Source organism: Amycolatopsis sp. cmx-8-4, assembly GCF_046548675.1.
In the GTDB taxonomy this organism is placed as follows: domain Bacteria; phylum Actinomycetota; class Actinomycetes; order Mycobacteriales; family Pseudonocardiaceae; genus Amycolatopsis.
This window is the reverse complement of the sequence record NZ_JAEBDZ010000001.1, coordinates 723,992-766,590: the sequence shown is the minus strand read 5'-3', so window position 1 is coordinate 766,590 and position 42,599 is coordinate 723,992. Positions and strand designations below refer to the sequence as shown.

Sequence of the window (42,599 nt, the reverse complement as noted above, 5' to 3'; positions counted from 1 at the left end):
CCAAGCCCTTCACCTGGACCGCCACCGCCGACGAAATCCTGGCCAAGGTCCGACTCGTCCAGGCCAACATCAAGAAACTCGTCGACAACAACGCCAAGTAATGACAACAGGATCACGAGACACTAGGAACCGCGGGGATCGCCGGCCGATCATCGCGCCGTGGCTTCGGACGATCGCTGGCGCCCGCGCCGCGATCGCCGTGCGGCTCGGTTTTTGGCTCCACGTATCGGTTTTTCATCTTGCACGGCTACCGGTGTACGCGGTGTTGCTCGCGCTGCGGTTCCCGCGCGGTATCTACCGTGCAACGGTTGCGGCGGCGGGGTGGATTCTGCATACCGAGTCTCGGCCGCTTCGTCGCTTCGCGCTCGATGGCACCGAGACCGAACAGTATTTGCGGATCATGCGTGATCATGATCGGCGGGTCCGTGTGCGGTCGCTGCTCGCCCTCGGTGTCAGTGCTGTAGCAGGCTCGGTTCTCGCGCCGGTGCTCGCGCTGAGTCCGGTGTGGGCTCAGTGCGTCGCCGTCGCCGGGGTTGTCGGCTTGCTTGGCTACTACGGCACCCCAGCGGATGCGCCGATCGTGTCTAGTGCCACGGTCGCAACGCGGTTCGTGCGTCTCACGAGCGACGCGGTTACGCGGGCGCTGCTCTCGCTCGGGATCGGCGGTATGAAAGACGCCGGGCAGATCGGGTTTCCCGCCCCGATCACCCGCGACGCTCTGGGATGGCGCGCCGACGTCGATCTACCCCCGGGGATCACCGCAGCCGATGTCATGGAACGCCGCGAAAAACTCGCCTCCGCGCTGTCGCGTCCGCTGGGCTCGGTGTGGCCTGAAGCCGCCCCCGCGATCCACCCCGGCCGCTTGGTGCTGTGGGTGGCTGATCAGGACATGACCACCGCGCCGAAACCTTCGTGGCCGCTGGCGAAATCCGGCGTCGTGGACTTGTTTACGCCGCAGCCGTTCGGGACCGATCCGCGCGGGCGATGGGTAACGGTCACTTTGATGTTCGCGTCGGTGATCATCGGGGCGGTGCCGCGTATCGGGAAAACCGTGGCGCTGCGGGTGCTGTTGCTGCTCGCGGCACTCGATCCCCGTGCGGAAATCCACACCTACGACCTGAAAGGAACCGGCGACCTCGACTCACTCGAAGCGGTGGCGCACCGCTACCGCGCCGGAACGGATGACGACGATTTCGCGTATATGGCGGACAATCTGCGGGCGGTGTCGGCCGATCTGACCCGACGCACGAAAATCGTGCGGGAGCTTCCGCGTGATCTTGCCCCGGAAAACAAGATCACCCCGGCGCTCGCGTCGAATCGGTCCTTGGGGTTGCATCCGGTGGTGATCGGGATCGACGAATGCCAAAAACTGTTCGAACACCCCGACTACGGCACCGAGTGCGCCGCAATCTCTGAAGACCTGGTACGCCGGGGGCCTGCCGTGGGAATCATGCTGCTTCTTGCCACGCAACGCCCCGGCGCTAAGAGCATTCCTACCGACATCGCCGCGAATGTCATTATCCGGTTTGCACTGAAAGTGTTGGGGCAGGTGGAAAATGACATGGTGTTGGGCACGTCCGCGTACCGAAACGGCGTGCGCGCAACCTTGTTTACTCGACGCGATGTGGGTATCGGTATTCTCGCCGGGGGCGATGACGACGCCCGCACGGTGCACGTCGCTCACGTCACCCGAGCCCAGGCCCACACCATCACCAGCCGCGCCCGAGCTATGCGGGAAGCGGCCGGCCGATTGAGCGGATACGCAGCCGACCAGGACCCGACACCCGCCGAGCATGAGCGCCCCGCCTCGTCTCTGCTGCTGGATCTGGTAACCGCCTTCCGAGGCGAGGCGAAAGCATGGTCGGAAACCCTCACCGCCGCGTTGGCCGAGCTACGACCGGATGCCTACACCGGATGGGCACCCGCTCAACTGTCAGCAGCACTACGGCCGTACGGCGTGCGGTCCCGCCAAGTCTGGGGAACCGACCCGGTGAGCTGTGAAGGAGCTAACCGGCGCGGGTTCCATCTCGCCGATGTCCGCACCGCCCTGGAGACCCAGCGACGGGAGCGCGGCTAGCACGGCCGACCGCTAGACCTAGCACCCGCGCTAGCGGCCGAAACCGCCCTTGACCTGCGGTATAGCGGCTAGCGGGCGGTGCCCTGTCGGACTCCGTAACAGTTCTAGAAAGCCCACCCGGAGACAGGCGCGGACACAATCCCCGGTAGGGTTGCATCGATGCAACCCTATCGGGGATCATGAACAGGCAGCCACACGAGAGGGAGCGAACACCGGTAATGACCACCGCCGAACCACCGCCGCGCACCTTCGGCGACTACGTCGCCGAAGTCCGCACAGAGCGCGGCCTGAGCGCGAAGAAGCTCGCCGCTCAGATGGGCGTATCTCTGAGCACCATCACCCGCATCGAAGCCGGAACGCTCGCCCTGCCTGGTCCGGTCCTGCTGTGCACGCTCGGGGACGCGCTCAACTTCGACTACCCCACCGCCGTGGGGCTCTTGGAGCCTTACCGCCGCTTGTGGCAGCGCCTCACCGCCACCAGCGACGCCACCATCCCGCCAGTGAAGGAGTAATACCGATGTCTACCGAAATCGATCTGGAAGCCCTGTTCGCCTCAGCGGTCAAGCTGTCGAGCAAGTCGCGCAAAGTAGCCCAGACCCTCGCCGATGACGACGCGGCCGTCGCCTACCTACGCGTCTCCGATGAGAGGCAGGTGAAAACCTCCTACGATCCCCTCGGTAACAGCATTCCGACGCAGCGCGAAACCATCCAGAAGTGCGCCGAATCGCGGAATCTGCGCATCATCCGGTGGCACATCGACCCCGGCAAAAGCGGAAAATTCTTGGCGCAGCGCTCCGAGTTCCAAGAGCTGATGAACCTCTTGATTCGCCAGCGGGACGCCCGGTACATCATCGTGTACGCGTTCAACCGTGGCACCCGTAACGTCATCGATAACAGCGTTGTGGAGCTGATCCTTAAACAGCTCGGCGTGGTCGTGATCTCGGCGACCGAGAACGTCGGCAACGATAACACCCCCGTGGATCAGATGGTGCGCAACACCATCGCGGTTCAAAACCAGGTCTACAGCGACGCTTCGGGCGCGGACATCAAAACCAAGATGGCCCACAAAGCCCGCCAGGGCGGCACCATCAACGGCGCGAAACTCGGCTACCTCAACACCCGCGAAGAGCTGCCCAACGGGGCCAAGGTCAACACGATCACCATCGACCCCTACCGTGCCCCCTACATCAAAGACGCGTTCGAAATGTACGCGACCGGCCGCTACACCGAAGACGAGGTACGCGAGATCCTCACCGACCGAGGACTACTGACCCGCCGAACCCCCAACCGGCCAGCCAAACCCGTGTCCCTCAATAAAATCTCTCTGATGTTGCGGGACCGCTACTACTGCGGGTATGTCACCTACGACGGCATCGAATACCCCGGATGGCACACGCCGATCATCACCGAAGAACTCTTCGACCGAGTGCAGAAAGTCCGGGAATCACGCTCTACCAACAACTCCCGCCGACGCGTGCACCATCACCACCTCAAAGGCTGCCTGTGGTGCCCCCGCTGCAAACGCCGCTTCATCATCGCCGCCGCCACCGGCAACGGCGGCCGCTACCTCTACTACTTCTGCATCGGACGAGAAAGAAAGACCTGCGACATGCCGTACATGAGGATCGACGGGCTACGCGGCGTAGAACAAGCGGTCAGCAAACTGCTCGACTCGATCGCGCTCGACGACAACGCCCGCGCCGCCGTGGCCGGCCTGGTCGCCGACGCGATCACCAATCGCCCCGACGCTGATGCCGCCACCCGCGCCACCCTGACAAAGCGGCTCGACACACTCGCCCGCTAGGAAACCAACCTCTACAGCGTGCTCGATGACCCCGACTGGGACCGGGAACGGACAAAGGCAGAGATGCGCACGGTTCGCCAGCAACAGGCCGCCGCCCGCCGCGAGTTAGAAGCGCTCGACCGGAACGACAACCACGCCGACACCGCGCGGGACCTACTCACCCGCGCGCTCGACCTGCTCGCCCGTCCCGGCGACGTCTACGACCACGGCGACGACATCACCAGAACACTCCTCGTGAAAACGATCTTCGCGAAGGTCTACCTGGAGCCCACGCCAGACGGGGCGGTCACCGTTGCCGACGTCGAACGCGAAGACCCGTTCGACGTCCTCGACGAACTCGCCACCGAACACCACGAGGCCAGCAGCGGATCCGGCCATCTGATCACCCCGCACCAGGGCACGCGCCGCGCTGAACGCCGAAAAAACACCAGGGGTGCAGCTCCGAAGAACCGCGCCCCTGGTGTGAGTGCCAAGGGTTCTAGTAACACCCATTACGTGGAGCTGAGGGGAATCGAACCCCTGACCTTCTCGATGCGAACGAGACGCGCTACCAACTGCGCTACAGCCCCTTGATCGTGCTCGTAGAGCTTAGCAGTGCCCTACGAGCACGACACGTGGGGGGTCACTCTCCGACGGCCCGGCGGTAAGGCCCGGTCCCGGGCTCGTCGAGCTCCTCGAACGCCGGGTCTTCGTCGTCCAGGTCGACGACGACCGCGCTGCGGCGGATGCGGGATGTCGGCGAAGGGCGACGTTCCACGATCTCGCGGCGGGCCGGCTCGACGACCTCCACGACGGCGACGTCGTCGGCCTCGTCGTCCGGCTCGACGTCGTGGTCAACGGAAGCCGAAACCGACTGCCGGGGTCCGGGCTCCGACGGGCGTCGTGGGGCGCGGGTGCTGTTGAAGCGCGCGAGGCGGCGCTGCCGGATCTCCTCCTCGATGCGCACCTGGCGGCGCAGATAGACGAGGTACCCGACCAGCACGACGTCGGCGACGGCGTGCCCCCACCAGACGAGCGGGAACAGGAAGCCCGCGACGCCGGCGGTGATCACCGCGACGACGAGCAGGATGACGACGACGCGCTGCCGGAAGCCGTACTTCGCGCGGGCGGCCATCTCCGCCGCCTCGGGGTCGAAGCCGCCGCGGCCCGGCCGGTAGCCGGCCCGTTCGCGCTCGCGTTCGGCCCGCCGCTCGGCACGACCCGGCTGCGGGAGCGGCTCGGGCTCTTCCTCGTCGAGGTCGTCGTCGAGTTCGAGCTCCGCCTCCAGCTCCGCGAGGTCGTCCTCGACCGAGGGCCGGGACTTCACCGGATTGGACTTGACGGGATTGTCGGACATGGCGAATTCCTCCCGGTCTTCGTTGCGTCCACCACCACTGCGCACGACCCTGGCCGCCAACGCGGAGTCAGCGGTCCTCGCGACCTGCTGCCGCCGACGCGCGACCATGGGCACGAGTACGACGAGCCATGCCGCGGCGAGCGCGACGATGATCACGGAGCTGGGCATCCCCCGTCACCTCCCCCGAATCCTTCACCTGAAATCACGCTAGTCACAGGAGTAACAGATCGGGCGGAGGCTCGCCGGGTTCGATCACGGAAATGCCTCACCGGATTAGGTGAATCTCACAGCATGTGGTAACGCGCTCACAGCCCCGGATGGGTAATCACCGTCAGGCGTAGTCGGCACGCCCCGCCGCGACCAGCCGCGACACCAGTCCGGCGCCGGTCTCCTCGCGCGTGACGGCGAAGCAGTAGTGGTCCCGCCAAGCGCCGGCGACGTCGAGGTAGCGCTCGAACAGCCCCTCCTGCCGGTACCCCGCTTTGGTGAGGACCCGCAGGCTGGCGGCGTTCTCGGGGCGCACGGTGGCCTCCAGCCGGTGCAGCCCGGACGCGGTGAAGGCGTGGTCGGTGACCAGCGCGACGGCGGCCGTCGCGACCCCGCCGCGGACGATTTCGGACGAGACCCAGTAGCCGATCCACGCGGACCGCAGCGATGCCCGGACGACGTTACCGACGGTGATCTGACCGGCCAGCCGACCGTCGAGGGTGATCGTGAACGGCAGGCACTGACCACGCCGTGCGAGCGACCGCAACGCCGCCCACTGCGACGGCCACGACCAGAAAGCGTTGCGTTCGGGCCACGGCCCGACGCCGGTCGGCTCCCACATCTCGAGGTGCGCCCGGTCCCGGAGCCGGATCCGGCTCCACTCGCCGGCGTCGCGCAGCCGGACCGGCCGGATCGCGACCTCCCCCGCGGGCACCCGCAGCGGGCCGAGCCGCGACGGCCAGCCCGGGTGCCGGCTCTCGACCGGGTAGGAGACGCCCGACACGGAGTTCATCAGGCCCGTTGCGCCAGGAATGTGACCTGGACCTGCTCGCCCGCGGCGACCTCGGTCATCTCCTCCGGCACGTTGATGAGGCAGTTCGCTTCGGCCAGCGACGCGAGCAGGTGCGCCCCGGACTGGCCGAGCGGCTGGACCAGGTACTCGCCGTTGGCCTCGTCACGCAGGAGCTGCCCGCGCAGGAAGCCGCGCCGGCCCTCGGTCGAGGTGATCGGCGACAGCAGCCGCGCGCCGACGATCCGCCGGTGCGGGTTGCGCGTGCCGCGAGCCGCCCGGATGAGCGGCCGCACCAGCACCTCGAACACCACCAGCGCACTCATCGGGTTGCCCGGGAGCAGGAACGTCGGCACCGAGTCGGGCCCGAGCCGACCGAACCCCTGGACCGAGCCGGGGTGCATCGCGATGCGCGTCGCGTCGATCCGGCCGAGGTCGGACAGCGCCGAGTGGACCTCGTCGCCGGTGCTGCCCCCGGCACCGCCGGCGACGACCACGATCTCCGACATCAGCAGCCGGCCTTCGACGATCTCCCGCAGCCGCTTCGGCTCGCTCGACACGATGCCGACCCGGCTGACCTCGGCGCCCGCGTCCCGCGCGGCCGCGGCCAGGGCGTAGGAGTTGACGTCGTAGACCTGCCCGACCGATGGCGTCCGGTCGATGTCGACCAGCTCGTCGCCGACCGACACGATCGAGACCCGCGGCCGCGGGTAGACCAGCACCTTCGCCCGGCCGACCGCGGCGAGCAGGCCGACCTGCGCCGACCCGATCGTGTCGCCGCTGCGGACCGCGACGTCGCCGATCTGGACGTCCTCGCCGGCCCGCCGCACGTACCCCGCCGACGGCACCGAGCGGTGCACGGTGACCTTGGCCTGGTGCCCGTCGGTGTAGGCGAGCGGCACGACGGCGTCGGCCAGCGTCGGCAGCGGCGCGCCGGTGTCGACGCGCACCGCCTGACCCGGCTGGAGCCGCCGCGGCTGGCGCGAGCCCGCCGCGATCTCGCCGACCACCGGCAGCTGCACCGGTTCCTGCCCGGCCGTGCGCACGTCGACGCTGCGCACCGCGTACCCGTCGACCGCCGCCTGGTCGAACCCGGGCAGCGCGTGCTCGGCGACCACCTCCTCGGCGCAGAGCAGCCCCTGGGCCTCGGAGATCGCCACCCGCACCGGCCGGGGCCGGACGGCGGCGTCCAGCGTCATCGCGATCTGCGACTCGACCGAGCGGAACTCGGCCTCCTCGTCCTCGGCCACTTCGGGCCGCGCCTCGTCGAGGGATTCCGTCATGGGCGATCTGTCCCGATCCGTTCCGTCAGCCACGCCCGTAAAGATGGACCGTACTCGGGCGTTTCAAGTGCGAAATCGACCGCGGCGCGCAGGAAACCACCCGGATTCCCCAGGTCGTGACGTCCGCCGCGGTGCACGACGATGTGCACGGGGTGTCCTTCGGTGATCAGGAGCGCGACCGCGTCGGTCAGCTGGAGCTCGCCGCCGGAGCCCGGGGTGATGCGCTTCAGCGCGTCGAAGATCGCCCGGTCGAGCAGGTAGCGGCCGGCCGCGGCGAAGGTCGACGGCGCGTCCTCCGGCTTCGGCTTCTCGACCATGCCGTGCACCTGCTTGACGTCGTCCTCGCCGGTGTCGCTGACGTCGAAGACGCCGTACGGCGAGATCTCGGCCTTGGGGATGTCGAACGCGCAGAGCACGCTGCCGCCGTGCTTGGCCCGCACCTCGCTCATCCGCTCGAGCACGCCCGTGGGCAGCACGATGTCGTCCGGCAGCAGCACCGCGACGGCCTCGTCCTCGGGCGTCAGGTTCGGCTCGGCCTGCGCGACCGCGTGGCCGAGCCCGAGGGCCTGCTCCTGGATGGCGGTCTCGACGGCCAGCAGAGCGGGACCGCGCCGGACCTTCGCCAGCAGCTCGGTCTTGCCCTTGGCCTCGAGGTTCGCCTCCAGCTCGGGCTGGTCCTCGAAGTACTTGACGACGGCTTCCTTGCCCGGCGAGGTCACGATGACCAGGCGTTCCGCGCCGGCGGCCGCGGCCTCGGCGGCGACCAGCTCGATCCCCGGCGTGTCCACCACGGGCAGGAGTTCCTTGGGCACGGCCTTCGTCGCCGGCAGGAAGCGTGTACCGAGCCCGGCGGCAGGCACGATGGCGGTTCTGAACGTCTTGGAGGTTGCGGCGCCCGTCATGGGCGCAAAGCCTAACGTGAGGCCATGCATGCGCTGGGCAATGAGCACCTGAGCAAGGCGGAGTGGCGTACCCGCCTTACGCGCGCGAGAGCGGAACAGACCGCCGAATCGCACGCCAACGAGGCATCGGCGCTGGTCAGCGCGGTGTCGAAGGTCACAGCCACGACCGTGTGCGCGTACCTGCCCTTCGGCACCGAACCGGGCACGACGGCGCTCGTCGACGCGCTGGCCGCCGGCGGGGCGCGGGTCCTGCTGCCGGTGATCGCCCCGGACCCCGGTCCGCTGGACTGGGCGGAGTACACCGGCGAGGCCGATCTCGCGCCCGGCCGGCTGCGCGGCGTCCTCGAGCCGGGCGGAAAACGCCTGGGTGCCGCCGCCGTCGGCGCGGCCGAGCTGGTCCTGGTGCCCGCGCTGGCCGTGGACCGCCAGGGTGTCCGCTTGGGCCGCGGCGCCGGGCACTACGATCGCTCGCTGGTGTTCGCCGCGGCCGGGGCGCGCCTGCTCGCCGTCGTCCGCGACGAAGAGCTGGTCGACCGGCTGCCCGGACAACCTCACGACGTGCGGATGAGCGGCGTCTTGACCCCGGGTCGAGGCGTGCTCGAGCTGCCGATGTGAGCAACGAGGAATTGCTTTCGGGGAATGCTTTCAAGCACAATCTAGTTGGCACTCTTGTCGGATGAGTGCCAGCAAAGGAGCCCTCAGTGCCTACGTACCAGTACGCCTGCAAAGAATGCGACCACCGGTTCGAAGCCGTGCAGTCGTTCTCGGACCCCAGCCTGACGGTCTGCCCGCAGTGCTCCGGCCCGCTCCGCAAGGTCTTCAGCTCGGTCGGCGTCGTCTTCAAGGGCAGCGGTTTCTACCGCACCGACTCGCGTGAAGCCAGCAAGTCGAGCACCACCTCGACCCCGGCGAAGAGCGAGGGCAAGTCCGAGTCGAAGCCGGAGACCAAGACGGAGTCGAAGCCCAAGTCCGACTCGGGCTCGGCATCCTCCTCCTCGGGTACGACAAAAACCGCCGCCGCGGCCTCCTGAACCCGGAGTTATCCACAACACCCCGGTTGTCCACAGGGTGCGGACGAGGCCCTTCCGGCGGCCCGTCCGCTGCTCCTAACGTCGATCTTGTGCGGCACGTCGCCGCACTCGATCCGACCGAGGAGCACCTGTGGACGTCTTGGCGAAGCTCCGCACACTCGATCTCACCCGGCTGCCGAGCCGGCGGACACGGCTGCTCCGCCGCTGGCTCGCCGTCGGCCTGCTCCTGACCGGGACCCTGCTCGTCGCGCATCCCGGCTCCGCGCGGGGCGCACCGACGACCCCGACCGTCGTCGCGGCGCGCGATCTCCCGTCCGGCGCCACGCTCCGCGCCGCCGACGTCCGGCTGGCCGATTTCCCCGGCGAGACACGCCCGTCCGGAGCCCTGACCAACCTCGACGGCGCCGCCGGGCGGCTGCTGGCGGGCGCCGTCCGCGCCGGTGAACCCCTGACCGACGTCCGGCTGGCGATCACCCTCCCCGCTTCGGGTGATCCCGCGACGGCGACCGTGCCGGTCCGGCTCGCCGACGCGGCCGTGGCCGAACTGCTGCACCCCGGACAGCGCGTCGACGTCGTGGCCGCGCCGGGAGGGTCCGCGTCCGTGCTGGCCAGTGGGGCCACGGTGGTGACGATCTCATCGCCGGAAGCCGGCTCGGCGCGTCCGCTGGCCGGACCGGCCAAGGGACCGCTTGTGCTGCTTCGGCTTCCGGAGGAAGTCGCGACGAGGGTGGCGGCGATTTCACTGGACCGTCCGGTAACGGTTACTCTCCGCTAGCCCGCGTCCGCCGAGACGGGCGACGGCATCCCCCGGCAGGCTTCGGGGCGGTGGAGCACCGTCCCCGTTCGTGAGGAGAACCAGTGCTCAAGGGTTTCAAGGACTTCCTGATGCGCGGCAACGTCGTCGACCTCGCCGTCGCGGTGGTCATCGGCTCGGCGTTCACGGCCATCGTCACGGCGTTCACCACCGGCCTCATCAAGCCGCTCATCAGCACGATCGGCGGCGCGGACGCCGCGCAGGGCCTCGGCTACCAGATCTTCGACAACAACAAAGCCACGTTCCTGGACATCGGCAGCGTGATCAACGCGGCGATCAACTTCGTGCTGGTCGCGGCGGTCGTCTACTTCGTGATCGTGCTGCCGGTGAAACACGTGCAGGAGCGCCGCAAGCGCGGCCAGGAGCCGGGTCCCTCGGAGCCGACCGACGTCGAGCTGCTCATCGAGATCCGCGACCTGCTGCGGGCCCAGGCCCAGCGCGACGGCGGCCGCGGCTGAGGTCAGCGGTCGTGGTGCGGTGGCCGGTTCTCCCGGTACCAGTCGTCCGGGAGGCCGGTGCGCCGGTCCGGGTCGCGCTCGTCGGAGGTCGTCTCGGGCAGGACGTCCCCGAAGATCTCGTCGACCCGGCGGCGCTGAGCGCTGCCGGCCTGGTGGTCGCGTTCTTGGCCCGGCATGGCCCCAGTGTCCCACGACGTGTTCATTGACAACTCCAGAGCGAAGGAACGCTCTCGTCCGGGCGGTGCCTGTCGCGCGCTGTGGATCCGCAGCGCGCGACCGGGCATCACACCTCTTCGAGGCCCGAGAGCTCGTCGATCACGTGCGGCACGAGCGAGGTCAGGGTCGCCATCCCGTCCCGCACCGCGGAGCGCGAGCCGGCGAGGTTGACCACCAGGGTGCTGCCGGACACGCCCGCGAGCCCTCGCGAGATCCCGGCGTCGACGGCGCCGGCGGCCAGGCCGGACGCGCGGATCGCCTCACTGATGCCCGGGATGGGCCGGTCGAGCACGCCGGCGGTGGCGTCGGGGGTGTTGTCACGCGGCAGCACACCGGTGCCGCCGACGGTGATCACCAGGTCGGCACCGCCGATCACGGCGGTGTTGAGCGCATTGCGGATACCCACGGACTCGGCCTCGACGACGACCACGCCGTCGACGATGAAGCCCGCTTCTTCGAGCAGCTCGGTCACCAGGGGTCCCGTGCCGTCCTCGTGCTCGCCGTGCGCCACGCGATCGTCCACGATGACCACGAGGGCCCGGCCCAGCCGTTGTGCACTCCGTTCCATGGCGCCCACCGTAGTCGGTTTCGACGGCCCGCCGCCGGGAGGTGCCCGGCGAGTTCTGACGATTCCGTGACGTGACCGCGCTCGTCGTGACGGCGCCCGGCGCGGGCACCTAGCGTGTCCGTTATGCGCGTACTGGTCACCGGCGGAGCCGGGTTCATCGGGTCACACATCGCCGATCAGCTGGCCGATACGGGCGACGACGTCGTGGTGCTCGACAACCTGCTCGCCACGGCCCACGGCTCCCGCACGCCACCGGCGTACACCGGCAGGCACCGGTTCCTGCGCGGCGACGTGACCGACACCGAGATCGTCGCCGAGCTGCTGGAAGGTGTCGACGCGGTGTGCCACCAAGCGGCCGTCGTCGGGCACGGGATCGACCCGTCGGACGCGCCGTCGTACGCCCTGCACAACGACTACGGCACGGCGGTGCTGCTGGCCGGGATGCACGCGGCCGGAGTGCGGAAGCTGGTGCTCGCGTCGTCGATGGTCGTCTACGGCGAAGGCCGGTACTCGTGCCCGGACCACGGTGTCGTGCCGCCGTCGCCGCGCCGGGTGTCCGATGTGGACGCGGGCCGGTTCGAGCCGCGCTGCCCGGTCTGCGGCACCGAGCTGGCCTGGCAGCTGGTGCCCGAGGACGCGCCGCTGAACCCCCGCAGCACCTACGCGGCCACGAAGCTGGCGCAGGAACACCTGGCCGGCGCGTGGGCCCGGCAGACCGGCGGCAGCGTCTGGGCGATGCGCTACCACAACGTCTACGGGCCGCGGATGCCGCAGAACACCCCGTACGCCGGCGTCGCGTCCCTGTTCCGCTCGGCGCTGGTCCGCGGCGAAGCCCCGCTGGTGTTGGAGGACGGCCGTCAGCAGCGCGACTTCGTGCACGTCCACGACGTCGCGCGGGCCAACGTGCTCGCCCTCCACACGCCCGGCCCGGCGGGCGACAGCACCCCGGTCAACGTCTGCTCCGGCACCCCGCACACCGTCGGTGAGCTGGCCGTCGAGCTGGCGCGGGCGTGCGACGGCCCGGCACCGCGGGTCGTCGGCGGGGCCCGGGCCGCGGACGTCCGGCACGTCGTCGCCGACCCCGCGCGGGCCCGGGAGCTGCTCGGGTTCACCGCGGAGGTCGGGTTCGCCGCCGGGATCGACGGCTTCGCGACGGCGGAACTGCGGGACCCGGTTTCGGTCTGACGGGAATGGTCCGGCGACCGTCATTCCCCGGACTGGACCCGGCACCGTGCACGTGCCGATCGGCGCGTTCCTGGTTCGCGGCCAGGGCCGCACGATCCTGGTCGACACCGGGTTCGGCCCGCGCGAAACCGGCTTCCCGCACGGTGTCACGCCGGCCGCGGGCGACCCGACGCAGCCGATGGGTGAAGGCGGCGACCTCCTCGCCGCGCTGGCCAAGGCGGGCACGGCACCCGAGGACGTCGACACGGTGTTCGTCACGCACCTGCACTCGGACCACGTGGGCTGGCTGGCGCCGGAGGGCACGCCGGCGTTTCGCCCGCGCCCGGGTCGTCCACGGCGCGGCGGACTGGCACCCGATGGTCGAACGGCTCGGCCACGACGACTGGAGCCGCGTCGGGCTGGAGGCGGTCCGCACGGCCGGGAGCATCGAGGCGATCCACGGTGAAGCCGTGCCGCTGGCCCCCGGCGTCACCGCACGCCACGCGCCGGGCCACACCCCCGGTCACTACGTCCTCGACGTCGAAACGGACGACGAGCGGCTGATCCTGCTCGGCGACGTCATCCACGCACCGGTGCAGCTGCGCGACGACCGGATCCACTTCATCGCCGACCACGACCCGGCCGAGGCGGCCCGCACCCGCCAGCGCTGGCTGGACGAGGCCAGCGAGTTGTCAGCCCGCAGCTCGAGTTCGACCCAGCGCCCCACGGCGGCCGGGACTCGGATCAGCCGGAAGTCCCACTGATGTGGGTGTCACCCATATCTACGGCATTGCCAGCGGCAAGCGGACTTCGAACCGGCAGCCCGGGCCGTGGTTGTGCACGCCGATCTTCCCCCGGTGCGCCTCGACCAGACCCTTGGCGATGGCCAGGCCGAGCCCGCCACCGGTGGTCGTCCCGCTGCGCTCGGGTGTGCGGGCCTGCGTGCCGCGGAAGGCGACGTCGAAGACGCGGCCGATCTCGTCGTCCGGGATGCCGCCGCAGGAGTCGTCGACGGCGAGCAGGGCCTCGTCGCCGTCGACGCCGATCTGCACCGCGACCGTCCCGTCCGGCGGGGTGTGGCGGATCGCGTTGGACACCAGGTTCCGCACGATCCGGGCCAGTTCCGGGTCGCTGCCGGAGACGATCGGCCAGGACTCGGCGTTGGCGAGCACACGCACCCGCTTCCGCTCGGCGACCGGGCTCTGGGCGGCGACGGCGTCGCTGACGACGTCGCGCAGCGGCACCGCGGACATGGTGAGCTCGAGCGCACCCGCGGTGATCCGCGAAAGCTCGAACAGGTCGCCGACCATCCCGGACAGCCGGGTGGTCTCGCCGCTGATCCGCTGGGCGTAGTCGGCGACCTCGTCGCGCTCGGAGACGACGCCGTCGGCCAGTGCCTCCGCCATCGCCTGGATGCCGGCCAGGGGGCTGCGCAGGTCGTGGCTGATCCAGGCGACCAGCTCGCGCCGCGAGGCCTCGGCCGCGCGCTCCCGGTTCCGCGCCTCGCGCTCCCACACACTGCGGCGCGCGATGGCCCGGCCGAGGATGATCGCTGCGGGCACGGTGATCACCGCGACGAGCAGGCAGACCAGCAGCATCGTGGTCAGCGCCGGGGTGAACATGAACCCGCTGACGCCCAGCACGCCGACGAGCGTCGCGAGCACCGGGATCAGCACCAGCACGGTCAGGGTGGTGGCCAGGGAACCGCGGCGCACCACGTAGAGCACCACGCCGCCCAGCACGGCCACGGGCAGGGCGAACAGCAACGCCAGCGGCAGGATGTGCCAGAGGTGCGCCAGAATCTCGCCGAAGGACTCTCCGGGTTCGATCACGGTTGCTCCCGGTCGTAGCGGTAGCCGACACCCCAGACGGTCGCGACCCGGGTCGGCTTGGCCGGCTCGCGCTCGATCTTCTCGCGCAACCGTCGCACGTGGACGGTCACCGTGGACTGGTCGCCGAAGTCCCAGCCCCAGACCTTCTCCAGCAGGTCCGCCCGCGAGTAGGCGACGCCGGGGTGGCCGAGGAAGAACGCCAGCAGGTCGAACTCCCGGGTGGTGAGCGGGAGTTCGCGGCCGCCGAGGGTCGCGGTGCGAGCGGTCATCTGCAGCCGCAGGTCGCCGTCGACGAGTTCCGCGGCCGCCGGTGCCGGGCGGGGCATCCGCGCGCGGCGCAGCACGGACGCCACGCGCAAGGCGAGTTCCTTGGGGCTGAAGGGTTTCGTCACGTAGTCGTCGGCGCCGAGCTGGAGCCCGGCGATCCGGTTCTCCTCCTCGCCGAGCGCGGTGAGCATGACGATCGGCACCTGGCTGACCTGGCGGAGGCGCTTGCACACCTCGAGGCCGTTGATCCCCGGCATCATGACGTCGAGGACGACCAGGTCGGGCTCGTGGGCGGCGAACTTCGCCAGCCCCTCGGCGCCGTCGCCGGCCATGTCGACGGTGAACCCGGCCACCTCGAGGTAGCGGCGCACGACGTCGCGCACGGTCTCGTCGTCGTCGACCACGAGCACGCGCCCGGCCAGATCGCCTGTCATGTCTTCACCAGCCCGTCAGCAGCAGATGGTTGACCGCCAGCGCCGTCGCGGCCTGCGCGGCCAGCCACCACCGGCGCCCCGGCCGTGGCAGCAGAGCCGTCATCGGCAGCAGCCACGCCCCGAACGGTAGCCAGATCCGTTCGGTCTCCGCTTTCGACAGGCCCGAAACGTCGGCGAAGATGATCGCGAGCAGGGCGGCGATGCCGAGGAGGAGCACCGGTTCGGTCCACACCGCGCGGCGGGGGCGGGGCAGGAACGCCTCGGTCAGGCCACGCCGGAGGGCGGCCACGACCGCGGGGCCGAGAGCCACCGCGACCGCGGCCAGGTCCGCCCACACCCAGTAGGAGTACGGCCGGACCAGGGCGACTCCCTGGTAGTAGCGCTCGACAACCAGGTGGTAGCCGTCGAGCCACCAGAAACCCGCCCAGGCGAAGAGGGCGACGACTGCCAGCGCCGCCACTATCGCCAGTGCCGCCGCCCGCCACTGCCGTCCGAGCACGGCCACGGCCAGCGCGACCGCGCCCAGCAGCACCAGGCCGTACGACAGGAAGATGCCGAAGCCCAGCAGTCCGCCCGCGGCCAACCCGGCGGGGGCGGCGTACCGGCAGCCGTGGGCGAACCCGTTCGCGGACAGTGCCAGCAACGCCAGGCCGGTCGCCGTCACCCCGGCGAACAGGCCGTCCGCCGACACGCCGATCCACACCGCACCGGGGGTGAGCACGGCGAAGGGCAGCACCGAGCGAGCCGCTTCCGGCCGGCCGAGCAAGGCGACCGAGGCGGGCACGGCCACCGCCACCAGGCTGCCGACGAGCACGACGGCCGTCGCCGCCCACGCGCCGCCGTGCAGGCCGAGCCGGTCCAGCCAGACGAAGACCAGCGTCGCGCCCGGCGGGTGCCCGGACACGTGAGTGGTCCAGGAGTTCGGCTGGAAGTCGAGGATGCGGGAGGAGAACTCGCGCAGCATCCGCGGGATGTCGGTGATCCCGGGTACCTCGTGCAGGTACTCCTGGGGAATGGTGAGGTGCCCGGCGAACCCGCGCGCCCAGCCGTCGACCAAGGTCAGTGAAAAGATCCAGGCGAGCGACGCGAAGTAGCCGGCGACGAGGGCGCGGCGCCACGGCAGGCGAGCTGCCAGAGCCGGGCCGTGGAGCACCACCGCGGCGGCGATGAGCACCGCGAACACCGACCCGGGGCCGACGTGCGGCAGCCAGTCGGCGAACAGCGGCGGCGCGCTGACGAAGATGACCACCCCGGAGTTCGGGCGGTTGTAGTAGAGGCCGGCCGCGGCGGCCGCGGCGACGAGCACCACGGCCGCCGCGACGGCGAGGAGATCGGCCCGGCGGGCGCGGCGCCCGGGTCGATCAGGTGGCAGGTCGTCGGGTTCGCGGGCAGGCGGCTCGGCAAGCCCGGCTGCCGGCTTCGGCTCGCTCATCGCCGCCCACCCTAGGGCCCTGTGCCGGGTTCCGCGGTCCGGCGACGGCAGCCGTAACGAGCCGGTAAGAACTCGTCACCCGATTGGTCAACGTCATGATTCAGTAAGCACCGCAACGGTTTCCCACCGTCCACGATAGACCTACCGTCAGCGGCGTGACTGACTTGGAAGTGGACGTGGTCCTCCCCTGCCTCGACGAGGCGGGCGCCCTGCCCGGTGTGCTCAGCGGGCTGCCGCCGGGCTACCGCGCGATCGTGGTCGACAACGGCTCAGCCGACGGCTCACCCGAAGTGGCCGCCGCGCTCGGCGCGAAGGTGATCCACGAGCCGCGTCGCGGGTACGGCGCGGCCGTGCACACCGGCTTGGAAGCCGCCACCGCGGACATCGTGTGCTTCGCCGACGCCGACGGCTCCCTGGACCTCGCCGACCTGCCGCGGCTGGTGGCGGCGGTCGTGGCCGGCGCCGACCTGGCCGTCGGACGCCGGGTGCCCACCGGCCCCGGGGTCTGGCCGTGGCACGCGCGGGCGGGCAACGTCGTGCTGTCGCTGTTGCTGCGCACCCGCGGACTGCCGGTGCGGGACATCGCGCCGTTGCGCGCCGCGGACCGGCGGGCGCTGCTCGGCCTCGGCGTCACGGATCGCGCGTTCGGCTATCCCCTCGAGCTGCTGATCAGGGCGCAGCGCGCCGGGTGGCGGGTCCGCGAGTTCGACGTCCGGTACGGCGAGCGGGCCAAGGGCACGAAGTCGAAGGTGTCCGGCTCGGTGCGGGGCACGCTGCGCGCGGTCCGCGACGTCGGGCGGGTGCTGGCGCGATGAAGGCCACGTTCGTGCTGCTGGTCGTGGCCAAGGCGCCGGTGCCGGGGTTCGCCAAGACCAGGCTTTGCCCGCCCGCGACACCGGCTCAGGCGGCGGAGATCGCCGCGTCCGCGTTGCTCGACACCCTCGACGCGGCCTGCGCGGTGCCCGGCGCCGCGCCGGTCGTCGCGATGACCGGCGACCTCGACGCCGCCGCCCGGGGCGCCGAAATCGGGCTCGCGCTGCGCCGCGCGACCGTGATCCCGCAGCGTGGCTGGGACTTCGGCGCCCGGCTGGCGAACGCCCACGCCGACGCCGACGCGGTGCACGCCGGCCTCCCGATCCTGCAGATCGGCATGGACACCCCGCAGGTCACGCCGGATTCGCTGGCCGCGACGATCGACCCCGTCCTGCGGAACGGCCGCGACTGCGTGCTCGGCCCGGCCGCGGACGGCGGCTGGTGGGCTCTCGGCCTCACCGACCCGCGGCGGGCGCAGGCCATCGCGGGCGTCCCGATGTCTCGTGACGACACCGGCGAACGCACGCTGCGTGCCCTCATCGCATGCGGGCTGGAGCCGTGGCAAGCGGCCGAACTGTCCGATGTGGACACCATGACCGACGCCCGCCGGGTGGCGCTCGAATGCCCGGACAGCCGGTTCGCCCGCGCCGTCGCGGCCGTTGATCGGGCGGCCGCCTGATGACGGCGCCGGCGAGCACCGGAAGCGAGTTCGACCGCGGCCTGCTCGGCCACCGCTGCTGGCTCGAGCTGCCCAGCGGCGAACGGATCGAGCTGCCGGTCGAGCGCTGGGCCCAGGCGTCCGACGGCGACGAGGTGCTGCTCGACGCCTGCACCGGCCCGACCCTCGACATCGGCTGCGGCCCGGGTCGGCTGACCGCCGCGCTGGCCGAACGCGGCGTCGTCGCGCTGGGTGTGGACAGCTCGCGCACGGCCGTCCGCCTGACCCGCCGCCGTGGCGGGAGTGCGTTGCACCGCAACGTCTTCGACCACGTGCCCGGCGAGGGTCGCTGGCGGCACGTCCTGCTGGCCGACGGCAACATCGGCATCGGCGGCGACCCCGCGGTGCTGCTGCGTCGTGCGGCCGAACTGATCGCCGATGACGGCGACGTCCTGGTCGAGCTGGACCCGCCCGGCGGCGGCCTGCGGCACGAGCGCGTCCGGCTGCGGCCCGGCCACGCCGACGTCGCATGGTTCACCTGGGCCTGGGTCGGCGCGGACGCCATCGCCGAGGTCGCGAACCGCGCCGGGCTGCACGTCGACCGCACCACCCGGCACGGCCACCGCTGGTTCGCCCGGTTGGAGAAGCCGTGAAGCCCAAACGCACGCCCCTCGCGGTGCGCGCGCGCGAAGCGCGAGCGCGGCTGAACGAACGCGTCGAACAACTGCCGATCCCGAAGGAAGAGCAGTTCAAGGCCGCGGCACACAACGAGCGTGTGACGTCGAAGATCGGGCTGGCGCTCGCGGTCACCTTCACGACCTGCTTCGTGACCGGCCTGATCAGCCACTTCATCCAGCACCCGCCGGAGTGGTTCTTCTGGCCGAGCCGCCCGGTCGGGCTCTACCGGGTCACGCAGGGGCTGCACGTGGTCTCCGGCGTGGCGTCGATCCCCTTGCTGCTGGCGAAACTGTGGAGCGTCTACCCGAAGCTGTTCGGCCGGCCGCTGGTCCGCTCACTGCCGCACGCCCTGGAGCGGCTCTCGATCCTGGTGCTCTCGGGTTCGGCGTTCTTCGAGCTGACGACCGGCCTGCTGAACGTCGCGCAGAACTACCCGTGGGCGTTCTACTTCCCGCAGGTCCACTACGCGGTCGCGTGGCTGGCGATCGGGTCGATCCTGGTGCACGTCGCGGTCAAGCTGCCGGTCATCCGCCGCGCGCTGAGCCGGGTCAACTCGGAAGCCGAGGAAACGCCGGCCGTCGGGCTGTCGCGGCGCGGCTTCCTCCGCACCACGGGACTGGCGACCGGCGTCGCGGTGGTCGCCACCGCCGGGGCCACGGTTCCCTTCCTGCGCGGCGTTTCCGGCCTTGCCTGGAAGACGGGCAAGGGCACGCAGGGCCTGCCGGTGAACCGCACGGCCGTGGCCGCGGGCGTCACGCAGACGGCGCGGGCGGCGGTCTGGCGGCTCTCGGTGGTGACCCCGCGCGGCACCACGAAGTTCTCGCTCGACGAGCTGCGCGCCCTGCCGCAGACGACGGCCGAGCTGCCGATCGCGTGCGTCGAAGGCTGGAGCCAGTCGGCGACCTGGCGCGGGATTTCCTTGCCGACACTGCTGAAGGCCACCGGATCACAACCGGGCACGGCGGTGCGGGTGTCCTCTTTGGAGCGTGCCGGGCTGTACGGCGTCAGTGTGCTCCCGGGCGAGCACACGGCCGACGACCTGACGCTGCTCGCGCTGGAGCTCAACGGCGACGTCCTCGACCTCGACCACGGCTTCCCGTGCCGGATCATCGCGCCGAACCGGCCCGGGGTGCTGCAGACGAAGTGGGTCACGAAACTGGAGGCCCTGTGAAGACCGCCCGTGTGCTCCTCGCCTTACCGGGCCTCGCGGCCCTCGTGTGGGGCGTGGTCCTGTTCGCCGACTACGCGCTGCCGTTGCGCCCGGACGTCTTCGGCACGATCGGCTGGCTCGTGGGCGGCCCGATCCTCAACGACGCCATCATCGCCCCACTGACGGCGATCCTCGGCCTCACCTTGGCCCGCGTCCTCCCACGCCCTTGGAAGACCCCGGTGGTGACCGGCACAGTCTTCACGGGCGTCCTGCTGATCCTGGCCTTCCCGCTGCTCTGGCGCCCCTACGGCACGGCCCCCATGCCAGGCCTCCACGACGGCAACCCAGCGCTAGGCCTCACCCTCACCTTGGCCGCAGTCTGGCTGGCAGTAGTCCTCACCGCCCTACGCCACCGCCTGACACCCCACCGCAAGCGCCCCACCCGCCCCCGCCGCACCTAACCGACCCTCCAGGCACGCGACCCGACCTCCCAGGTACGCGAGCCGACCCTCCAGGCACGCAACCCGACCTCCCAGGTACGCGAGCCGTCCATCCAGACACGCGTGATGCCCCTCCAATCACGCGTGATGCCTCCCTGATCACGCGGGATGCCCAGCCAAACACGCGAACAGCCCGTTCGGAAGCCCCCACAAATGCGGCCACGCGCGACCGGCATCGAAATCCGGTCGCGCGTGGCCTTGTGGGTCCGGCCCCGAAAGCTACGGGGGTCGAGCCAAGTTGGTCTCGGCCGCGCCAGGGCGGCCGAGCGTCTGGAATGGATCAGTTGGGGGTGACGGGCTGCCCGCCGAGGGTCACCTCGACCGTGCGGCCACCCTGGAGGGTGAACGTCGCCTTCTCGTCCGGCGCCCGGGTGCGGATCGCGGCGACGAGCGTGTCGGACGAGTCGATGGTGCGGTCGTCGATCTTCGTCACGATGTCGCCCGACTTCAGGCCGGCCTTCTCCGCCGGGCTGCCCGCGGTGATGGCACCGAGCTCGGCGCCGCCCTGCGGGGCGTCCTTGACCTGCGCACCGATGTAGGTCTGCACGGCCTGGCCGGTCTTGATGATCGTGTCCGCCGTGCGGCGGGCCTGGTCGATCGGGATGGCGAAGCCGATGCCGACGTTGCCGCCCTCGGACGCGCCCTGGCCCTGACCCTGGCCACCCTGCCCGGACTGCGGGCTGTAGATCGCCGAGTTGATGCCGATGACCTGGCCGGACATGTTGGCCAGCGGACCGCCCGAGTTGCCCGGGTTGATCGCCGCGTCGGTCTGGACGGCGTCCATCACCGTGGTCTGGTCACCGGTGCTGCCGCCCGCCCGCACCGGCCGGTGCAGCGAGCTGACGATGCCCGAGGTGACCGTGCCGGCCAGCTCGAACGGCGAGCCGATGGCGACGACGGACTGGCCGACGCGCAGGTCGTCGGACCGGCCGATCTCGACCGGGGTCAGGTTGCCGACGCCGTCGACCTTGACCACCGCGATGTCCGTGGTCGGGTCGCGGCCGACGACCTTGGCGGCGGCCTTCCGGCCGTCCTGGAACACGGCCTGGATCTGCCCACCGCCCGCGGCGACCTCGACGACGTGGTTGTTGGTCAGGATGTAGCCGTCGGTGCTGATGACGAACCCGGAGCCCTCGCCGGCCCCCTGCTGCCCGCTCACCTGCAGCTCGACGACGCTCGGCGACAGCTTCTGCGCGACGGACTCGACCGAGCCGGCGGGCGCGTTGCCGGTCTGCTGGGCCGGCTTCGGCGCGTCGAGCGCGTTGCTCGACGGGCCCGACGTCCCGCCCGTCAGGTACCCGACCGTGCCGCCGGCGATGCCGCCGACCAGCAGCGCGACCAGCGCGACGCCGGCGAGCAGCTTGCCGCCGGAACGCTTTTGCTTCGGCGGCGGCGAGGCAGGCGCGTTGTAGATCGACGTGCCGGGCTGCCCGTAGGCGTTCGGCGGCGGGTAGACGCTCTGCTGGGGGTGCCCCTGCGGCGGCGTCTGCGCCCCCGGCGCGGACCAGGGGTTCGCGTTCTGCGCCCCGTAGGACGGATCGGCCCCCGTGACCGCGTGGTAGGACGGCTCGGCCGGCGCCGCGTAGTGCGGAGTGCCCCCGGACGGGGTCGCCGTGCTGCCCGGGTCGCCGTAGGGACTGCCGGACGCGCTCTGCTCGCCATACGGACTGGCGGGCGCGCTTTGCTCGCCGTAAGGACTCCCGGCCCAACCGCCCTGAGCGGCATCCTGCCCGGAGCCGGGCTGGGCGTCCGCGGAAGGCCGCGGGGTCGCGGGGTCGTGCGCGGTGGGGTCGTTCTCGGTCATGTCATCACCTTGCGGGACGGTCCTGAGAGGTTCCTGAGCCGAACCTGTGCATCGGAGATGAGTATGGCCGGGTCACCCCGCCGCGCGGAGCCGTTCCGCGATTTGTTCCGGTGTCGCGTCGTTCACCCAGACCGCCATGCCCGATTCGGACCCCGCCAAGTACTTGAGCTTGTCCTTCGCGCGCAACACGGAGAACAGCTCCAGGTGGAGCCAGCCGAGCTCGCGGTCCTGGCGCACCGGCGCCTGGTGCCACGCCGCGATGTAGGGCAACGGCCGGTCGTACAGGGCGTCACAGCGGCGCAGGACGTCCAGGTAGACGTCGGCGAAGTCGTCCCGCTCGGCGTCGGTCAGCGCGGGGATGTCCGGAACCTGCCGGTGCGGCACGATCTGGACCTGGACCGGCCAGCGGGCCGCCGGCGGCACGAACGCCGTCCAGTGCTCGCCGGACGTCACGACGCGCGCGCCGGACTTGCGTTCGGCCGCCAGGACGTCGCCGAGCACCGGGCGGCCGTGTTCGGCCTGGTAGGCGCGCGCGACGTCGAGCATGCGCGCGGTCCGGGGCGTGACGAACGGGTAGCCGTAGATCTGCCCGTGCGGGTGGGACAGCGTGACGCCGATCTCCTCACCGCGGTTCTCGAACGGGAAGACCTGCTCCACACCGGGCACTTCGGACAGTCCGGCGGTCCGGTCGGCCCAGGCGTCCACCACGGCCCGCACCTGCTTCGGGGTCAGGCCGGCGAAGGAACCGTCGTGGTTGCTCGTGAAGCAGACGACCTCGCAGCGCCCCCGCCCCGGCTTGACCGGCACCAGCCCGAGACCGTCCACAGTGGTCGGTTCGCCGGTCACATCCTCGGCGAAGGACGGAAAGCGATTCTCGAACACGACGACGTCGTAGTCGCTTTCCGGGATCTCACTGGGTTTGCCGGGCTTGCTCGGACACAGTGGACAGAGGTCGGCGGGCGGCTTGTACGTCCGCGTCTGCCGGTGCGCGGCCATCGCGACCCACTCGTGGGTCAGCGGGTCGAGCCGGATCTCCGACGCGGCCGAAACCGGCGGCAGGTCGCGGGTGTCCTCGGCGACGCGCTCGGGCGCGCCGGGCTGGTCGAAATAGATGATCTCCCGGCCATCGGCCAGGCGTCGTGACGTGCGCTTCACGCTTCTTCAGCCTCGACTGTCTCCGCCGTCTCGGCGATCATGAGTTCCCCTGCCCTTTCGGCGAGTATTTCCCTGGCGTCGGCGGGAATCCCGTCGTCGGTGACGACGACGTCGGCCTCGTCCAGATCGGCGATCGTCGAGATGCCGACGGTGCCCCACTTGGTGTGGTCGGCGAGCACGACCAGCTTGCGCCCGGCCTCGACCAGTGCGCGGTCGGTCTCGCTCTCGGTCAGGTTCGGCGTCGTGAACCCCGGCCCGTCGGACATCCCGTGCACGCCGAGGAAGACGACGTCGAGGTGCAGCGACCGCAGGCTGTGCACGGCGACCGGCCCGACCAGCGCGTCCGACGGCGTCCGCACGCCGCCGGTGAGCACGACGGTGCGATCCGGCTGCGTCGACCCGCGCAGGACGTCCGCGACCTGGATCGAGTTGGTCACGATGGTGAGCCCGGAGATCGCGTCGAGCGCCCGCGCGAGCGTCCACGTGGTGGTGCCGGCGGAGATGCCGATCGCGGTGCCCGGCCGGACGAGGTTCGCCGCGAGCTCGGCGATCGCTTCCTTCTGCGCGCGCTGGCGGACGGACTTGGCCTCGAAACCGGGTTCGTCGGTGCTCTTGCCGACGATCGACGTGGCACCGCCGTAGACCTTCTCGACGAGCCCGCGCCCGGCGAGGACGTCCAGGTCGCGGCGCACCGTCATGTCGGACACGCCCAGCCTGGTCACGAGGTCACTGACCCGGACCGCACCGGTCCGGCGTGCCTCTTCCAGGATCACCGCCTGTCGCTGACGCGCCAGCACCGTTCACTCCGTCCCGAGTCGGCTCCCCAACCACACAAAATCCTACACGATTCAACACGGTATCCGCTGAGGCGATCGGGGTGAACTTTGAAACACCAGGTCACAGGCCGGGAACCAGGAGGGGCAGCAGAACACCCCAGCCGAACAACACCACCACCGGCGACACGAGCGCAACCCGCCAGGCCTGCGGCAGCGCGTCGGAGGTGACCAGCGCGGCCAGCACGTAACAGGCCGCGACCACGGGGAAGTACAGCACGAGCGGCCAGGTCCGCATGCCGCTCAGCGTCGCAGTCAGGGCCAACGCGACCAGCGGGCCGCCGAGTGCGACCTGCCACGCGCGGCGGACGCGGGCCACCCCCATGACCGCCCAGGCGAGCAGGACGGCGGCCAGCACCACGAGCGGGACCAGCACGACGGGAAGGAGGACACAGCCGCCTCCGGTGCACCAGCCGGTCGTCGGCACCTGCGTCACGGTCAGCGCCGCGACCACGCCGGCTCCCCCGGCGACCAGGCATCGACGCAGCACCATGCGCCGATCCTGGCCGACACCACGGCGGCCGTCCCGGGAGTTACCCGACTGCGACCTCAGCCGGGCGCACCCGGCAGCCGGATCGTCATCAGCGCGCCGCCCTCCGGCGCTCGCGCGGCGTAGACCGCCCCGCCGTGACGCTCGGCCGCGTGCTTGACGATCGCGAGGCCGAGCCCGGAACCGGGCAGCGTCCGCGCCTCCGACGAGCGGTAGAAGCGGTCGAACACCTTCGGCAGGTCCTCCTCGGCGATGCCCGGGCCGGCGTCCGCCACCTCGACCACCGCCGTACCGTCGCCGAGCGGGTAGAGCCGCACCCAGACCGTCGCGTCCGGCGGCGAGAACTTCACCGCGTTGTCCAGCAGGTTCAGGATGGCGCGTTCGATCGAGCTGTTGTCCCCGGTGAGCACCCACGGCTGCAGCGAGACGTCGAAGTTGATCTCGCCCGCGCGGCGCCGCGCCCGGTCCAGCGCGCGCTCGACGACGTCCAGCAGCTCGACGCGCTCGAAGCGTTCGCGCGGCTCGTCCTGGCGCGCGAGCTCGACGAGGTCGCCGATGAGCTGGGTCAGCTCGTCGAGCTGGCCGCTGATGTCCGCGACGATGTCGACGCGGTCGGCGTCCGGCAGCGGCGGCGCGCCCGGCTTGCTCGCGGCGAGCAACAGTTCGAGGTTGGTGCGCAGCGACGTCAACGGCGTCCGCAGCTCGTGGCCCGCGTCCGCGACCAGCTGGCGCTGCCGCTCCTGCGAGTCCGCGACCGTGCCGAGCATGGTGTTGAACGTCTGGGTGAGGCGGGCCAGCTCGTCGTCGCCGCTGACCGGGATCGGCCGCAGGTCGCCGGTCTTGGAGACGCGCTCGGCGGCCGACGTCAGCCGGTCGACCGGGCGCAGGCCGGCGCGCGCGACCGCGGTGCCCGCCGCGGCGGCGACCAGGATGCCCGCCCCGCCGATCAGGAACAGCACCAGCGCGAGCTCGTTCAGCGTGCGCTTGGTCGGGCCCATCGACTGGGCCAGCACGATGGCCTCGCCGTGCCCGGAGGGCAGCGCGACGACGCGGCTGTCCGTGTGGAAGTCCGTCCGCAGCGACTGCGCCGAATCGCCGTTGGCGACGTCGAGCTCCCGCTGGTCGAACGGCGGCGCCGAGCTCGACAGCGGGTAGGTCATCACGGCGTGCTGGACGTCGGGGGCGGCGTTGAGCTGCCCGATCTGCAGGTCCGCGCTCGCCAGGAAGGCGCCGGGGACCTGCCGCAGCTCGGTCTGCACCTGCGGCGAGTTGACCGCCGCCTCGGCGCGCGCGACGAGGCCGTCGTCCAGCTGCTGGTAGAGGTTGCTGCTGACGACCATGTACGCGCCGAGGGAGACCAGCGCGACGGCGCCGGCCACACAGGCCGCGGCGAGCAGCGTCACCCGGCCGCGCAGGGAGAACCGGCGCGTACCCCAGCGGGTGCCGCGCGGGTCCTCCTCCCCTGGCGGGTCGATCACGGCGGGGTTTCCCTCAGGACGTAACCCACCCCCCGCACCGTGTGGATCAGCCTCGGCTCCGCTTCGGCCTCCGTCTTGCGGCGCAAATAGCCGACGTAGACCTCCAGGGCGTTGCCCGACGTCGGGAAGTCGTAACCCCATACTTCCTCCAGTATCCGGCCCCGCGTGAGGACGTGCTTCGGGTAGGAAAGGAACAGCTCCAGCAGTGCGAACTCGGTCCGGGTCAGGCTGATCTCGCGGCCGCCGCGGCGGACCTCGCGCGTGCCCGGGTCGAGGGTGAGGTCCGCGAAGGACAGTGTCTCGGACGCCTGTCCGTTGGGCCCCTCCGGGACGGCGCGGCGCAGCAGCGCACGCAGCCTGGCGAGCAGTTCCTCGAGCGCGAACGGTTTCGGCAGGTAGTCGTCGGCGCCGGCGTCCAGCCCGGACACCCGGTCCGAGACGGTGTCGCGGGCCGTCAGCACGAGGATCGGCAGGTCGTCACCGGTGCTGCGCAGGCGGCGGGCGACCTCCAGGCCGTCGAGCCGCGGCATCATGACGTCCAGGACCATCGCGTCCGGCCGGTTGGCGATGATCGCCTCCAGCGCCTGCGCACCGTCGCCGGCCAGCTCGACCTGGTAACCGTTGAACTCCAGGGACCGCCGGAGCGAATCACGGACGGCGCGGTCGTCGTCCACCACAAGGATGCGCATGGCGACAGTTTTACTCAGCGTGCTGAGACTCGCCTAAGAACACACACAGAACACACAAAGAGTTTCTCTCACTCCGGACCGCGCGCGACCGGCGCGTTCCAGTGCCGCCAGAGCGCGAGCATCCGCACGGCCACCACGGCCGCGGCCGCCACGACGGTGACCGGCCCCTCGGGCAGTCGCAGAGCGTGACCGATGGCGACGAGCACCGAGCCGGCCAGCGCGGCCACGGCGTAGATCTCCTTCCGCAGGACCAGCGGGATTTCCCGGAGCAGCAGGTCGCGCACGGCGCCACCGCCGATCCCGGTCGTCATGCCGATCAAGCACGCGGCGTAGACGGTCGCGCCGGCATTGAGCGCGATGGTCGTCCCGGCGGTGGCGAACACGCCGAGGCCGAGCGCGTCGGCGAGCAGCACGCCCCGCCGCAGCCGCGCGACCTGCGGATGGAAGGCGAACACGACGAGCGCCGTCACCGCGCAGACGGCGAGGTAGGGCCAGTTCCGCAGCGTCGTCGGCGGGTGGATGCCGAGCAGGACGTCCCGGATGACCCCACCGCCGAGCGCGGTGGTGAGCCCGACCACGACGACGCCGAAGACGTCGAGCCGGGCCCGCACGGCGGCCAGCGCCCCGGACGCCGCGAAGGCGACGAGCCCGAGGACCTCCAGCGCCGTGAGCAGCATCTATTGGTCGAGCAGGCCACCGCGGTAGGCCAGCAGCGCGGCCTGCACGCGGTTGGCCGCCCCGATCTTGGAGAGCACGGCGGAGACGTACCCCTTGACGGTGGCTTCGGACAGGTGGAGCCGTCCCCCGATCTCGGCGTTGCTGAGACCCTGCCCGATCAACGCGACGACCTCGCGTTCCCGTTCGGACAGCGAGGCGAGCAGCTTGCGAGCCGGCTGAGCAGCACGTTGTTCGTCCCGGTGCGACTGCACCATCCGCGCGGCCACCCCCGGATCGAGGACGGCACCGCCCTTGGCCAGGTCACGCACGGCCCGGAGCAGCGCGGCGGGGTCGATGTCCTTGAGCAGGAAGCCGTTGGCCCCGAGCCGCAACGCGAGGCTCACGTACTCGTCGATGTCGAAGGTGGTCAGCATGGCGACGGTGGGCGGATCGGGCAGCGCGAGGATGGCCCGCAGCGCCCGGATGCCATCGTCGGGCGCGCGCATCTTGATGTCGAGAAGGGCCACGTCAGGGTGATAACGGCGAGCGACTTCCACCGCGGATCTGCCGTCGCTCGCCTCGCCCACGATCTCGATGTCCTGGGCCCCGGACATCATCGCGCGCAACCCCGAGCGCACCAGTTCCTCGTCGTCGGCGAACATGAGCTTGATCAACGAAGCCCTCCGCAACAGCCAGTAGGAGGCGGCTCCCCGCGTCCCGTTAACGAAGGTTACCTACTGTTGTTCAGCAGTTCGAAACCAGACACGACCAGGTGAGCTGCTGGTCCGACCAGGTCAGGTGCCGTCGGCCCACCCTGGAGGTGTACGGCCGCCGTCAGAACCACTCAGTCGGGTGACGACGTAGGTCGGGTTACTCCATCCGTGCCCCTGCGCCTGCGCGTGTCCCGGGCCCGGTACGCTGGGCCTGGCAGTACACGCCCTCGTAGCTCAGGGGATAGAGCACCGCTCTCCTAAAGCGGGTGTCGCAGGTTCGAATCCTGCCGGGGGCACAGCCCGAACATGCAGATCGATCATTTGCCCGCGAAAACATCCCTCTACTCGCCCTGGACCGAGGTCGGCTGGCCAATCCGCCCCCGGCGGAAGCCGACCGGGTCGGAGCGAGCACGGATAGTCTGTCCACATGCTCGGCTTGGACAAGTTCGACCTCGGTGAGATCGCGACGGCCCTGCAGGACCAGACCGATCACGATCACCTTCACCTGGTCAACCCGCAGACAGGCGAGATCGAATTCTGGACCCGGGACTGCGGGATCGACGGCGAGCACCCGGTCGACCTCGACGACCTGGACCTGATCGCGATCAACCCACTGCCGTCCTACGTCTGGTACCAGGACATGGCGGACTTCGCGGAAAGTATCAGCGACGAACTGGCCGGCGGACGGCTGGCGAGAGCCATCCGCGGCAAGGGCGCCTTCCGCCGGTTCAAGGACGAGTTGCGCGAGGAGTACCCGGAGCTTCTCACCATCTGGTACGAGTTCAGCGACGTCCGCGCGCAACGTCGCGCGGTCGAATGGCTTGCCGAACATTCACTCGTCGACCTTGATACCGCCCGCCGATTCGGCGCGGAGCACGCCGATCCTGACCTGCCGTGAAGCGACACACCAGGAGTATCGCCCCGCAGGCGACCGGTAGAGTGCCGAAATGGCCACGCAGTCCCCTTCAGCTGCCGATACCGTCCCCTCGATCGACGAGCTGATCGACCGCGCCGGGGATCTGAAAGGCGAACTGATCGCGTTCTCTCAGAGTCCAAGTTCCGGACGCACCTGAACGCGCGGCTGGTCGACGCTGCCGATCAGCTTGGCTACCTGGACGAAGGCACGGCCGTCCTCACCATCAACCACTTCGCGCTCCAACACCGGCTCCGCGACGGCCGTACCGTCGTCGAGCAGTTCGTCGCGCGGCGGCAGCCGCCGCTTCCGGAGGACGAGCAGGAGATGGTGCTCGGCTGGCGTGACGTCGTCGAGGGGTGCTTCGAGGTCCGGCGGCTCGATGGTGACGCCGTGGAACTCCACAACCTTCTCGACGATCTCGTCTATCGCGTCCACTCCAATATGGGGCGCCAAGCGTTCTCCCAGCTGCGCCAAGGAATGTTCGTCATCAGCCGGATCGTGCCGGTCCATCCGGCAACCGACGCCTGGCTGGTCAGCGGGCACCTCGCCGTGTTCCCCCGGTCGCAGCGCCACCAGATCGCCCAAAACGCCGCGCAGGAGATCGTCGCCCGTCCGGAACTGCTCCGCCGCAACCCCGCCATACTCCAAGAGGGCTGGGACCTACAGGCCGAGCACCGCGCGGAGTTCATCGCCCAGGTCGGCTCCGACCTCACGGTGCTGGCACCGCACGAGGCCCAGAAGACCTTGCGCGAGCACTACCGCCGCCTGCAGACGAAAGTGACTGCGAAACTCGACGGCAATGGCGCGCGCACCGGTCCCAAGCCTGAAGAGCTCGGGCAGCTGCCCGACGAACTTCTGGACGCCGACACCATCGCACTGGTCTATGACGAGGTCGAGGGACTCAACTACTACCGCGACTTCGGCCGTCTCGACGCTCTCTTCGCCGACCCTTCGCTGGCCGACGACCGCGCCAATCTCACTCAGCTGCGCGGATACCTCCACGACGATTCGGTCTCACCGCTGGCGATCCGCCGCCTGGTCGAACGCCATCCCGACGGCGCCGATCCGGTCTTCCGCGCGCTGCTGCGCAAGCCCGGCTTCTTCTGGTCGCGCGACGGGGAGAAACTGCTCGGGCGCCACAAGAAGGCGTTCTTCGATAGCGAACCGCTGCCCAGCGTCTCGCTGGTCGGCAACCGCCTCGCGGAACTTCTGCGTGCCACCAGGTGAGCGGGCAGCACTCGTAGAGGCAGAGCGGATCCGTCGGCTGATCGACGGGCTGCGGCGCGATAGGCGGACGCATCCGGCGCATGAGAGGCGTGCGTATTCTCAGCTGATGAGAGAGGTCGTTGCCGCGTGCGACGCACTCATCGAGCGCGAGCCCGACCTGGTGCCCGCCCTCACGCGGCGCGCGGTCGACCTCGTGACGACGGCGCTGATGTACCTGGACGATTCGTCCGGGAACCTGGGCGACGACCTTCGCGCGCTGATGGCAGTGCACGCGCGTGCCTGCGCGGCGGCGGCGCCCGATCGGAAGCGGCTGGCAGCGTGGCTGGTGAAGGTGCGCCTCGACGGGCCGGGCTGGCCGGACTTCGAACTGCGCGACTACGCGGCCGCGCTCGGGGCAAAGGGCTGCGCTGAACTGGCGCGCCTGGTCGAGGGCCGGGCCAGGACCGCGGACCCAGGCGGGCACGGCATGGTCTCTTTCGGGGTCCTCGTGTTGCGTGAGCAGCTCGCCGAGATCTCCGGCGATCTCGACCACTACGTCGCCGTGCCGGAATTTGTCAAGGTGAGTGAGACCAGTGGGTGTTAGGCGGCTTCGGGTTCGGTGTCTTGGTTGTTGCCGTCGGCTGGTCGGTTGATCCAGACGGTGTCGGGGAGATCGAGCACCTTCGGCGCCGTGATGATGCCACCGAACCGGTGCGGATGCCTGGCGCGGGCCTCGGCGAGCACGACGCGCCGGTCGGCGGCTTTGGCGGCTGCCAGCCCGAAGTGGACGTCGGCGGGCGTGTGCAGGCCGATGCCGGTGTGTCGATGTTCGTGGTTGTATCACTGGGTGAATTCGTCCATGAACTTCCTTGCCTCCGACAGCGATCCGAAGCATTCAGGGAATTCCGGGCCATATTTCAAGGTCTTGAACAGTGATTCCGAGTACGGGTTGTCGTTGGACACGCGGGTCTTGAGTGTGATCGGGTGACCTCGAGATCGGCGAGCAGGACCGCGACGGTTTTGCTGGTCATCGACGTGCCCCGGTCAGCGTGCACGACCTGCGGGACGCCGTGGACGGTGAAGATCTGTTCCATCAGCTCCTTCGCCAGGACACCGGATTCATGGGCGTCGACATGGACTCCGACGATGAACCGGGAGTAGATGTCGATCATCATGTACGCGTCGAAGTAGGTGCCTTTCACCGGCCCTGCGAGCTTGGTGATGTCCCAGCTGTAGACCTGCCGGGCCGCGGTCGCGACCAGTTCCGGACAGACGGCCGCGGGATGACGCGCCAACCGGCGGCGTTCCTTGACCTGCTTATTCTCCGCCAGCACCCGATACATCGTGGACACCGAGCACAGGTAGACGCCCTCATCAAGCAGATGGGCGTAGATCTGCAGCGGAGCCAGGTCCACGAACCGTGTGCCGGTGAGCATCTCGATGATCCGTCGGCGTTCGGAAACGGTCAGCTTGTTGACCGGGTCCGGCGCCGGTTGCGGCACGACGACTGGCGTGGGCGCGGCGGCAGCCTTGCCGTGCCGGATCGCCGTCGAGCACACCAGACCGGTCAACTGGGCGGCTTGCCTGGTCGGCACACCATCAGCGGTCATCGACGCATAGGCGTGGGTCAACGCTTCTTGTGCTTCTCGTCGGAATCCGCTCTCTCGGAAAGACCTTCCAAGAGAGCGTGCGCTTTTCCCATGATGTCCAGGGCAGTCTCGGTGGTATTCAACCGTTTGTTCAAACGGGCGTTTTCCTGCGTGAGCCGGGCGATCTCAGCTTGCTCCGCGGACAGCTTCCCGACCTTCGCGCCCGGTTTCTTGCCTGTCAGCACGCCGGCATCGCGTTGCTTGCGCCACTCGCTGATCAACGAGGAGTACAAGCCTTCCCGCCGCAGATACCCGCCGCCGTCGTGCTGCTCGCACGCTGCCTCGTAGGCGTCCAGGTGGGCGAGTTTCTCCGACGCGGTGAACGTACGCCGCCGCCGCGGCCCGTCACTGCGCGGGTACTGGGAAGCCATCCGCTCATTATCGCCCTCGACCAGCGAGGACATGCTCGTGCGGGTCATCTCAGTCGATCCGTATCTCGCCCTGCGTCAGGCCGGGTTGCTGTGAACCAGTGGACTCAACTCACCCTGACACGCAGGGTGCTGGCCGAAAATCTTTACGCCGTGCCCCAGTATCTCAAGATCGTCATCGCCTTCGAGACGCGGGCCGCGTGGCCGAAGCCGAGAGCTGGGCCTTACGCGGGTTGAAGATCGACAATTCGATCGGCAAGGACGAGCTTCGGGACGTCTACGTGGACTTGCTGCTCGAACGCGGAGCCACTGACGACGCGCTCGCCCTGCGGTGGACACTGTTCGACCGGCACCCGACCCGAGCCCACTATCACGACCTGCGCCGCACCACGGAGCGCACCGGCGGCCGGCCCGGCTTGCGAGACAAGGCGATCGGCCGGCTACGGGACGCCTCCACCAGCCGGCCCGGCTTCGCTGACCAGCTCATCGCGGTGTTCGTCGACGAAGGCGAACTGGACAACGCCTGGGAGACGGCGGTCGGCCACTCCGGCGACCTGCCCGAGTCGCGCTGGCATCAGCTCATCGACCTGCGCCAACCCGCCCACCCGCAGGACGTGATCGAGCCCTGGCAACGGCTCATCCAGTCGCGGCTGACGCCAGTACCGACAAGTACCGGTACCCGAAAGCCATCAAGATGGCTCCGGTACCTCCGCGACGCCTACGCAGCCACTGACAACGCAGCCGCCTTCGCGGCGTACCTCGGCCGGCTACGAGAACTTCACAAACGCAAGACAGCATTCATCGCCAAGCTCGACCGCGTCGACCTGTGACACACCGGCGTGGCGGTCGCGAGCCTGCCAACGGCCTCCGCTAGCCTCGGCGCGAACACAACCCTTCTCGCCGGAGGCTCCCCATACTGGTCCTGCACGGGTTCTGGTTCCCTGGCAACGGCTAGTGCCTGAGGGGCAAGGATTCCGAAGGCACGGTCACGAGCCCGAGCCAAGCGTTCGGTCGGCCCGGCCGCATCCGTTCGCGGCGCCCGCGAGCACGGCCGCCACGATTCGGAACCGACGGCGCCTATCTCCACGGGGGCACACCGAAAAGCGCCGGGACGACCTGGTCACCCGGTTCCAGCCCGCCGATGGCCCGCCGATCCTCCTGCTGTCGCTCAAGGCAGGCGGCACCGGGTTGAATCTCATCGCCGCCAACCACGTGATCCACCTCGACCGATGGTGGAACACCGCGGTGGAGAACCAGGCCACCGACCGCGCCTTCCGCATCGGCCAGAAACGCAAACGTGCAGGTGCGCAAGTTCATCTGCACCGGAACGCTCGAAGAAAAGATCGACGAAATGATCGAGGAGAAGAAAGCACTGGCCGACCTCGCGATCAACGACGGCGAAGGCCGGCTCACCGAGCTGTCCACCCGCGACTTGCGCAGCCTGTTCGCCCTGTCGGAAGGGGCCGTCGGTGAGTAGCAACTGGTATCCGCCACCTCCTCGCCCACGAGTGGTCGAGGGCGGCTTGAAGGCCCGCAGCTTGTTCCCCACCTCGGCCGGCCAGCTGTCGATGGACTGCTCTTGCCCGGTTCAACGACGATCCATTCACCATCCTCGCCTGGCACGGGCGTGAGCGCGAAGATCTCTTGGCCAACCTGGCGGCCGCGCGGTCCGATGGACCACCGGCAGCGGACCACACCAAGCAGGCGGGCCCACCACTAGCGGACTGCCTCGACTCGTACTTCGTCCTCCAAGCCGAAATCCCCACCACGGGCCCCGCGCTGACCGCGAGCACCGCTCTGCTCGACCAACTGCCACGGTGGACCTCGCCGTGCGCGGCCATCCGTTGATCGGCTTACTGCGGCCCGCTTACGTCGCACTCGGCGACGAGCCCACGCGCTGACCGCCGGCCCCGGACGACTCGCCGAGAAGCGCCCTCGCCGCTTGCACTAGCCTGGATGCCCCCTGACCGGCGAGGACTGCGAGACCCTGATGCGCACGTACTTCGAACCCGAGGACATCGACGCGTTCGAATCCGCCAAAGCTCTGCTGATCCGCCGCTGCGGGGTGTGGGCGAAAGGCGCGGGGTTCGAGCTCCGTCCGGTGGTGCTGGAGGAGGCACTCGACTTCCGGCACCACAGCGTCGACGGGCGGCTCGCGTACTGGACCTCCGGGCTGGTCGAGGAATATCTCCTGGTGTACCTGCCGCGAACGCTGTCGGCCACCGCGGAAGATACGGCCGATGTGCCTGAGAACTTGCGCCTGCTCGTCCGGTACCTGCACGTCAGCGGGCTGGCCGATCCGACCGGTGATCCGCTGGCCGATCTCGACGCGGCCATCACGAAGGCCGGCAGCGGGTTCGCCGTGGCGATGAGCGACGAACGCAACTTCGGGCTGGCCAAATTCTGGACGATGAACGCTCTCCGCCGCGGCGTGGATCCCACCGACAACGCCGCCATGAACGGCTTCCTCGACGACGTCCGCGCGGGCCGGGTCGACTACGACCAGGGCGTGCTCGACGAGATCGCCGCTCGGTACGTCCTCGATGGCGGTGGCTCGCCCGAACGAGCGGTGAACCAGTTGCCGGTTTCGCTGCTGCCGGATACGGATCTCGCGGCGGTCGCCGAGGAGACTCCGGTCGTCGCCCAGTTGCGGCGGCTGGCCGACTGGGTCGGCGACGGCCGGGCACTGACGCAGACCGGCAACCTCACGCTCGCCGATGCCCGCGAGCTGGTCGCGCTGCTGGACACCGGCGACGAGCTCGATCGGACCATCGGTGACCGGGTCCACCGGACGCGGAGCAGCGCTGACCTGCCGGCTCTGGCCCAGCTGATCGAGCTGGCCAAGCGGATTCGTATCGTTCGCGTGGTCAAGAACCGGCTTGTGCGGGTTGCGAAGAACGCCAGGCTGCTGCGCGACGGGCTCGCGCTGTGGACGGCCGCGTTCGACGCCCTGCCCTCCCCCGAGCTCGTCACACGGGGGAACCCGTGGGCCTTCGAGCACACCCACCTCCTCGGTGAACTCATCAAGGACGTGCTGCCCGATGTGCTGAACACCCTCTACGGGCTGCCCGAACCGACGCCGGTCGTCCGGCTCGCGGAAAGCGTCTGGTTGTCCCTGACCGAAGGCTTCTACCTCGAAGAGCTCGACGAGCGGACCGAGAAGACGTGGCGCACCGGGGTCGCAGCCGACCTGCACCGGGTGTTCCTCACGCTCGCCGAGTTCGGCGTGGTGGAGCTGACCACCGGCGTGCCCGATCCGATCTACCGCGCCGACCTGGAGGTGGCGCCGTTCTCGCCGGACACCCGTGACCGGCTGCGCAGCGCGCTGGCACCAGGTGCCGGCCCCATGGAGCTGGTATCGCTCACCGCGTTGGCCACGCGGGCCGTGCGCGGCCAGCTGGTGGCCGCGGGCCGGTACGCGCCGCTGGTCGGTGAGCTGGCCGAAGCCGAACCCGCCCCCATGCTGGGCCTTCTCTCCGAGCACTACACCTCGGAAGCGGCCGAGGAGGAGATCGCCGGCTGGCTGGCCGCCCATGGTGGCCGCGAGCGCGGACTACCGCTCCTGCTCGACGCGATCCGTGGTTGCCCCTTCCGGACGCGCGCGGCCGCGATGCTCGAAGTGCTGTCCTCCACCGCTCCCGACCGGTCCGCGTTCCTGCGGGACCTGCGCCAGGACCGGCAGCTGGGCCCGATCGCGACGAACCTGCTGGTCGAAGACGGCGAGCTCGCCATGGACGAGCTCGGCAGCGAAGAGGCCCTGCGCGGTATGGCCGAGCAGTTCGTCGGCCTGCTGGAAATCGGTGGCCCCGACGGCGTCGCCGACGCGCTCGGCGAGATCCCACGGGGCGAGGCTCGCGACTTGATCGCCAGTCTGACGGCGTCGGGCCATCCGGACGAGACCGCTATGGCGGAGCTCCGCGAGCTGTTCGCCGTGCGGGTGCCCGCACATCCGCTTGCCGGGGTATCCCGGAAGAGGCCCCGGCGAAGGCGTTGAACAGCTGCCTAAACTGGTCGGCATCGTGGAACTGTCGCCTGACCTCATGCCGCTCTGGGCCGTGGTGCATGCGCGGCTGTCGGGTGGGCTGCCGGTCAATCGGGTGAAGGTCGGGCCGCTTGATCTCGGGCAGCGGACCGCTCTGGCCGACCTGCTCGGGTCCGCGCGGCTGCCCGGCGAACACGTCGAGATCAGCCTCGCCAAGCTCGACGAAGTGCTGCTGGAACGCACCGGCCAGGACTCCCGCGAGTTCGTCACGCAGCTGATCGGACCGATCGGCGATCGCGCCGCCGGGCGGCGCGAAGCCGCGGCTCGACGCGCCGAGCTGTGGGACTGGCTCGCCGGGCATCCGGTCGTCGCGGCTCAGCCGGCGCTCGGCGACTGGGTGACGGGTGTCCGGCGAGCTGGGCTCATCGAAAGCTCGATCACCCGGACGAAGGAAGAACTCGCGAAGGTTCTTCAGGTGCTGTCCCGGCTGCCTGCGGCTGGGCAGCCGCTTCCGAAGTTCGCTGACGAGGTTCTCGGTGACACGCACGCCTTGGACGAGGGCAAACGCTGCGCGAGCCTCGTCTTGAAAGCCCTGGTCGCCATCTACGACGTCTCGCCTCCGGTCGACGCGCCTGAGCGCCGGGCCCTGTGGGAACGGGCCGGGATCGCCGACGACCAGCTGTCTTCCACCGTCCTGGCGGCTGGGCTGCGGACGCGGGGCGGCGTGGTCAGCGGCGTCCTCGACCTGTGCGCCCACGCCGGACTCGCAGCGGCCCTGACCCTGCAGCAGCTGCGGGCCGCAACGGCGTTGACCAGTGCGCCGGCCGAGGTGTGGGTCTTCGAGAACCCCAGCGTGCTCGCCGTGGCGCTCGACCGGTTCGGCGGGCGCTGCCCGCCGCTGGTGTGCACGTCGGGGTGGCCGAGCAGCGCGGGCATCCTCCTGCTCAACCGCCTCTCCGCCGCGGGATCGGCGTTGTACTACCACGGTGACTTCGACGGCGAAGGGCTGCGGATCGCCGCCAACGTCGTCGCGCGGACCGGCGCGACGCCCTGGCGGATGAGCAGTGACGACTACCTCGCCGCCGTGGCCGATGGGCCTCCCGTGGGCCGGGTCACCGCCGTGCCGTGGGATCCGCAGCTGGCCGGGCACCTCACCGACGTCGGGCGAACCGTTCCGGAAGAGCGCTTGGCAATGGCGCTTCTGGATGAAATCGTCCAGCGGACAACAAGCTGACAAGGACCGGTCACCGAATCCGAGACTCCGAAACTGTCGGTGCCGTCCCGTAGCGTGATCGATGACCACCGGGAGGCAGCATGGATCCGATCCGTGTCCCGCCCGAGATGTTCCGCTTCACCAGCGGGGATCGGGCGGGGTTGTACGTCTCGATCCTGCACGCCTTCGGTGAGGCCAACGAACGGCTGGAAACCGCGCTGGGGCTCGACGACGTCCGGGCCCGGTTGCGCACCGTCGGCTGGCTCGACGCGCTCGAGGACGACGAGCTCACCGATGCGCTGGGAAAGCTGCGGGACTGGAACCTCGTCGACGTGGTCCAGAACCACTCCGAGAACTACCGGACCGCCGGCGAGTACGAGCGTCGCAACCTGCAGTATTCCCTGACGCGACAAGGCGAAGCCGCCTTCGCGGGCGTAGTCCACGCGATGAACGTCCTGGCCGCGACCGGTGCACTGCAGACCGCGGTGCTCGACGCGATCGCCGATCGGCTCGGTGATCTTTTCAGGGAACTGGAAAGGGGCACCAACCGGCGGATCTTCACCACGCTGATCGAGCTCGAAGCCCACCTCGAAGCGTTGCGCGGCAACACGAAGCAATTCAACGGCGAGCTGCAGCGGCTCCTGCGCGCAGACGGTGCGAACCTCACGACCTTCCACGAGGTCAAGGCCAGCACCGTGGCTTACCTGCAGGAGTTCCTCACCAACCTCGAACACCGGGCGCACACCATCGCGGTCCGGATCCAGCAGGTCGAGGACCACGGCGTCGGGTTGATGCAGCTACGCGCCCTGACCGGCGCCGACCTGCCTCAGCTCACGGCCACGGACCCGGGTCCGCCGTGGCTCGAACACCGGCGTGCGAAGTGGGAAGGCCTGCGCACGTGGTTCCTGCCGGTGGACGGCTCCCAGCCGCGGGTCGAGCAGCTGCACGTCGTCGCGCGCAAGGCGATCATCGCGCTGCTGCAGGTGCTCGACCGGATCACGGAGTCGCGCCGGCGGGCGAGCAGCGCCGTGGCCGACTTCCGTGAGCTCGCCCGGTGGTTCACCGTGGTCCCCGCGCAGGACGACCTCCACCGCCTGTGGTCGACCGTCTTCGGGCTGAGCTCCGCGCGGCACGCCCACCTCGCTCATCCCGATCCCGAGCTGATCAGCTCGACCTCGCCGTGGGCGGAGGCCCCGCCGGTGGCGGTCTCCCCGCTGCTGAGGACGAGCGGGCGCACCGAACGGTTCAGCCGCACGGGCAAGGTGCGCGACGTCGCCGCGGTGCGGGCGGCCAGAGCCGAGCAGGCGCGCGCGGAGCGAGCCGAGCTGGAAGCGGCGTGGGACATGCTGGACACGGGTGGTGCGATCCGGCTGTCGTCGTTCGGTGCGCTCGATCACGCCGTCTTCGAACGCCTGCTGGATCTGCTGGGACGAGCGCTGGGCGCGGCCCCCGGTCGCGGTGGCAACCGGCGGAGCACCACCTCCGACGGCAGGATCGAGATCTTCCTCCGGCCGCCGCTGGACGGTTCGACTGCCATTTTGACGACTCCTCGAGGGCAGTTCCGCGGCCCGGACTACGAGGTGGAGATCCGGACGGCCGGGCAGCGGCTCGTCGGGCGAAGCACCGGAGGCCGCCCGTGACCAAGCTGACCAACCAGCTGGTGACCGCCGAACGCGAGGAGGTCGCGCACGGCATCCGCCGGCTGCTGGCGACCCCGCTGATCGCCGAGCTCAGCCAACCGGAAGCGTTCGACCTGGTCAGGCGCCGGCGAGAACCGATCCGGCAATGGTTCGACTACTACTGCGGGTGGACCCTGACCGTCGAACCGCGGCTCGGGTACGCCCGGCTGGTCAAGGTGCGGACCGTCACGGACCCGACGAGGCCCGCGCGGCGATTGCGATCCGGGCGGGCCGCGTTCGACCGTCGCCGCTACGCGCTGCTGTGCGTCGTCGCGGCCGAGCTGCTCGCGGTGCCGGTGACCACGATCGGCCTGCTGGCGGACCGGGTCGGGCGGGCGACCGCGGCGGACGACGTTGTGCCGACGTTCGAGACCGCCAACCGCGGCGAGCGCATGGCGTTCGTCGACGTCCTGCGCCTGCTCGAGTCCTACGGCGTTGTCGAGGTCGTCGACGGGACGACCGAAACCTTCGTGGACTCGGCGGACGCGAAGGTGCTGTACCGGATCGATGCGACGCTGCTGCTCCGGCTGCTGGCCGCGCCGGTCGGGGCGTCGCAGCTCGCGGTACCGGTCGAGGAGGTGGCCCTGCGCTTCGACGAGCTGCTGGCCGCGGTGTCGCGCGAACGACGCTACGGCCTGGCTTCCGGCGCCCACGACGAAACCGCCACCCGGTCGGAGGTTCAGCGCAACCTGTGGCTGCGGCACTCCGTGTTCCGCCGGATCGTCGACGATCCGGTCCTCTACTTCGACGACCTGAGCGCCGACGAACTCGCCTACCTCGCCTCGCCCACCGGACGGCAGCTGCTGCGCCGCGCCGCGGACCAAGCGGGTTTTGTCCTGGAGGAACGCGCTGAAGGCGTGCTCTTCATCGACGTCGAAGGGCTCGCGACCGACAGCCGGTTCCCCGACGACGCCGGCACCGCGAAGGTCGCGGCACTGCTGCTGCTCGAATCACTCACCGCACCGTCCACAGTGGAACAACTGGAGATCGAAGCAGCGGCCCTGCTCGACCGCTTCCCTCGGTGGGCGAAGACGTATCGCAGTGACGACGGGCCACAGCAGCTCACGTCGGACGCTCTCGCGGTCCTGACCGCGTTCGGGCTCGCTCAGCACGAAGCCGGCTTGGTGCGGCCGCTTCCGGCCGCGGCCCGGTACGCGGTGCGTGACGCCCGGACCACCGAACCCGGAGGAACGACGCCATGACGGTGACCGAACTCCCCCGGCACGCCGCCGGGGAAACCCCGGCACGGCCAGCGCGCTGGATCCCGGCCCGGGCCGGGATCCTCAACGTCTGGCGGTATTACGACGAGGTTTTCGAGTTCCACGAGGGGCGCCTGCTGCTGCGCGGGCCCAACGGGAGCGGCAAGTCGAAGGCCCTGGAGCTGCTGCTGCCGTTCCTGTTCGACGCGAGTCTGCGCGCCAACCGGCTCTCGACCTTCGGCACCGGTGAACGAACCATGCACTGGAACCTCATGGGTGAGGGGGCGACCGGAACGACCAGGGTCGGCTACGTCTGGCTCGAGTTCCGCTTCCCCGGTGAGCCTGAGCGCTGGTTCACCTGCGGCGCCCGGTTGCAGGCGAGTTCGCACACCACCAGCGTGCACACCGACTACTTCACCACGAGCTTGCGCGTCGATCCCGGCGAGCTCTCCCTCGTCAACCAAGCGGGCCAGCCGTTGACGAAGAGCGTGCTGGAGGAGCGCCTCGGAACCGACGGCGTCGTCCACGGAAACGCGGGCGACTACCGCACGGAGGTCCGGACGACGCTGTTCCCCGGGCTGAGCGAGCAGCGCTTCGACGCGCTGATCATGGCGTTGCTCCAGCTGCGGATGCCGAAGCTGTCACAACGGCTCGACCCCGCTTTGCTGTCCAACCTGCTCTCCCGCGCGCTGCCACCCTTGGGACAGCAGGAGATCGCCGACCTCGCCGAGGGTTTCGAACGGCTCGACGCGCAACGAGGACGGCTCAAAGCACTCGAGGAAGAAGTCAACGCGACCCGGACGCTGGCCACCCGCCAGCGCACCTACGCCCAGCGTGTTCTCCGTGCCGGCGCCGGAGCCTTGATTTCGGCGACGACCGAGCTGAACAACCTGGCCAAGGCCGCCCGCGACTCGGCGGAACGCTACGAGACCACCGCCCGGGAAAAAGATAGCGCCGAGAAACGCGCCGACTCGCTGGTCACCGAAGTCGGAACCACCGAAGCACGCAAGACCGGGCTGATGGAGAGCGAGGAGTACAAGCAGGGGCAGGAGCTGGACAGGTTGCGCAGCCGGGCGGCCGACGCCCGCTCCACCGCCGAACGGCTCGGCCTGGACGCGGCGAGCAAGCGCTCGGCCGCGGCCGCCGACGAGCAGGTCCGGCGAACTGCCGAGCAAGCCGTGCACCAGCAGGCAGAAGCCGTTCGTGTGCAAGAGCTCGAGGCCCGCAACGCCGCCACCCGCGGCGGGTTGGTGAGCGCGTACGAGGAAGTCTCAGCACGATTGGAAGCCGAGACGAGCCAAGCCCGAACCCTGCTCAGCGCGGCCGTGCGGAGCAGGCGGGGTCAGCTCGACGCGGTCGGCAAGGCGCTCGACGGCCACGAGCGGGCGGTCGACCGGCGAACGCATGCGGAGTCCGACCTGGACACGGCCCGGACCAGGCTCTCCGAGGCACAGGAGCAGCTCACCGGCGCAGCTGCCGAACGCGAAACCGCCTTGACCGCGTTGAGCACCGAGCTTCTGGCGTGGGTCGCGGGCTGTCGTGAGTTGATCTTTCCGGAGCCCGAGATCCTCCTGAGCTGCTTGGAGTCGGAAACGGCACTGCTCGCCGCGATTGATGCCGTCGTCACGCCGATCCTGGAAGACATCACTCGCCAGGAAACGACGACTGGCTCCGCACTGACGACCGCGCGACACGAACGTGCCGACCTGATCGACGTTCTCGACCGGCTCCGCACAGAACAGGACCTCCCCCCGGTCGCGCCACCGGCGCGGACGACCGACCGTGCCACGATGACCGGGGCGCCACTGTGGCGGCTCGTCGACTTCTCGGAGACAACGCCGGCGCGGACGGCCGCGGCCGTCGAGGCGGCGCTCGAAGGAAGCGGCCTGCTGGACGCCTGGGTCGGGCCGCGCGGCGACGTGGCCGGTCACGACGTCTTCGCCGATCCCGACGCTCTTCCGCCGGTACCCGGCCGGTCGCTCGGCGACGTCCTGATCGCCGAGCGCGACGCCGGTGTCGAGCGAACCGCCGTCGAGCGGCTGCTGCGGTCGATCGCTTTCGGCGACGAACTGCCCGAAGACGCACCTGTGGCGATCGGCGCGGACGGGTCGTGGCGGCTGGGCTCACTCAGCGGGAGCTGGGAAAAGGAGCACG

44 protein-coding genes, 2 tRNA genes and 2 pseudogenes (1 of these 48 cut by a window edge) are annotated in these 42,599 nt (G+C 70.1%); 27 read left to right on the top strand and 21 right to left on the bottom strand.

All coding sequences use genetic code 11. From position 1 onward, the window contains the following. The first annotated feature begins 262 nt into the window (after positions 1 to 262). The 3 genes from ACLJQZ_RS03790 to ACLJQZ_RS03780 all read left to right on the top strand — a co-directional run bounded on the left by ACLJQZ_RS03790 (position 263) and on the right by ACLJQZ_RS03780 (position 3,881). Positions 263 to 2,077: a cell division protein FtsK gene (locus ACLJQZ_RS03790; RefSeq protein ID WP_410618563.1), complete on the top strand. Its 1,815-nt coding sequence runs from the start codon at positions 263 to 265 to the stop codon at positions 2,075 to 2,077. Between the two features lie 218 nt (positions 2,078 to 2,295). Next, positions 2,296 to 2,589, top strand: coding sequence for a helix-turn-helix domain-containing protein (locus ACLJQZ_RS03785; protein WP_410618561.1), 294 nt, complete (start codon positions 2,296 to 2,298; stop codon positions 2,587 to 2,589). Between the two features lie 5 nt (positions 2,590 to 2,594). Then, the gene (locus ACLJQZ_RS03780) at positions 2,595 to 3,881 is read left to right on the top strand and encodes a recombinase family protein (RefSeq protein WP_410618559.1); all 1,287 of its coding nucleotides are present in this window, start codon (positions 2,595 to 2,597) and stop codon (positions 3,879 to 3,881) included. Between the two features lie 153 nt (positions 3,882 to 4,034). On the opposite strand, the gene ACLJQZ_RS03775 is transcribed toward ACLJQZ_RS03780, so the two are convergent. The 6 genes from ACLJQZ_RS03775 to ACLJQZ_RS03750 all read right to left on the bottom strand — a co-directional run bounded on the left by ACLJQZ_RS03775 (position 4,035) and on the right by ACLJQZ_RS03750 (position 8,399). Continuing rightward, positions 4,035 to 4,259: a hypothetical protein gene (locus tag ACLJQZ_RS03775; protein WP_410618558.1), complete on the bottom strand. Its 225-nt coding sequence runs from the start codon at positions 4,257 to 4,259 to the stop codon at positions 4,035 to 4,037. Positions 4,260 to 4,377: 118 nt separating this feature from the next. Continuing rightward, a tRNA-Ala gene (locus ACLJQZ_RS03770) sits at positions 4,378 to 4,450 on the bottom strand. A gap of 53 nt (positions 4,451 to 4,503) precedes the next feature. Continuing rightward, positions 4,504 to 5,385, bottom strand: coding sequence for a gephyrin-like molybdotransferase receptor GlpR (gene glpR / locus ACLJQZ_RS03765; protein ID WP_410618556.1), 882 nt, complete (start codon positions 5,383 to 5,385; stop codon positions 4,504 to 4,506). 163 nt (positions 5,386 to 5,548) lie between these two features. Then, complete coding sequence (locus tag ACLJQZ_RS03760) at positions 5,549 to 6,217, bottom strand: GNAT family N-acetyltransferase (RefSeq protein WP_410618554.1); 669 nt, start codon at positions 6,215 to 6,217, stop codon at positions 5,549 to 5,551. Beyond that, entirely contained in the window at positions 6,217 to 7,497 is a 1,281-nt protein-coding gene (glp, locus tag ACLJQZ_RS03755; protein ID WP_247058075.1) for a gephyrin-like molybdotransferase Glp, read from the bottom strand. Before glp ends, ACLJQZ_RS03760 begins: the two co-directional genes overlap by 1 nt. Further along, positions 7,494 to 8,399 carry a UTP--glucose-1-phosphate uridylyltransferase gene (locus ACLJQZ_RS03750; protein ID WP_326944547.1) on the bottom strand — a complete coding sequence of 302 codons (906 nt, stop codon included), beginning with the start codon at positions 8,397 to 8,399 and terminating at the stop codon, positions 7,494 to 7,496. The genes glp and ACLJQZ_RS03750 overlap by 4 nt, the downstream gene beginning before the upstream one ends. 24 nt (positions 8,400 to 8,423) lie before the next feature. On the opposite strand from ACLJQZ_RS03750, the gene ACLJQZ_RS03745 reads away from it, so the two are divergent. The 4 genes from ACLJQZ_RS03745 (at position 8,424) to mscL (ending at position 10,702) form a co-directional block, all read left to right on the top strand. Further along, on the top strand, positions 8,424 to 9,014 hold the full coding sequence (locus ACLJQZ_RS03745; RefSeq protein ID WP_410618553.1) for a 5-formyltetrahydrofolate cyclo-ligase: 591 nt from the start codon (positions 8,424 to 8,426) through the stop codon (positions 9,012 to 9,014). An 86-nt stretch (positions 9,015 to 9,100) separates the two neighbouring features. Continuing rightward, positions 9,101 to 9,430: an FmdB family zinc ribbon protein gene (locus ACLJQZ_RS03740; protein ID WP_410618551.1), complete on the top strand. Its 330-nt coding sequence runs from the start codon at positions 9,101 to 9,103 to the stop codon at positions 9,428 to 9,430. A 130-nt stretch (positions 9,431 to 9,560) separates the two neighbouring features. Then, entirely contained in the window at positions 9,561 to 10,205 is a 645-nt protein-coding gene (locus ACLJQZ_RS03735) for an SAF domain-containing protein (RefSeq protein ID WP_410618550.1), read from the top strand. 83 nt (positions 10,206 to 10,288) lie between these two features. Then, on the top strand, positions 10,289 to 10,702 hold the full coding sequence (gene mscL, locus ACLJQZ_RS03730) for a large-conductance mechanosensitive channel protein MscL (RefSeq protein ID WP_410618549.1): 414 nt from the start codon (positions 10,289 to 10,291) through the stop codon (positions 10,700 to 10,702). Positions 10,703 to 10,704: 2 nt separating this feature from the next. Here mscL and ACLJQZ_RS03725 read toward each other — a convergent pair whose 3' ends face one another. Both ACLJQZ_RS03725 and ACLJQZ_RS03720 read right to left on the bottom strand, forming a co-directional pair. Beyond that, positions 10,705 to 10,878 carry a hypothetical protein gene (locus ACLJQZ_RS03725; protein WP_247058087.1) on the bottom strand — a complete coding sequence of 58 codons (174 nt, stop codon included), beginning with the start codon at positions 10,876 to 10,878 and terminating at the stop codon, positions 10,705 to 10,707. A 107-nt stretch (positions 10,879 to 10,985) separates the two neighbouring features. Further along, positions 10,986 to 11,486: a molybdenum cofactor biosynthesis protein B gene (locus ACLJQZ_RS03720; protein ID WP_247058089.1), complete on the bottom strand. Its 501-nt coding sequence runs from the start codon at positions 11,484 to 11,486 to the stop codon at positions 10,986 to 10,988. 123 nt (positions 11,487 to 11,609) lie between these two features. On the opposite strand from ACLJQZ_RS03720, the gene ACLJQZ_RS03715 reads away from it, so the two are divergent. From ACLJQZ_RS03715 to ACLJQZ_RS03705, 3 genes are read left to right on the top strand one after another with little or no spacing between them, the layout of a single operon-like run. After that, on the top strand, positions 11,610 to 12,671 hold the full coding sequence (locus tag ACLJQZ_RS03715) for an NAD-dependent epimerase/dehydratase family protein (RefSeq protein WP_410618547.1): 1,062 nt from the start codon (positions 11,610 to 11,612) through the stop codon (positions 12,669 to 12,671). 46 nt (positions 12,672 to 12,717) lie between these two features. Continuing rightward, complete coding sequence (locus ACLJQZ_RS03710; RefSeq protein WP_410618546.1) at positions 12,718 to 13,116, top strand: MBL fold metallo-hydrolase; 399 nt, start codon at positions 12,718 to 12,720, stop codon at positions 13,114 to 13,116. After that, entirely contained in the window at positions 13,028 to 13,414 is a 387-nt protein-coding gene (locus tag ACLJQZ_RS03705) for an MBL fold metallo-hydrolase (RefSeq protein ID WP_410618544.1), read from the top strand. The genes ACLJQZ_RS03710 and ACLJQZ_RS03705 overlap by 89 nt, the downstream gene beginning before the upstream one ends. An 18-nt stretch (positions 13,415 to 13,432) precedes the next feature. Here ACLJQZ_RS03705 and ACLJQZ_RS03700 read toward each other — a convergent pair whose 3' ends face one another. From ACLJQZ_RS03700 to ACLJQZ_RS03690, 3 genes are read right to left on the bottom strand one after another with little or no spacing between them, the layout of a single operon-like run. Beyond that, positions 13,433 to 14,482 carry a sensor histidine kinase gene (locus tag ACLJQZ_RS03700; protein ID WP_410618543.1) on the bottom strand — a complete coding sequence of 350 codons (1,050 nt, stop codon included), beginning with the start codon at positions 14,480 to 14,482 and terminating at the stop codon, positions 13,433 to 13,435. Beyond that, the gene (locus ACLJQZ_RS03695) at positions 14,479 to 15,183 is read right to left on the bottom strand and encodes a response regulator transcription factor (RefSeq protein WP_410618542.1); all 705 of its coding nucleotides are present in this window, start codon (positions 15,181 to 15,183) and stop codon (positions 14,479 to 14,481) included. The genes ACLJQZ_RS03700 and ACLJQZ_RS03695 overlap by 4 nt, the downstream gene beginning before the upstream one ends. A gap of 4 nt (positions 15,184 to 15,187) precedes the next feature. Next, complete coding sequence (locus ACLJQZ_RS03690) at positions 15,188 to 16,615, bottom strand: hypothetical protein (RefSeq protein WP_410618541.1); 1,428 nt, start codon at positions 16,613 to 16,615, stop codon at positions 15,188 to 15,190. A gap of 170 nt (positions 16,616 to 16,785) precedes the next feature. Here ACLJQZ_RS03690 and ACLJQZ_RS03685 point away from each other — a divergent pair, with 170 nt between their 5' ends. From ACLJQZ_RS03685 to ACLJQZ_RS03665, 5 genes are all read left to right on the top strand, one after another. Then, on the top strand, positions 16,786 to 17,430 hold the full coding sequence (locus tag ACLJQZ_RS03685; protein ID WP_410618597.1) for a glycosyltransferase family 2 protein: 645 nt from the start codon (positions 16,786 to 16,788) through the stop codon (positions 17,428 to 17,430). Next, positions 17,427 to 18,107: a DUF2064 domain-containing protein gene (locus ACLJQZ_RS03680; RefSeq protein ID WP_410618540.1), complete on the top strand. Its 681-nt coding sequence runs from the start codon at positions 17,427 to 17,429 to the stop codon at positions 18,105 to 18,107. The genes ACLJQZ_RS03685 and ACLJQZ_RS03680 overlap by 4 nt, the downstream gene beginning before the upstream one ends. Further along, on the top strand, positions 18,107 to 18,739 hold the full coding sequence (locus ACLJQZ_RS03675; RefSeq protein WP_410618539.1) for a class I SAM-dependent methyltransferase: 633 nt from the start codon (positions 18,107 to 18,109) through the stop codon (positions 18,737 to 18,739). The genes ACLJQZ_RS03680 and ACLJQZ_RS03675 overlap by 1 nt, the downstream gene beginning before the upstream one ends. Positions 18,740 to 18,810: 71 nt before the next feature. Further along, a complete protein-coding gene (locus ACLJQZ_RS03670; RefSeq protein WP_410618596.1) occupies positions 18,811 to 19,935 on the top strand; it encodes a molybdopterin-dependent oxidoreductase in 1,125 nt (374 codons plus the stop codon). Beyond that, the gene (locus ACLJQZ_RS03665; RefSeq protein ID WP_410618538.1) at positions 19,932 to 20,375 is read left to right on the top strand and encodes a hypothetical protein; all 444 of its coding nucleotides are present in this window, start codon (positions 19,932 to 19,934) and stop codon (positions 20,373 to 20,375) included. Before ACLJQZ_RS03670 ends, ACLJQZ_RS03665 begins: the two co-directional genes overlap by 4 nt. 319 nt (positions 20,376 to 20,694) lie before the next feature. Here ACLJQZ_RS03665 and ACLJQZ_RS03660 read toward each other — a convergent pair whose 3' ends face one another. The 8 genes from ACLJQZ_RS03660 to ACLJQZ_RS03625 form a co-directional block, all read right to left on the bottom strand. Continuing rightward, positions 20,695 to 22,218, bottom strand: coding sequence for a trypsin-like peptidase domain-containing protein (locus ACLJQZ_RS03660; protein ID WP_410618537.1), 1,524 nt, complete (start codon positions 22,216 to 22,218; stop codon positions 20,695 to 20,697). A gap of 72 nt (positions 22,219 to 22,290) precedes the next feature. Next, a complete protein-coding gene (galT, locus tag ACLJQZ_RS03655; protein WP_410618536.1) occupies positions 22,291 to 23,373 on the bottom strand; it encodes a galactose-1-phosphate uridylyltransferase in 1,083 nt (360 codons plus the stop codon). Beyond that, positions 23,370 to 24,170: a DeoR/GlpR family DNA-binding transcription regulator gene (locus ACLJQZ_RS03650; RefSeq protein ID WP_410618535.1), complete on the bottom strand. Its 801-nt coding sequence runs from the start codon at positions 24,168 to 24,170 to the stop codon at positions 23,370 to 23,372. The genes galT and ACLJQZ_RS03650 overlap by 4 nt, the downstream gene beginning before the upstream one ends. A 100-nt stretch (positions 24,171 to 24,270) precedes the next feature. Next, positions 24,271 to 24,699, bottom strand: a complete 429-nt coding sequence (locus ACLJQZ_RS03645) for a hypothetical protein (RefSeq protein ID WP_410618534.1) — start codon at positions 24,697 to 24,699, stop codon at positions 24,271 to 24,273. 56 nt (positions 24,700 to 24,755) lie between these two features. Then, on the bottom strand, positions 24,756 to 26,174 hold the full coding sequence (locus ACLJQZ_RS03640; protein ID WP_410618533.1) for an ATP-binding protein: 1,419 nt from the start codon (positions 26,172 to 26,174) through the stop codon (positions 24,756 to 24,758). After that, a complete protein-coding gene (locus ACLJQZ_RS03635; RefSeq protein WP_410618532.1) occupies positions 26,171 to 26,863 on the bottom strand; it encodes a response regulator transcription factor in 693 nt (230 codons plus the stop codon). The genes ACLJQZ_RS03640 and ACLJQZ_RS03635 overlap by 4 nt, the downstream gene beginning before the upstream one ends. 68 nt (positions 26,864 to 26,931) lie before the next feature. Beyond that, on the bottom strand, positions 26,932 to 27,540 hold the full coding sequence (locus tag ACLJQZ_RS03630; RefSeq protein ID WP_410618531.1) for a trimeric intracellular cation channel family protein: 609 nt from the start codon (positions 27,538 to 27,540) through the stop codon (positions 26,932 to 26,934). Beyond that, positions 27,541 to 28,194 (bottom strand): response regulator, encoded by a 654-nt coding sequence (locus ACLJQZ_RS03625; protein ID WP_247058120.1) that lies wholly within the window; start codon positions 28,192 to 28,194, stop codon positions 27,541 to 27,543. It lies immediately after the preceding gene. Positions 28,195 to 28,456: 262 nt separating this feature from the next. Here ACLJQZ_RS03625 and ACLJQZ_RS03620 point away from each other — a divergent pair. The 3 genes from ACLJQZ_RS03620 to ACLJQZ_RS03610 all read left to right on the top strand — a co-directional run bounded on the left by ACLJQZ_RS03620 (position 28,457) and on the right by ACLJQZ_RS03610 (position 29,306). Continuing rightward, positions 28,457 to 28,529: transfer RNA gene (locus ACLJQZ_RS03620), tRNA-Arg, on the top strand. Positions 28,530 to 28,660: 131 nt separating this feature from the next. Continuing rightward, a complete protein-coding gene (locus tag ACLJQZ_RS03615) occupies positions 28,661 to 29,131 on the top strand; it encodes a UPF0158 family protein (RefSeq protein WP_410618530.1) in 471 nt (156 codons plus the stop codon). 49 nt (positions 29,132 to 29,180) lie between these two features. Beyond that, positions 29,181 to 29,306 carry a hypothetical protein gene (locus ACLJQZ_RS03610; RefSeq protein ID WP_410618529.1) on the top strand — a complete coding sequence of 42 codons (126 nt, stop codon included), beginning with the start codon at positions 29,181 to 29,183 and terminating at the stop codon, positions 29,304 to 29,306. Here ACLJQZ_RS03610 and ACLJQZ_RS03605 read toward each other — a convergent pair. Beyond that, on the bottom strand, positions 29,279 to 29,551 hold the full coding sequence (locus ACLJQZ_RS03605) for a hypothetical protein (protein WP_410618528.1): 273 nt from the start codon (positions 29,549 to 29,551) through the stop codon (positions 29,279 to 29,281). The genes ACLJQZ_RS03610 and ACLJQZ_RS03605 overlap by 28 nt on opposite strands. Here ACLJQZ_RS03605 and ACLJQZ_RS03600 point away from each other — a divergent pair. Both ACLJQZ_RS03600 and ACLJQZ_RS03595 read left to right on the top strand, forming a co-directional pair. After that, positions 29,540 to 30,376: a hypothetical protein gene (locus ACLJQZ_RS03600; protein WP_410618527.1), complete on the top strand. Its 837-nt coding sequence runs from the start codon at positions 29,540 to 29,542 to the stop codon at positions 30,374 to 30,376. The two genes, ACLJQZ_RS03605 and ACLJQZ_RS03600, sit on opposite strands and share 12 nt — an antisense overlap. Positions 30,377 to 30,482: 106 nt before the next feature. Then, positions 30,483 to 30,959, top strand: a complete 477-nt coding sequence (locus tag ACLJQZ_RS03595) for a hypothetical protein (RefSeq protein ID WP_410618526.1) — start codon at positions 30,483 to 30,485, stop codon at positions 30,957 to 30,959. Here the strand turns inward: ACLJQZ_RS03595 and ACLJQZ_RS03590 are convergent. Beyond that, positions 30,956 to 32,375: pseudogene (locus ACLJQZ_RS03590) on the bottom strand (IS3 family transposase). The gene ACLJQZ_RS03595 and the pseudogene ACLJQZ_RS03590 sit on opposite strands and share 4 nt — an antisense overlap. Before the next feature lie 197 nt (positions 32,376 to 32,572). Here ACLJQZ_RS03590 and ACLJQZ_RS03585 point away from each other — a divergent pair. The 7 genes and pseudogenes from ACLJQZ_RS03585 to ACLJQZ_RS03555 form a co-directional block, all read left to right on the top strand. Next, on the top strand, positions 32,573 to 33,202 hold the full coding sequence (locus tag ACLJQZ_RS03585) for a hypothetical protein (RefSeq protein ID WP_410618525.1): 630 nt from the start codon (positions 32,573 to 32,575) through the stop codon (positions 33,200 to 33,202). A gap of 227 nt (positions 33,203 to 33,429) precedes the next feature. Continuing rightward, a pseudogene (locus tag ACLJQZ_RS03580) lies at positions 33,430 to 33,849 on the top strand (helicase-related protein); the annotation flags it as partial. A 513-nt stretch (positions 33,850 to 34,362) separates the two neighbouring features. Beyond that, entirely contained in the window at positions 34,363 to 36,366 is a 2,004-nt protein-coding gene (locus ACLJQZ_RS03575; protein WP_410618524.1) for a hypothetical protein, read from the top strand. A gap of 25 nt (positions 36,367 to 36,391) precedes the next feature. Beyond that, positions 36,392 to 37,588, top strand: coding sequence for a TIGR02679 family protein (locus tag ACLJQZ_RS03570; protein WP_410618523.1), 1,197 nt, complete (start codon positions 36,392 to 36,394; stop codon positions 37,586 to 37,588). Positions 37,589 to 37,668: 80 nt separating this feature from the next. After that, positions 37,669 to 39,207, top strand: coding sequence for a TIGR02677 family protein (locus ACLJQZ_RS03565; RefSeq protein ID WP_410618522.1), 1,539 nt, complete (start codon positions 37,669 to 37,671; stop codon positions 39,205 to 39,207). Then, the gene (locus ACLJQZ_RS03560; RefSeq protein ID WP_410618520.1) at positions 39,204 to 40,448 is read left to right on the top strand and encodes a TIGR02678 family protein; all 1,245 of its coding nucleotides are present in this window, start codon (positions 39,204 to 39,206) and stop codon (positions 40,446 to 40,448) included. The genes ACLJQZ_RS03565 and ACLJQZ_RS03560 overlap by 4 nt, the downstream gene beginning before the upstream one ends. Then, positions 40,445 to 42,599, top strand: the 5' portion of a protein-coding gene (locus ACLJQZ_RS03555) for a TIGR02680 family protein (RefSeq protein WP_410618519.1). 1,901 nt of this gene lie beyond the right edge of the window; only the first 2,155 of its 4,056 coding nucleotides appear in the window; the start codon lies at positions 40,445 to 40,447; the stop codon falls past the right edge of the window. The genes ACLJQZ_RS03560 and ACLJQZ_RS03555 overlap by 4 nt, the downstream gene beginning before the upstream one ends.

Bases quoted from the DNA above. Each gene is read 5' to 3' on its own strand.
- ACLJQZ_RS03785 (WP_410618561.1), top strand. From the start codon at position 2,296: ATGACCACCGCCGAACCACCGCCGCGCACCTTCGGCGACTACGTCGCC.
- ACLJQZ_RS03780 (WP_410618559.1), top strand. From the start codon at position 2,595: ATGTCTACCGAAATCGATCTGGAAGCCCTGTTCGCCTCAGCGGTCAAG.
- ACLJQZ_RS03775 (WP_410618558.1), bottom strand. From the start codon at position 4,259: ATGGCCGGATCCGCTGCTGGCCTCGTGGTGTTCGGTGGCGAGTTCGTC.
- glpR (WP_410618556.1), bottom strand. From the start codon at position 5,385: ATGCCCAGCTCCGTGATCATCGTCGCGCTCGCCGCGGCATGGCTCGTC.
- ACLJQZ_RS03760 (WP_410618554.1), bottom strand. From the start codon at position 6,217: ATGAACTCCGTGTCGGGCGTCTCCTACCCGGTCGAGAGCCGGCACCCG.
- glp (WP_247058075.1), bottom strand. From the start codon at position 7,497: ATGACGGAATCCCTCGACGAGGCGCGGCCCGAAGTGGCCGAGGACGAG.
- ACLJQZ_RS03750 (WP_326944547.1), bottom strand. From the start codon at position 8,399: ATGACGGGCGCCGCAACCTCCAAGACGTTCAGAACCGCCATCGTGCCT.
- ACLJQZ_RS03745 (WP_410618553.1), top strand. From the start codon at position 8,424: ATGCATGCGCTGGGCAATGAGCACCTGAGCAAGGCGGAGTGGCGTACC.
- ACLJQZ_RS03725 (WP_247058087.1), bottom strand. From the start codon at position 10,878: ATGCCGGGCCAAGAACGCGACCACCAGGCCGGCAGCGCTCAGCGCCGC.
- ACLJQZ_RS03720 (WP_247058089.1), bottom strand. From the start codon at position 11,486: ATGGAACGGAGTGCACAACGGCTGGGCCGGGCCCTCGTGGTCATCGTG.
- ACLJQZ_RS03715 (WP_410618547.1), top strand. From the start codon at position 11,610: ATGCGCGTACTGGTCACCGGCGGAGCCGGGTTCATCGGGTCACACATC.
- ACLJQZ_RS03705 (WP_410618544.1), top strand. From the start codon at position 13,028: ATGGTCGAACGGCTCGGCCACGACGACTGGAGCCGCGTCGGGCTGGAG.
- ACLJQZ_RS03695 (WP_410618542.1), bottom strand. From the start codon at position 15,183: ATGACAGGCGATCTGGCCGGGCGCGTGCTCGTGGTCGACGACGACGAG.
- ACLJQZ_RS03690 (WP_410618541.1), bottom strand. From the start codon at position 16,615: ATGAGCGAGCCGAAGCCGGCAGCCGGGCTTGCCGAGCCGCCTGCCCGC.
- ACLJQZ_RS03680 (WP_410618540.1), top strand. From the start codon at position 17,427: ATGAAGGCCACGTTCGTGCTGCTGGTCGTGGCCAAGGCGCCGGTGCCG.
- ACLJQZ_RS03675 (WP_410618539.1), top strand. From the start codon at position 18,107: ATGACGGCGCCGGCGAGCACCGGAAGCGAGTTCGACCGCGGCCTGCTC.
- ACLJQZ_RS03660 (WP_410618537.1), bottom strand. From the start codon at position 22,218: ATGACCGAGAACGACCCCACCGCGCACGACCCCGCGACCCCGCGGCCT.
- ACLJQZ_RS03645 (WP_410618534.1), bottom strand. From the start codon at position 24,699: ATGGTGCTGCGTCGATGCCTGGTCGCCGGGGGAGCCGGCGTGGTCGCG.
- ACLJQZ_RS03635 (WP_410618532.1), bottom strand. From the start codon at position 26,863: ATGCGCATCCTTGTGGTGGACGACGACCGCGCCGTCCGTGATTCGCTC.
- ACLJQZ_RS03630 (WP_410618531.1), bottom strand. From the start codon at position 27,540: ATGCTGCTCACGGCGCTGGAGGTCCTCGGGCTCGTCGCCTTCGCGGCG.
- ACLJQZ_RS03615 (WP_410618530.1), top strand. From the start codon at position 28,661: ATGCTCGGCTTGGACAAGTTCGACCTCGGTGAGATCGCGACGGCCCTG.
- ACLJQZ_RS03610 (WP_410618529.1), top strand. From the start codon at position 29,181: ATGGCCACGCAGTCCCCTTCAGCTGCCGATACCGTCCCCTCGATCGAC.
- ACLJQZ_RS03595 (WP_410618526.1), top strand. From the start codon at position 30,483: ATGAGAGAGGTCGTTGCCGCGTGCGACGCACTCATCGAGCGCGAGCCC.
- ACLJQZ_RS03575 (WP_410618524.1), top strand. From the start codon at position 34,363: ATGCGCACGTACTTCGAACCCGAGGACATCGACGCGTTCGAATCCGCC.
- ACLJQZ_RS03565 (WP_410618522.1), top strand. From the start codon at position 37,669: ATGGATCCGATCCGTGTCCCGCCCGAGATGTTCCGCTTCACCAGCGGG.